Here is a 57,671-nt window from a genome sequence, read left to right on the forward strand (position 1 = left end):
AAGGGACCGCAGGCGCTGTTCTTCGGCAAGAACAGCCCGGCGGGCATCATCTCGGTGCGCACGGCCGATCCGACGTCGACGCTGCAGGCGAAGCTTTCCACCGGTTACGAGTTCAAGGGCGACGAGGTGCGGAGCGAAGGCTATATCTCCGGCCCGCTCACCGATACGCTCGGGTTCCGCATTGCCGGCTACTTCTCGGACATCAAGGGCTATCTGAAGAACGTCGCGCCGGACAGTGGCGTCGGCATCTTCGGCGACCCCGACAGCCGCACGCCGAACGCGACCGAATATGCCGTGCGCGGCACGCTGAAGTGGGCGCCCAACGACCAGTTCGACGCGCGCCTGAAACTGACATACAACCACATCAAGGGCACCGCCTCGACCGCGCAGAACGAGATCGTCAACTGCCCGCTCGGCGTGTCGCAGGGCAACGGGCCGCTGGAAGATTGCAAGGCGAACGGCACGGTGGCACTCGGTCAGCTCGGCCCGAATTTCGGCACGGTGGATGCGCGCTTCGGCGACGGTCAGACCTTCCTGCGGCAGCATCAGGTGCTGGGCGGGCTCGAACTCAACTATCATCTGAACGACAGCCTCACCTTGTCGTCCGTCACCGGCTATTATGACGTGACGCTGCGCAATCGCGGCAACTTCACCTCCAATTATCTCGATACTGGTGTGCTGCCGCGCCAAATCCTCGCCAGCTTCAACTTCCTCGACATTCGCGAGATCACCGAGGAACTGCGGCTCGCCAGCAACTTCGACGGCCCGGTCAATTTCCTGGCGGGCGGGCTTATCCAGGATTCGCATGCGGTGAACGGTTCCGTGACCTTCCGCAACGCGAACAATCCGGGTCAGCGCAACCCGACGACCGGCGGCTTCGTCAACTACATCAACAACTACCGGCTGGTGCAGAACGGCCTGGCCTACTCGGTGTTCGGCCAGATGCAGGTGACGTTCCTGGAGCATTTCGAGCTTTCGGTCGGCGGCCGCTACTCGTACGAGCGCAAGAAGCTTCCGGTATTCACCACCGCCGGTAACGGTGGCGTGACGCAGACCCCGGGCAGGCTGGTCGAGATCGACGGCATCGATCGCTCGATCAGCTTCAACAACCTGTCGCCGGAAGCAACGCTTACCTACCGGCCCACCCAGAACCTGACGGTGTATGGCGCGTACAAGGAAGGCTTCCTCTCGGGCGGCTATAATTCCGTGGCGCCGGCGGTCACGACGGCGGCACCGCTCGCCACCGGCCGCTTCGCGACGCTGCAGAACCCGATCTACAACCAGCAGCTGATCAAGGGCTATGAAGGCGGTATCAAGGCGTCCCTGCTCGATGGCGCGCTGCGCACCAATCTTTCCGCCTATAATTACAAGACGACGGGCCTGCAGGTCTCGGTCACGATCCAGGGCACGCAGCAGGAGCTACGCAACGCTGGTTCGGTACGCACGAAGGGTGTCGAGTTCGACTTCACCTATCGCACGCCGCTGGAAGGCCTGACGCTCAACGGTGCGGTGAATTACAATAAGGGCGAGTATCTCGATTATCAGGCAAGCTGCTACCGGGGCGAATCGTCCAGCCGCTGCTTCACGCAACTCAACCGGGTGACGGGGCAGAATGCCCTGCTGCAGGATCTGAGCGGCACCCAGCTCGTCCGCGCGCCTGAGTGGACCGGCAATCTGGGCTTCAACTACGAGATGCCGATCGGTGCGCTGAAGCTCGGCCTTTCCGGAAATGCGAGCCACAGCGACGGCTATTTCAGCGACACGGTCTCGGCGCCGGGCGGCTTCCAGAAGGGCTATGAACTCTACGACGCCTCGATCCGCCTGAGCACGGAAGACGACAAGTGGGAGCTGGCGCTGATCGGGCGCAATCTCGGCAACACCTATTATTTCGTGCGCTCGACCGACGTTCCGTTCACCGGATCGGCCCCCGGCGCGGCTGCCGTCGGCACGCTGGGCGACACCGCCGCCCCGGTAAGCCGCGGGCGAGAGACCATGCTGCGCCTGTCCTACCGCTTCGGCGGCTGAGCGGATGGGATCGCGGGTGGATCGGGCGTTCAGACGCGCGATCCGCCCGCCCTTTCGGGAACAGAGCGGGAGGCGCGCGGACGATAACCCTCTACCACGCACCGACGACCGCTCTTTCCGCATGCCGATAAGCGCGAAGCGTTGGCTCGCATGCGGACGGTGGAGACGGGATCTGAGCGTCCGCAGCACCGAAGCGAACCTTCAGGATGTGCGTTCAGAGGCTGCGGCCGCCGTCGACGATCAGCGTCTGGCCGGTGGTATAGGCGGCCAGCGGCGAGACCAGGTAGAGCGCCGTGCGGGCGACATCCTCCGGCAGCCCCAGCCGGCCGAGCGATATCGTGGCGAGCGCGGCCTGCAGGCGATCGGGATGCTCGGTCGTCACCGCCGTCATCTTGGTCGCGATCATGCCCGGCGCAATGCCGTTTACGCGCACGCCCTCGCGCGCCCACGCATCGCCGAGCGTGCGGGTGAGGCCGACGACGCCCGCCTTCGACGCCGCGTAAGCGGGATTGCCGACGACGGACTTGTAGGCGCCGATGGAGCTGATGACGACGATCGAACCGGCGCTCGCCTTCAGCAGCTGATGAAATTTAACCGCGCAGTGCATCACGCTGTTGAGGTTGATGTCGATCACCCGCCGGAAGGTCTCGATCTCATATTCCCTGCGACGGTAGACGACGGCGCCCTGCGCAAGAACGAGAATGTCGAGTGTGTCGAAAGCCGGCTGCCATGTCTCGATCGCCGCCGCATCGGCGACATCCAGCTGCGTATAATCGAGACCGGTGAGATCGGATCCGGCCTCGCCGGCATAGTTGGCGGCGGCAGGGCGGGTGCCGCACACGTGGACAGTGCAGCCCTGCGCCCGGAACAGTTGGGCGATGCCGTTGCCGATCCCGCTGGATCCGCCGACCACCAGCGCCGTCTTGCCGTCGAGCCGCAGCATGGGTTCGGTCACGCCTGTCATGCAGCGATCCTCGCGCCGGTGCGCGCCGCGCGCTCGATCGCGTCAAGCAGGCGATGGGTCTCCACCGCTTCGGCGAAGCCCGGCGTCTCGTGCGTGCCATCGCGGATGTCCCGCGCGAGCCGGGCATAGACCTGCGCGACGTTGACGGCGGGCCCTGCCAGATCTGCCGGCACCCAGCGGCTGGCGGCATCGATGGCGATCGGCTTGAGGTCGCGGTCGCCACCGCGCGCGCCGGTCAGCGTCAGGTCCAGGATCTGGGCGTGGCCGCCGGCAGCGGTAAGGCGCAGATCGCCCTTCGTGCCCTGGATCTCCCACAGCAGGCCGGTGCCGCGCGGCATGCCGCCACGATAGTGGATCGCGGCGATCGCCCCGCGTTGCAGAACGCCCGAAACGGCGATCTGGTCGTCCGCCGTCTTCACCAGCGTCTCGCCCGTCTCGACGCGCGTCACCTCGGGTTGCCGGATCGCCATGGTGGCCGACAGCGATGCAAAATCGCCGAGCACGTGGCGCAGCGCGTCGATCGTGTGGCCGAACGGGATCGCCAGCATCGTCGCGCCGTGCGAAGCGTCGATGATATAGGCGTTCGGCCGGTCGATCGTATCGCCCCACTGCATCCCCGATCCGATCAGCGTGGTCGACAGCACCTCGCCGACATAGCCATCGGCGATCAGCGCCTTTGCCTGTCGCACCGGCGGCGCCAGCCGGGCCTGAAGCCCGATTGCCGCATGCACGCCAGCGGCGGCGGCTTCGGCCGCCATCGCTTCGGCCTCGGTAAGACCGTTGCCCAGCGGCCATTCGCAATAGACATGCTTGCCGGCGGCGAGTGCTGCCGAGACCAGCACGCGGTGGTGCGGCACCTTCACCGTCACGGCGACCACATCCACGCGCGGATCGCGCGTCAGCGCGACGGCGTCGTCGAACGCGGCGTCCATGCTCAGCCCGATGTCGCGCGCGGCGGCCTCGGCCGTCTCTCGCCGCGTGGTGGCGACGGCGACGACCTCGTAATCGGGCAGCGCGCGGAGGGCCGGCACATGCGCCACCGCCGCCCAGCTGCGTCCCACTTCATAGCCGATGATGCCGACGCCGATCGTCTTCACGCGATACTCCTCATGCGCCGCTCGTCGGGTCCACCCCGGCGAGGGCCGGCCGTTCCCCGGTGGTAGGGAAGCGGGTCAGCTGGTTGCCGCCGCTGACGTGCAGGTTCAGCCCGGTGACGAAGGACGGCCCGGCCAGCCACAGCGCGGCGTCGGCGAAGTCGGCCGTGCCGCCGATGCGGGCGAGCGGCACCTCGCCGGCCCAGCTGGCCTCCATCCCCTCGACCGCCCAGAGCGCGCTCGACATCTCGGAGCGGATCGCCCCCGGCAGGATGGAGTTCACCTTGATGCCGCGCGCGCCATATTCGATCGCCGCATAGCGCACCAGGCAGTCCGCCGCCGCCTTCGCGCAGGCATAGCCGAACACATGTTCCAGCGGGTGCGTGGCCGCCATCGACGAGAACAGGACGATCGAGCCGCCCTGCGCCATGGCGGCGGCCATGTGCTTCACGAAGAAGATGTTGCCGTAATAGTTGACCTCCGTTGAGCGGACGATCTCGGCGTGGGGCGTGTTTGCGATGGTGCCGCCCATCGGCACGCCCGCCGCGTTCACCGCGATATCCAACCGGCCGTAAGCCTCCAGCGCCTTCGCCGCGAGTGCGGCGATGTCGTCCTCGCTGGCCAGATCGCAGCGCTGGGCGGTGCCGCCGATGCGTTCGGCCAGCACGTGCAACGGCGCCTGCCGCCGGGCGCCGACCAGCACATGCGCACCTTCCCGCGCGAAACGCTCGGCGATGGCCCAGCCGGTGCCTTCCTCGGCCGATGCGCCGAGCACGACGGCGACCTTGTTCTCAAGCTGCATGGCAATGTTCCTGTCAGACGCTGGCGCCGGCGAGATGCCCTTCGCGGATCGCGGTTTCTAGGAAGCGCGGCGAATTGGCATCGCCGACTAGACGGATGTCGCTGTTACGTTCCTTCAGCGCGGTATGGATTTCGCGGTTCGGGCGGTTGGCCGTGACGACCACGACCGTATCGGCGTCGAGCCGCTCGGTATCCACATCGTCTTCGGTCAGGTGCGTCGGGCCGATGACGACGGTGCCCGGCTGGATCGCGATCGCGCGGTGGCGGATGCGGTAGGCGAAGGGTCGGTTTGCCATGCGGGTGAGGAAGGGCTCGACCATCAGCGCTCCCTGGACGGCGGGGGCGAGCATGCGCAGGCGCGTCACATAGGTGACGGATAGCCCCCTGGAGATGAGCTGCTCGGCCGCCGCGAGCCCCTCATAATGGCCCACGTCGTCGATCACGACCGCCGTCCGCCCGAGATCCGCCGGCGGATACAGCATGAGCTCCGTGGAGGACAGCACGCCGCCGCGATCCATGCCGCGGATCGGCTGGCCGGGATGCGACCCCTGCACGCCATCCATGCGTGGCATCGATCCGGTGGCGACGATCACCGCGTCCGCGCCGGTATCGATCACGTCGTTCTCGTCCATATAGGTGCTGAGCCGCACGTCGACGCCGAGGCGGTAGATCTCCTCTTCCAGCCAGGTGGCGATATCGAACATCGTGTGGCGGGTGGGCGCCTTCGTGGCCGCGCGCAGCGTGCCGCCGAGGGCCGCGTCGGCTTCCGCCAGGATCACCTTGTGGCCCCGCATCGCGGCGACACGGGCCGCCTCCATGCCGGCCGGGCCGCCGCCTACCACCAATACCGTCTTCGGCTCCGCCGCCGACTCCAGATTGGCGTCTCCGAGCGACTGCTCGTTGCCGGCGCCGACGTTCACGGTGCAACGCAGCCCGCCCTGCCAGAGATACACGGCATTGGCGACGCAGGCCTGGTTGCAGGCGATGCAGGGGCGTACCCGGTCCGCGTTGCCCGCCAGGCTCTTGTTCACCAGATCGGGGTCGGCGATCATCGCGCGGACGAGGCCGATCATGTCGGCGGCACCCTCGCGGATCACCTGATCGCATTCCTCCAACGTGCGGTAGCGGCCGATCACCATCGTCGGCAGTGTGATGTGGCGAGTGATCGGCTCGCTGGTGGGCATCTCGTAGCCCGTCGGCTCGTGCATGCCGCCGACCATCTTCGTATAGCTGTTATAGTTGCCGACCGAGACGTTGACATAGTCGATCAGCCCACGCGCCTCCAGCATCTGGGCCACGCGGAGATTTTCGTCCACGCCGACGCCGCCGACGGTAAGATCGGGCGCGACGCGCACGCCGACGACGAAGTCGCGCGACACGGCCGACCGGATCGCCGCCAACAGCTCCATGATGAAGCGCGCGCGATTCTCGAACGAGCCGCCATACTCATCCTCGCGCTTGTTGATGTTGGCTGAGAGGAATTGCGACGGGAGATAGCCGTGCGCGCAGTGGACGTCGACGCCGTCGAGGCCGCAGCGCTCCATCCGCACCGCGCTCTCGACATAGGCGCCGATGATCGTGTCGATCATCGTCTTGGTCATGGCGATGGGCACGATGCCGGTTTCCACGCCGGGATTGTCCGACGGTGCCCATGGCGGCGATCCGTCCGCCGGCGGGATATGCTGGCCGGCATGCCAGAGCTGCTGGAACAGCTTCATGCCGTGCGGCTTGCAGCGTTCGACCAGCCGGCGCATCCCGCCTTCCACCTGCGGATCGAAGATGTTCAGGCAGAAGGCCGAAGTCGGGTGGACCGAACCGACCTCCAGGATGGAAAGAGCCGCGCCGCCGCGCGCCCGTGCCTCGTGATACGCGATCAGCCGGTCGTTCATCGTGCCTTCGCCGAGCACCGTGGCGTGGGCGGGGCGGACGATCCGGTTCTTCAGTTCGATATTGCCGAGGCGGATCGGCTTGTCGACGTGGGTGTAGGCCATCGGGCGGCTCCGTCTGCTGTCAGCGCTTTCTCAGACGCGCGACCGTTTCGGCCAGATCGGGGCTTGCCATGGAGTCCATTTCCAGCGCGATCCCGAGTTCGAAGGCCTCGCCCATCCGGGCGCGCGTGATCGCAGCGAAGGCCTTCTTCGTGCCGTTTACGCCGCCCGCCGGCAGCGCGCCTATCCGCTGTGCCAGCGCGCGGGCGGCAGGAAGCACCGCCTCCGCACTGTCAAGCAGTTCGGTGACGAGGCCAAAATCATAGGCCTGCTCGCCGGTGATGACGTCACCGCTCAACAAATAGCGCTTGGCGCGGTTGAGGCCGATCGACTGGCTCCACGCGATCACGCCGCCGTCACCCGCGACGAGGCCGACCGCGACATGCGTGTCGGCAATCTTCGCGTGGCGCCAGGCGACGACGATGTCCGCCATGGTGGCGATCGTGGCGCCGAGGCCGATCGCGGCACCCTGCACTGCCGAGATGACCGGGATGGGCAGCTCGATCAGGCCGTTCAGCACGTTGCGGGCATCGCGCGTCATCTGGGCGCGGATCGCGGCGGAGCGGTGCGCCTCCAGCATCTCCTCGAAATCGCCGCCGGCGGAGAAGCTGCGGCCCTCCGCCGCTACGATCAGCACGCGCGCATGCTCGATGCGGGCGACGTGGCGCAGCGCGGCGACGAACTCCTCATGCGCGATCACGTCGAAGCGGTTGTGCAGATCGGGGCGGGTGAACGTGAGTTCGACGATGCCGTCGGCGATATCCAGCCGAAGCGAGGTGAAGCTTGGCGTGTCGATGGCGGCTCTCCCGTGATGTACGCCGGCAGGATAGCCGCGTCCCCCCGGCGGTTACAGCGGGGTCCGTTGTCTGCCCTTGCACTCGGACGTGCACCGCCGCGCATGGCGCCTCATGCGTGTGGATCGCCTGCCGCGCCCCCGGCACACAGGCCGGCAGGGGTGCGCCCCGGCGAATATCGGGAGAGGGTGCGTGGGCGTTTTGACGGGCAAGGTCGCGCTGGTGACGGGCGGCGCCAAGGGCATGGGGAAGGCGATCGCGACCCTGTTCGCGCGAGAGGGCGCACGCGTGGCGGTCGCGGCGCGACGGATCGCGGATGCGGAAGCCGTCGCCCGCCAGATCGGCGAAGCAGCGGTGGCCGTGGCGATCGACATCACCGACCGGGCGCAGTGGGACGCGGCGGTCGCGGCGATAGACGCGCGGTGGGGGGCGCTGGACATATTGGTGAACTGCGCCGGCATCACCGAACAGGGCACCACCGAACAGGTCGGGGAGGATTCCTGGCGGCGGCTGATGAGTACGAATCTGGACGGCCCGTTCAACGGGTGCCGCGCCGCTTTGCCGCTGCTGAAGCGGGGCGGGGCGCCGTGCAGCGTCATCAACATCTCGTCCGTGTTCGCACAACGGCCGGTGCCGGGCTTCGTCGGCTATTGCACGTCGAAGGCGGCGCTGACGACCTTCACCAAGGCTTTCGCGCTGGAATGCGCGGCGGCGGGGTTGCCGATCCGTGTGAACAGCGTGCATCCCGGCGGCACGGAGACCGAGATGCTGGAACAGGCGCTGGCCGCCACCGGCCTGCCGCGCGAGACGGCCTATGCCCATTTCGCGAAGATCCATCCGATGGGGCGGATGGGCACGGTGGACGAGGTGGCCGCCGCCTGCCTGTGGCTGGCGTCCGATGCGTCGAGCTTCACCACCGGACAGGAACTGAACGTGGACGGCGGCAGCGCCATCCGGCCCTGACGCGGCACCGATCGATTGGAGACCAGGTAGTGGACCGATATCGCGCGCTGGTGATCGGCGGAACCGGCGGCTTCGGCCGCGCCTCCGTCCTGGCGATGGCGCGTGACTGCGTGGAGATCGCGATCAGCTATCGCCGCAATCCGGAGAAGGTGACGGCACTAATCGCCGAACTGTCGGAGGGTTGCGCCGGCGTGCCGGTCGCATGCGACATGCGGGACGGCACATCGGTGCGGCGCGCGATCGCCGATGCGAATGCGGCGATGGGCCGGATCGATGCGATCGTCGTCGCGTCCGGCGTCGCGATCGGTCAGCCCTATGTCAGCCAGATCGCCGAGGAGCAGTGGCGCGAGGTGATCGAGACCGAACTGATGGGCGCGCTGCATGTCGTGGGGGTGGCCCTGCCGCTGTTCCGTGCGCAGGGCGGTGGCAATCTGGTGTTCGTTACCTCGATGGCCAATACACGCTATCCGACGGGGGATGCCCTTTCCTCCGTGCCGAAGGCAGGTATCGAATCGCTGATCCGCGCCGTGGCGAAGGAGGAGGGGCGCTACGGCATCCGTGCCAACAGCGTCGCCCCGGGCAGTTTCGATGCGGGGATGGGCAGCGCGGTGATCGCGTCGCTCTACACGCCCGAATTTTGGGAGCACTTCAAGAAATCGATCCCGCTGCGCCGCTTTGGCGACGCCGAGGATATCGGCGAGGCAGTGGCTTTCTTCGCGTCGCCCCGCGCGAAATATGTCACCGGCCAGTCGCTTGTGGTGGACGGCGGGTTCAGCGTGTGACCGCCGCCTGGTTGTGCGTGTAGGTGCCGAGCGACATGGCCTTCGCCTGATCGGCCACGTCGTTGGCGGCGATGAAGCCGAAGACCATCGCCGGACCGATCGTGCCGCCCGCACCCGGATAGCAGTTGCCGAACGGTGAACCAGAGGCGTTTCCCGCGGCGTAGAGGCCGGGAATGGGTGCGCCGCCCTCGTCCAGCACGCGGGCGCGCGCGTCGCATTTCAGCCCGCCCTTGGTGCCGAGATCGCCGAGGTTGACCGGGATGGCATAGAAGGGCGCCTTGCCGATGGGGCCGAGGCAGGGATTGGGCTTGAGCGTGAGATCGCCGAAATTGCGATCATAGGCGTTGCCGCCCCGTCCGAACTCCGGATCCTCGCCGGTGCGGGCATAGTCGTTCATCCGGCCGATCGTGGCGGCGAGCGTCGCCGGATCGATCTCGATCTTCGCGGCCAGCGCCTCGATTGTGTCGGCGCGGAAGATGTAATGATCCCACCAGTCCACCGGGATCTTGCGATCGGGCATGATCGCGGTCGGCATCACGCCGCCGGCCGGGAACTTGTAGCGGAAGGTGGCATCGAACACGAGCCAGCAGGGCGCATTGGCGCCGGTCTTCACCTGATCCTCCAGCATGGCGTTGCCGAACCGGTCATAGCCGCAGGCCTCGTCGACGAAACGATCACCGTTGCGGTTGACGCAGACGCTGTGCGGCCGGCCGACATCGAACACCGCCTGGTGGATCTCCTCGAAGTTGGACACGCCGGGGATCGGCACGGGCATCGTCGGCACCCACCAGCCGGTCTCGGTGAATTCGGTGGCGGCGCCGATCGCCAGCCCCGCCTCCAGCACCTTGCCGTCATTGCCGTCTTCCGGCGTGCTGCTCCAGCGGGTGCTGCCGGGCACGGTAAAATAGCGGTCCCGCAAGGTCTGGTTCCATTCGAACCCGCCGGCGCAGACGATGACGCCGTGCCGCGCGTTGATGGTGCGGCTACGGCCGAAGCGATTGACCTCCACGCCGGTGACGCGTCCGCCCTCGAACAGCAGCTTCTCGACGGCGGTGCCGAGGCGTATCTCCACCCCGCGATCGATCAGGCGCTTGCCCAGCGGCCCGATCAGCGCGGCGCCGAGGCTGAGGTAGCGATCCCGCCGGGTGAGCCGGCGCGTGGAGACATCGGCCCAGTAGCGAGACGTGACCCGGGCGAGCGTCTTGAGCCAGCCGGGCGCGCGGGTGGAGATGGAATTCGCCTCGATGAAGTCCATCGTGTAGCGGTTCATCAGTTTGAACCGGGTGAACTGCTCGCGCAGTTTGGGGAAGTGATCGCCCAGCTTGCGGCCGTCATACATCGGGAACACGATTGAGCGATCCGCGCGCGCGGCCGGTGCTTCGGCGAAATAGTCCGGCCATGGCATGACGATCGGCTCCATGCCGATCTCCTTCAGGTAGGCGACCATCGCCGGGCCGGTATCGACGAACGCCTCCAGCCGGTCACGGCGGATCGGGCCGTTCGTCACGCCGTCGAGATAGCGCAGCGTCTCCTCGCGGCTGTCGCTGGTGCCGAGGCCGTGATTGGGCACCCAGATAACGCCACCCGAGGTGGCCGAGGTGCCGCCGAACTTGTGCGCCTTTTCCACGACCAGCACGCGCAGGCCGAGTTCGCTGGCGCGGACGGCCGCCATCATGCCCGCCGAACCTGATCCCGCCACGATCACATCATAGGTTTCGGACATCCAGCTCTCCGTTCAACGCCTGCCGGTCTGTCTAGCCGGGTGGCAGCGCGCTGGCGACGTCGGGTGCGCCAGCGCCATTGCCTGTAGCGGCAGGGCGAATTGCCCGTTTGCCCGGCATGCTTTTCAGGTCGCCGCCGATGCCTAGAGCTTCGGTCAGGAACGCCGTACCGGCGCATCATCCCGACGTTTTGAGGGAACGCACTTGCCCGCGATGGATCTGCCCCGGCCCGCCTTCATGGACAGCGAGGAACTGCGCATGTTCGAGGACGCGGTCGATCGCTTCCTCGACGATCATGCGGCGCCCGCCAAGGCGGCGCGCTGGCGCGAGCAGGGATCGGTGGACAAGGAGACGTGGCGCGCCGCCGGGGCGGCCGGCCTGCTCGGGCTGACGGTGCCGGAGGAATATGGCGGCGCCGGCGCGGATTTCCGCTACGATGCGGTGCTGATGGAGCGGCAGGGCGTGAAGAACGCGCTGGGCTTCGCTTTGTCGCTGCACAATGCGGTGGTGGCGCCCTACATCGTGGATTACGCCTCCGAAGAGCAGAAGCGGCGCTGGCTGCCCGGCGTGTGCACCGGCGAGACGATCCTGGCAGTGGCGATGAGCGAGCCGGCCGCCGGATCAGACCTGCAGGGCATGAAGACGACCGCGCGGCGCGACGGCGACCATTATGTCATCAATGGCCAAAAGACGTTCATATCCAACGGCCTGCACGGATCGCTGATCGTGGTGGCGGCCAAGACCGATCCGGCGGCCGGCGCCAAGGGCGTCTCCCTGTTCGTCGTGGAGGCGGACGAGGCCGAGGGTTTCGGGCGGGGCAAGCTGCTGGACAAGCTGGGCCAGGAGGGCCGCGATACCGCCGAACTGTTCTTCAACGACATGCGCGTGCCGGCCGAGAACCTTCTTGGCGGGGTGGAGGGCAAGGGCTTCCGCATGCTGATGGAGAAGCTGCCGCAGGAGCGGCTGGTGATCGGCTGGCAGGCGATCGGCATGATCGAAGCCGCGCTGACCGCGACGCTTGAATATGTGAAGGAGCGGAAAGCCTTCGGCGGTACCCTGTTCGACTTGCAGAACACCCAGTTCAAGCTGGCGGAATGCAAGACTCAGGCGACCGTGGCCAAGACCTTCCTCTATCATTGCACCGACATGTTGTTGCAGGGCCGGCTGGATGCCGCCACCGCATCGATGGCCAAGCTGTTCGTGACGGAGGCGCAGGCCCGGATCATCGATGAGTGCCTGCAGCTATTCGGCGGCTACGGCTACATGCTCGAATATCCAATCGCCGAGATGTACAAGGATGCGCGCGCCTACCGGATCTACGGTGGGGCCAGCGAGATCATGAAATTGCTGATCGCACGGTCTCTCTAGGCCGAATGAGATCCGGTCGGGCGGGATCCCCGCCGGAAGGTTTCACGGGCGCGGTTTGCGGCGGGGCGGAAAGTGCGACCGCCGGGGAACGCCTTTGGCGGGGGGCTGAACGACATGGCGGTTGACTTCGAGATCCAGGACGGCGTGGCCATCATCACGCTGAATCGACCGGACGCGCGCAACGCGGTGGATCGGGAGACCGCGTTGGCCGTGGCGGAGGCCGTCGAGCGGATCGCGGCCGATCCAGCGATCCGCGTGGCGGTGTTGACGGGGGCAGGCGGCAATTTCTGCGCCGGCATGGACCTGAAAGCGTTCCTCCGCGGCGAAGTGGTGCGGTTGCCGGGAACGGGCTTTGCCGGCATCACGCAGGCCAGGCTGGCAAAGCCGTTCATCGCCGCCGTTGAGGGCTATGCGCTGGCCGGAGGCTTCGAGCTGGCGCTCGCCTGCGACCTGATCGTCGCTTCCGACGAGGCGAAGTTCGGGCTGAGTGAGGTGAAGCGGGGTCTCGTCGCCAATGCGGGCGGTCTCGTTCGCCTGCCGCGCCAGCTTCCGATCAAGATCGCGACCGAGCTGGTGCTGACCGGCGATATTGTGCCGGCCGCCCTGCTCGCCACGCACGGGCTGATCAATCGCGTGGTCCCCGCGGGTCAGGCGCTTGCGGGGGCGCTGGCGCTGGCGCGCACGATCGCGGCGAACGGTCCGCTCGCGGTCGCCGTCAGCCGGCGCGTGCTGAACGAGAGCCAGGACTGGCCGACCGACGAACTGTTCGATCGCCAGAACGAGATCACCTTGCCGTTGTTCGCCTCCGCCGATGCCAAGGAAGGCGCCGCCGCCTTCGCTGAGAAGCGCAAGCCCGTGTGGCGCGGGGAATAGCCCCTGTGACCGGAGCGCAGCCGATCGACCATGATCGCGTCGCCACGCTCTGGGATGTGATCGCCTGTCATGCAGACGATCGGCCGGATGCGCCGGCGCTCCGCTTCGACGGTGTCGATACCAGCTATGCCGCGTTGCTGAACTGGGCCGGCCGGCTGGCGGGTTATCTCGCCGCGCGAGGGATCGGCCCCGGCGACAGGATCGCTTTCCTGGGCAAGAATTCGGACCGCTATTTCGTGCTGCTATACGCCGTCGCACGCGTCGGTGCGGTGCTGGTGCCGCTGAACTGGCGGCTGGCGGCGGAGGAATGGCGCTTCATCCTGCGCGATGCGGAGGCGAAGCTGCTATTCGCGGACAGCGGTTTCCTCGCGCAGGCGGGCGAGGTGGCGGCTGAGACCGATACGACGTTCGCGGGCGCGATCCCCGACGCGGCCGATCATGCGGCCTATGCGGGACCGACGCCGTCGCCCGACGATGCCGTCTTCCAGGTCTATACGTCCGGCACCACGGGCCGGCCGAAAGGTGCCGTCCTCAGCCACCGCAACATGCTCGCCCTGCGCGCGCCCGGCTATCGCGCGGGCCTGCGATGGTTTCCGGAGGCCTCGGATCGCACCCTCGCCATTCTGCCCGTCGCGCATATCGCGGGGACGGCCTACGTGCTGTTCGGCCTGTACGGCGGCGGGTTGGTGATCGTCGCGGCGGAGTTCGACCCGGGGCTCGCGCTTCGCCTCATCGCGGCGGAGCGGATCAGCCACGTCCTGCTCGCGCCGGCGGCGATGCGCCAGATGCTCGATCACGCGGACGCCTGCACGACCGACCTCGCCACGCTCCGCTACATAACCTACGGCGCATCGCCGATCCCGGAGGCGCTGCTCGCGCGCGCGCTGGAGACGTTCGGCTGCGGCTTTGTCCAGATGTACGGGATGAGCGAGGCGGCGGGCGGTGTCGTCGCGCTCTCGCCGGAAGATCACGTCGCCCCTGGCGGGGCGCTGCTGCGATCGGCCGGGCGGGCGATGCCGGGGGTGGAGATCGGCATCGTCGACGGCGACGGAACGAGGATGGCGGCGGGCGAGACGGGCGAGGTGGTGGTGCGCTCCCGCGCGGTGATGCAGGGCTATTGGCGCCTGCCCGAGGAGACCGCGCGCACCATCCTGCCCGGTGACTGGCTGCGCAGCGGCGATGTCGGCCGGATCGACGAGCAGGGCTATCTGTTCATTCTCGACCGGGTCAAGGACATGATCGTTTCGGGCGGTGAGAACATTTATCCCGCCGAGGTGGAGAATGCGATCTTCGGCCATCCGGGAGTGGCGGACGTCGCGGTGATCGGCGTGCCTTCCGAACGATGGGGCGAGGAGGTGATGGCGATGGTGGTGCCAAGGCCGGGCCATTCCCCCGATCTGACCTCCATCGCGGATTGGGCGCGCGGCAGGATCGCCGCGTTCAAGGTGCCCCGGCAAATGGCGCTGGTGGAGGAACTGCCGCGCAACGCCGGCAACAAGGTGCTCCGCCGCCTGCTGCGCGAGCCCTATTGGCAAGGCCTGGATCGCCGCGTTCACTGAGGCGGGGCGTCGCCTTGCCTCCAGTTGCAGCGGCGGTTGCCTTGTTCGCGCCGCGTCTGGCGGCCGGCGCGCGCGCGCCGATAGAAAGGCTCCCTCGACAGCCGGGGGATATGATGAGCCTGAACGAGAAGACCGCCGCACGCTCGCGCGAGCCGCTCTATCAGCCGCTCACCGTGCGCGGGATGACGGTGCGCAATCGTATCGTGATGGCGCCCATGACGCGCGGCTTCAGCCCCGCCGGGGCGCCCGGGCCGGACGTGGCCGCTTATTATGCGCGCCGTGCCGAAGGCGATTGCGGCCTCATCGTCACCGAGGGGGTGGCGGTGGATCATCCGGCCGCGCTCGGCGATGCCGGGCTGGACGAGAAGGACGTGCCCTATATGGCCGGCGACGCGGTGCTGGCCGGGTGGCGCAACGTGGTGGATGCGGTGCACGCGGCCGATTGCCGGATCGTGGCTCAGCTGTGGCATCAGGGCGTGCTGCGCAAGCCGGGAACGGGGCCGAGCCCTGATGTCGCCTCGGTCAGTCCCTCGGGCGTCTGGGGCCCGCTCGGCCGACAGTCCTCGATCGCGCCTGAGAGCATCCCCGCCGATCCGCAGGTCGGCGATCCGATGACGGAGGCGCAGATCGAGGAGGCGAGCGATGCGTTCGTGCGCTGTGCGCGCAACGCGATAGCGGTGGGCTTCGATGGCATCGCCCTGCACGGCGGCCATGGCTATCTGATCGACAATTTTCTGTGGGAAGGCACGAACAAGCGGGACGATCGCTGGGGCGGCGATCGCGCCCGGCGGGGGGCCTTCGCGGTGGAGATCGTCCGCCGCATCCGCGCCGCGATCGGTGAGGAATATCCGATCTTCTTCCGCTTCTCGCAATGGAAGCAGCAGGATTTCCGCGCGACGCTCGCCGACACGCCGGAGGAACTGGCGGAGGTGTTGCGCCCGCTCGCAGATGCGGGGGTGGACGTGTTCGACGCCAGCGTGCGCTATTTCAACAAGGCCGCGTTCGAGGGTTCGCCATTGAGCCTGGCCGGCTGGGCGAAGGCGCTGACCGGCAAATGCTCGATGGCGGTGGGTGGCATCGGCATCAACCAGGGCGTGTACGACACGGCCAAGACGATGGCAGCGGTGGACAATGTAGAGCTGCTGCTGGATCGGTTCGAGCGTGGCGAGTTCGATTTCGTGGCGGTGGGCCGCGCGATGCTGGGCGACGCGCAATGGGCGCGCAAGGCCCGCTCCGGCGAGGCGATCCGCGCCTTCGATGCGACGGCCGATATCCGCACCCTAACCTGATCGCTTTGCTTGCAGCCGAACGCCGTCTTGACCTCGCGGCGAAACCCGCTCCGCCGTCTTTCGCGCTGATCTATGCCAAGCGGATCATGACCGGCGCCGGCCGGTGGAACTGGAAGAGATAATGCAGAACAATCCCGTAATCGTCGATATCGTCCGTTCGCCGATGGCACGCGGGAAGGCGGGTGGCGCGCTGTCGGAGGTGCATCCGGCCGACCTGCTGTCCCAGACGATCGCCGCCCTGATGGCGCGCAACGACTTCGACCCCGGGCTCGTCGACGACCTCATCATGGGATGCGTGAGCCAGGCGGGCGAGCAGGCGGTGCCCACTGGGCGGACGGCGTGGCTGGCGGCCGGTTTCCCGCAGCATGTGCCGTGCACAATGGTGGAGCGACGCTGTGGATCGAGCCAGCAGGCGATCCACTTCGCGGCGCAGGGCATCGCCGCGGGCGCGTACGACATCGTTCTGGCGGGCGGCATAGAATCCATGAGCCGCGTGCCGATGGGCAGCGCGCGCATGGGCAAGGAGCCGCACGGCGAGGCGTTCGAGTGTCGCTTTCCCGGCATGGTGGGGCAGGGCATCTCGGCGGAGCTGATCGCCGCGCGCTGGGGGATCGACCGCGAGGCGATGGACGCTTATTCGGCGCGCTCCCATCAGCGGGCGGAACAGGCGCGGCAGGCGGGCGGCCTGGCGAACGAGATCGTGCCGATCGAGACGCCGGGCGGCACGGTTTCCACCGACGAGACGATCCGCGCGTCCACCACCGCGGAGGGGCTCGCGCAGCTGAAGACCTCGTTCAACAATGACGAGATCGCGGCGCGCTTTCCCGAAATCAACTGGAGCATCACCGCAGGCAATTCCTCACAGATCACCGATGGCGCGTCCGTCGCCCTTGTGATGTCGGAGGCCATGGCGAACCGCCTGGGTCTGCGGCCGCGCGCGCGTTTCGTCGCGTTCGACGTGATCGCTGACGATCCGCTGCTGATGCTGACCGCGCCGATCCCGGCGACCCAGCGCATCCTGAAGAAGGCCGGCATGGACGTTGCGGATATCGACCAGTTCGAGGTCAACGAGGCCTTTGCGCCGGTTCCGCTCGCTTGGCTGAAGGATTTGAAGGCGGATCCGGAGCGGCTGAACCCGCGCGGCGGGGCGATCGCGCTCGGCCATCCGCTCGGCGCGTCGGGAACGCGGCTGATGTCGTCGCTGGTCAACGGACTGGAGGAGAGCGGCGGCCGCTACGGCCTGCAGACGATGTGCGAGGCAGGCGGGCAGGCCAACGCGACGATTATAGAACGACTCTGAGGGGGCGGAAGCATGAATATCGAAGGTATCGTCGCCGTCGTCACCGGTGGCGCGTCCGGGCTGGGCCGCGCGACCGCCGAGCGCCTGGTGGCGCAGGGGGCGAAGGTGGTGATCGCCGATCTGGCGCCTAATGGCGACGAGGTGGCGAGCGAGATTGGCGGCGGCACCCGCTTCGTCACCGCCGACGTGACCAGCACGGAGCAGATGAACGCCGTGTTCGACGCGGCCGAGACGGTGGGTCCGCTGCGCGCGGTGGTGCACTGCGCGGGACGTGGGGGCCCGATCCGCGTGGTCGACAAGCATGGCGAGCCGGGATCGCTCGAAACCTACGAGATGGTCGTCCGGATCAATCTGATCGGCAGCTTCAACGTGCTGCGCCTGGGCGCGGCTCGGATGGCCAAGAGCGAACTGGTGGATGGCGAACGCGGCGTGGTGATTCTCACCGCATCGGTGGCCGCGTTTGAGGGGCAGATCGGGCAGATCCCCTATGCCTCTGCCAAGGCGGGTATTGTGGGGATGACGATCGTGGCCGCGCGCGATCTGGCGGGCCGCCAGATCCGCGTCTGCACGATCGCGCCGGGTACGTTCGACACGCCCATCCTCGCCCGCCTTTCGGAAGATGTGCGGGGATCGCTGGCGAAGGCGGTGCCGCATCCGTCGCGGTTGGGTCAGCCCCACGAATTCGCTATGCTGGCCGGCCAGATCATCGAGAACCCGATGCTGAACGGCGAGACGATCCGCCTCGATGGCGCGATAAGGATGCCACCGCGATGAGCGGGCTGATCCTGCATGACGAGACAGATGGCGTCGTCACCTTGACGCTGAACCAGCCGGACCAGCGCAATCCGATCTCCGATCCGCCGACGATTGACGCGCTGGTCGCCGCGATCGAGGCGGCCGATCGTGATCTTGCGGTGCGGGTGGTGATCCTGACGGGCGCGGGCAAGGCCTTCTCGACCGGCGGCAACATCGCCGCGATGAAGCCGGGCGGTGGGCTGAACGATTCTCTCGGCGCGAACACGCGGCGCAACTATCGCAACGGCATCCAGCGCCTGCCCCTGCTGTTCGAGGCCATCGAGGTGCCGGTGATCGCCGCCGTCAACGGCCCGGCGATCGGCGCCGGCTGCGATCTGGCGTGCATGTGCGACATCCGGATCGCCGGCGAGAGCGCGAAATTCGCGGAGAGCTTTGTCAAGCTGGGCATCGTACCGGGCGATGGCGGGGCGTGGCTGCTGCCGCGCGTCGTCGGCTTCTCGCGGGCGAGCGAGATGGCCTTCACGGGTGATCTGCTAAACGCGGCGGAAGCGCTGGCCTGCGGCCTCGTCTCCCGCGTGGTGCCGGACGAGCGGCTGATGGACGAGGCGCGGGGGCTGGCCCAGCGGATCGCCGCGAACCCGCCGCATGCCGTGCGGATGACCAAGCGGCTGCTGCGCGAGGGCCGTACCGCGAGCCTTGCCGGCATCCTCGAAACCTCGGCGGCGGCGCAGGCGCTGTGTCACGGGACGGACGATCACCGTGAGGCGGTGGCCGCGTTCCTCGAAAAGCGGCAGCCGCGTTTTATCGGCCAGTGAAGGGAGCGAAGGCGTGAGCGAGCAATCCGACGTCGAGGGCTTGCGCGAGGAGCTTCGCGGCTGGCTCGCCCAAAACGTGCCTCCCGACTGGCGGGAGCAGCAGGCCGGCGACAATATCGACGGCTTCCTCGCGTCCCAGCGCGAATGGCTGGCCCGGCTGGTGGAGGGCGGCTATGCCACGCCGCACTGGCCGAAGGAATGGCCGGGCGGCGGCCGCTCGCTGGCCGAGCAGGTCGCGATCTTCGAGGAGATTGCTCGCGCCGACGCACCCCGCATGAGCCTGTTCTTCGTCGCGCTCTATCACGCCGCCATGACCCTGATGGAGTGCGGGACCGAGGCGCAGCGGGCGCGCCACCTGCCCGCGATCCTGAAGGGAGAGATTTGGTGTCAGGGCTTCTCCGAGCCTAATGCCGGCTCCGACCTGGCGTCGCTGCGCTGCAAGGCCGAGCGGCGCGGAGATCATTATGTCGTGAACGGCCAGAAGATATGGTCCACCCTCGGCCAGTTCGCGGACTGGTGCCTTTTGCTGGTGCGCACCGGTTCGAGCGGGCCGAAGCAGACCGGCATCACCTTCCTGCTGATGGACATGAAGTCCAAGGGGGTGGAGGTGCGGCCGATCCGCCAGATCACCGGCGACGAGGAATTTGCCGAGCTGTTCCTCGACGACGTGCATATCCCGGTCGAGAACCTCGTCGGCCAGGAGAGTGAGGGCTGGCGCGTCGCTCAGACGACGCTGTCGTCCGAAAGGGGCCTCACTCTGGTGGAGTTGACCGAGCGGCTGGCGCGGTCGCTTTGGCGACTGGTGGGGATCGTGACGCAAGACGGGGCAGAGGCCGACCGGATCGACGACGAAGCCCGGCGCCGGATCGTCGACATCGCGGCGCGGATCGAAGGCCTGCGCGCGATGATCGCGGCGTTCATGGCGCGGCGCATGGCCGGGCAGGAGGGTGTGGGCGATGCCTCGATGCTGAAGCTCGGCTACGCGCGGATCCTGCGCGATTTCACCGCGCTCGGCCTGCGTCTGCGCGGAATGGCGGCGCAACGCGACACGCGATACGTGCTAGGTGCGGGCTATGAGACGAGCAACTGGATGTTCGACTTCATGAATTCCTATCAGTGGAACATCGCCGGCGGCGCCAATGAGATCCAGCGCAACATCGTCGCCGAAAGGGTCTTGATGATGCCGCGGGAGAAGCTCGCATGACGCCCGCGACCGATATGGCCGAACCGATCGAGGCGATCGAGCCGGAGGAACTGCGCGAGGGCGCGAAGCGGCTGCTGGCGGATCGGATCGACCGGCGTGCCGGCTGGCACGAAAGGCCGCGCGCGGATATATCGGCGCTGCTCGGCGAGATAAGCGAACTCGGCTGGGTGCTGCTGACCGCGCCGCCGGCCAATGGCGGGCTTGGCCAAAGCTTCGCCGCGCTTGCGCCTATCTATGAGGAGATGGGGCGCGCGCTGTCGCCGCTCTCACTCGCGGCGACGTTGCAGGCGGTCGACGTTCTTGCCGCCACCGGCGGTGCGGCGGCGTCCGCCTTGCTCGATCGGATAACCGGCGGTGAGGCGCGCGTGGCAACGCTGTGGGCGACTGTTCCGGCGGAAACTCCGATCGACGCGGATTTCATCACGGTGCCGGGCACGGCGGATGCGACGGACCTGCTGATCCTGCCAGAGGATGGCGAAGGGCCGGTGCTGCTGGTCGATTTGTCGGTCGATGGCGTGACGGTGATGCCCGTCGATACGTGGGACCGCACGCGATCGTTCTGCGACATCAGGTTGCGCGGTGTCGATGCCGTCTCCCTGACCGGGGCCGGTGCCGCGCGCCTCGCGCGAGCGCACGGAGATCTGGCGATGGCATGGGATTGCATCGGCGCCGGCCTGCAGTGCCTGGATGAGGCGATCGCCTATATGGGTACGCGCAAGCAGTTCAATCGCCCGATCGGGTCTTTCCAGGCGCTGAAGCATCGCTCGGCCGACCTCAAGGTGGGGCTGGAGATCGCGCGGGCGCTGGCCGATCACGCCACCATCACGTTCGCGAGACGCGGTGCGGGGTGGGCCGATCTCGCCGGGCAGGCGCGGATATTGGCGGTCGATGCGTTTCGCGCGGTGGCGGAGGAGTCTGTGCAGTTCCACGGCGGCATCGGCTTCACATGGGAATATGACTGTCACCTGTTCCTGAAGCGCGCGCTGATGAACGAGATGATCGACGAGACGCCCGAGCAGGTACGCGATCGCATCGCGCCCGCCGTCATGGAACGCGCGCTGGCCCGCCTCTAAGGCTCACGGACGCAGAAAGGGGCCGGCGGGGCAGGAGATCGTCTCTCCTACCCCGCCGGCCCCTTTCTTTTGCTACATCGTAAGCGCGACGGAGCCGAACGGACGCGCCGTGCTCATGTACTTAAGCGCCGCCGGCGCCTCGTCGAACGGGAAGCTGCGATCGAACAGCGGCTTCACCGTGCCCTGATCGGCGAAGCGAGTGAAGTCGTCCCACGCCTCGCGCCATTCGTCGGGGGTGCACGTGTAGACGCCATAGCCCTGGATGCTGCCGCGCACGAGGATCAGATCGGCCAAGGTGATCGTGGAGCCGCGGCCTGCTGCGAAACCCAGCACGATCGCCTTGCCGTAGCGGACGAGGCATTTCACCGCCTGGCCGATCACCGCGCCGCCGAGCGAATCGATGATGATATCCACGCCGACGCCGCCGTTGCGCGCCATGACGCCGTCCGCGATCGCTTCCTTCGACATGTCGATGACGTTGTCGAAGCCGGCTTCGGCCGCCTTTGCCGCCTTGTCGGGCGAGCTGGTGGTCGAGAACACCTTCGCCGCGCCCATCGCCCGCGCCAGCTGATAGGCCGCATTGCCGACCGATCCGCCGATCCCGGTGGCCAGGACGGTCTTGCCCGGCGCCATGCCGGCTTCCTTCAGCGCGCGATAGGCGGTGGGATAGGCGACGGCCGCCTGCGCGGCGGCGCCGTCCGGCACGGAGGCGGGGATGCGCGCCATGTGGTCCGCCTCCACCGCGACATAGTCTGCCCAGCTGCCCGGCCGCATGAAACCGTAGGGAAAGGCGCCGAACATCACGCGATCGCCGACGGCGAACGAGGAGGCGCCGGCATCCTCGACGATGCCGGCGCCCTGATTGCCGGGTATGATCGGGAAGCTGGCCGGCGGAAAGTTCGCTTCATTCTCGTCGTTGATGATCGCGCCGTCGAATGGCACGACGCCGGGCGCCGTCACGCGGACGAGAACCTCGGTTCCGGAGATGGTCGGCCTCGGCAGATCGACCAGCCGGAGATCCTGGGCGCCCGTCTGGGCCTCGATCTGCCAAGCGCGCATATCCTATGGTCCTCACTATAGCTGAAAGAGTGGATCAGCGTTGCCGGCGGACGACGATGCCCGCCGCCTCGCGATCCCAGGTGGCGGCGGTGACGCCCTCGTCGCGCAGGCGGTATTTCAGCACCCGGCCCGTGGGGTTCTTGATGAGTTCGCGACGGAATTCGTAGAAGCGTGGCACCGCGAAATGCGGCAGCTTCTGGATCGACCACAGGCACAGCTCGTGCTCGGAGAGTTCGGCGCCTTCGCGCAGGACGATGGTCGCCTTGATCTCGTCCTCCGCGTCCTGCGCGCCCGTCGCGTGGATGGCGCATTCCGCGATGGCCGGGTGGCCGGCATAGACACGCTCGAGCTCGAAGCTGGAGACGTTCTCGCCGCGCGCGCGCAGATAGTCCTTCGCGCGGTCGGCGAAGAAAAGGTAGCCGCCCTTCAGGTAGCCGAGATCACCCGAATGCATCCACAGGTTACGCCAGGCCTTGCGGGTGTCTTCGGGGCGCCGCCAATAGCCCTCGAACATCACGTTCGGCTCGCGCGGGCGATAGACGATCTCGCCGACCTCGCCATCGGGCAGCGGCTGGTCGTCGCCATCGACGATCATCATCTCGAACTCGTCGGTGACGCGGCCGGCGCAGGTGGCGGGCGGGGTCTCGTCCGCGTCGACCATCGTCAGGCGCACGCCCTCGGTCTGGCCGTAGGACCAGGAGGAGACGAGCGGCACACCGAACCGGGTCTGCCAGATCTCGCGGACCTCGGGCGTGATCGGCTGGCCGTAGATCATCTTCAACCGGCCGTAACACCGCTTCATCGCCGGCGTGTCGGGCGCGTGCGCGACGAGGGGGAAGATGGACGCCATCAGCAGGGCGTTGGTGGCGCCTGACGCCTCGATATCGTCCCAGAAGCTGGAAACGGAGAAGCGCGGCCACACCGCAAAGCGCATACCCTCGACAAGCGCGCCAAGCACGATCGTGAGCGCGGCGGCGTGGAACATCGGCAGCGGCGTCCATGCCACGTCCTCATGCGTCTGCGGGATCGCGCGGCGTTGCTGCCGGCCCTGCATGCAGAGATAGTTGTGGCTTATCATGCAGCCCTTGGAGGGGCCGGTCGTGCCCGAGGTGTACATCAGGCTGGCAAGATCGTGCGGCTCGACCATGATCGGCAGCGGCGAGCCGTCGTCCCCGCGATAGGCGTCGAGCGGCTCGATCGGGATATCGGCCGTTGGCAACGGTCCGGTGTCACGGCAGAGGATGCGGCGGACATCCGGTATCTCTCCCGCTATCTCGACGAACCGGTCGAGATAATGCCGGTCGCACAGCACCAGTTCGGCCGCGGAATCACAGATCTGGTGGCGCAGGAACTCGCCGCGATAGGCCGTGTTGATCGGCACCCAGATCGCGCCGAGCTTGTTGATCGCGAACCAGCAGATCAGCACGTCCATATTGTTGTCGAACAGGGTGACGACACGATCCTGCTTCTTCACGCCCAGCTGCGCGAACATGCGCGCCATCGCGTTGGTGCGCGCGTCGATCTCGCGATAGGTGATGCGCTCTCCGCCGATATTGGCGAAATCCCTGTCGCCATGCTGTTCGACGGCGCGGGCGAGTGCGTGGATCACCGTATCGCGTGGGCCGCGCCGATAGGTTTCGGCCGACCGCGCGGACGGCTTCGGCTGGAGCATGGCGGATGTCGACATGGCGGTAATTCCAGGAACTGGCAGGTTGGACGGCAGCGCGGGCGGCAGCAGCGGCTAGGCGGCGAGCCTGGTTCCGGTATCGACCTTCTCGACGAGGATCATCACGGTCGCATCGCGCTCCAAGAACTTCAGCTCGTCCTCGACCAGGATGGGATTGATGTCGTCGTCGTTGAAGATGCGCGTGATCTCCTCCACTGCGGCCTGATCCGCCACCACCATCTCGGTGATGCAGTCGTAACCGATGTCATAGGGGGCGGGCTGCGTGCCGGCGGGGATGTTGCTGGGATTGAGCAGCGCGAACTGCGGATAGTTCCGCACGTAGCCGAGCAGAAGATGGCCGATATACTTCTGCGCCAGTTTCACGTGGCTGCTCTCATAATGCTCGCGGAAGAAGTCCGGCGTGGTGCCCGCCTTGCGCTTCAGGAAGTAGATCATCTTGATCATGCGGTTCACTCCGGTTTGCGGATGTCGAGCGCATCCAGCGCGAGCTTGGTGTCGCTGTAGAGCGGACTGCACAGGGCGACCTTGCCCGACCGGATACGCCAGACTTCGGCCAGCGGGATGTCGATGCGGGTGCCGGTCGTGGTCGCCGTCGCGCTGAAGCGGCCATAGGCGATCACATACTCCTCGCCGTCAGCGATCGCATCGATCGTGTAGGCGAAGTCGCGCCAGTAGCCGAAGACGTTCTGGATGGCCGCCTTGATCGCCGCCTTGCCCCTGAAGGTGCCGCCATAAGGCAGCGACGTCGCCTCGACCAGTTCGGACGCGTCGTCAAAATCGGCGAGAAAACCGTCGAGATCGTCTCGTGCGAACAGCGCCTCATAGGCATCGTCGACCACCTGCCGCGCGGTCCTTGTTGCGGTCATGCCACTCTCCCTCGTCCGCGCTTACCTGGAACCAGACGAGGTGCGAGGCCAAGCGCGCGGTGCATGGGGTGAAGCCGGCCTGCCGCGACAGTCAAATCGGACCGAGCGCGACTTCGGGCAGGAGCCCTTCCTCGACCAGCGCCGTCCAGAAATCGTCCGGCACGGTTTCGGCGACGGCGGCGAGGTTGCCGTCGAGTTCCTCGATCGATCGCGCGCCCGGAATGACGCTGACGACGGCGGGATGGCGCAGCGCGAAGCGAAGCGCGGCGGCGGGCAGAGATATGCCGAAGCGGGCGCAGAGTCCTTCGATCCGGCGGACATGGTCCAGCATCGCGGCACTGGCCGGCGCATAGTTGAAATAGGCGCCGTCCACGGCACCGGAGGCGAGGATGCCGGAACTGTACGGTCCGCCGGCGACGATCCCGACGCCGCGACGCAGGCACGCGTCCATCAGCTCCGGCGCGGCATCGTGCTGCAACAAGGTGTAACGGCCGGCAACGAGGACAAAATCGAAATCTCCCGCCTCGACGAAATCGACCAACATGCGCCACTGGTTCATGCCGACGCCGACCGCACCGATCGTGCCGTCGGCACGCAGGCGATCCAGCGCGCGATAGGCGCCGTTCATGGCTTCGGAGAAGTGGCTGCGGGCATAGGGATCGGCCGCGGGATCGATGCCCACGGTCTCGTCGGGATCGTGGATCGCGACCATGTCCACCCGGTCCAGCCCGAGCCGGCGGAGGCTGCCCTCGATCGATCGCATCGCTCCGTCGTACGAGAAATCATAGGCGGTACGGCAGCGCGGAATGTCGACGAACAGCGACGGATTGTCCTCGCCTTCCTCCAGCGGGATCAGCGCATAGCCGACCTTGGTAGACAGGACGAAGCTCGCCCGGTCTAACGAGGGCAGGACGGTGCCGAGCCGTTGCTCGCTGAGCCCCGCGCCATAGCAGGGCGCCGTATCGAAGAAGGTGATACCGGCCTCGCTCGCGGCGGTGATGAGCCGGCGAGCCGCGCCGTCGTCCACCGCAGTGTACAGGTTGCCGAGGCTCGTGCCGCCGAGCCCGAGTTCGCTGACGGAAACGGCGCTGCGGCCGACGCGATTGCGCTTGAGTGACATGGCGATATCCCGCCCGTTGTGGGTTCCCGCCGCAGGTCGGCGCTTTCGCACGCAACGCCCATAACTGTGGCCGCACGGCGGATTGTCCAGCGCGGAACGACATCCGGCTTGCTGCCGACAGGCCAGTCGGATTGCGCCCGCAAACAAACGGAGCCGGATCGTTTGACCTACAGGGCACGTAGCGATGCTGACCACAGCGAGACAGCCACAAGGAGAGCAGCCGGTGAGACGCGTGATCTTCCACGGCGTCGGCACGCCGCTGACGATCGAGGAACATCCCGATCCGGAGCCCGCCGATCACGAGGTGGTGATCCGGGTGGGACGCTGCGGCATCTGCGGGAGCGATCTGACGATGACGGATCCGGCCTCGCCCGTCCATTTCCCGGCCGGCGCCGCACTGGGCCATGAATATGCCGGCGAGATCGTGGCGCTGGGCCGCGCGGTGACGGGCCTTGCCATAGGCGACCGGGTGACGGCCCTGCCGACGGCCGGCTGCGGCGCCTGTGTCGCCTGTCGCGCCGGCGACCCCAATGGCTGCCTCGAATGCCATCACATCATGGGCGGCTTCGGCGAGTATACCCGCGCCGACGCCCGGCTGGTGACGAAGCTGCCGGACGCGCTCTCGCTGGCGGACGGCGCGCTGGTGGAGCCGCTCGCCTGCGGCTGGCAGGCCGCCCGGCTGGCCGGCGTCGGCGCCGGATCACGCGTGCTGGTGCTCGGCGCGGGGCCGATCGGGCTGGCGGCCACCTATGCCGCGCGCAGGGCGGGCGCCGCTCGCATCGCGGTGGTCGCGCGCTCCGATCGCGGTAACGGGCTTGCCACCGCGATCGGCGCGGACGCCTTCCTGACGCAGGGAGAGACGCTCGACACGGAAACGGTGGCGGCGCTTGGCGGACCGGCGGAGGTGGTGATCGAATGCGCGGGCACTACGGGCGTCCTCCAGCAGGCTTTCGCGCTGGTCCGGCCGCGCGGCACCGTCGTCTCGGCCGGCTTGTGCTTCGATCCGCAGACGATCGCGTTCGGTGCCGCGATCGGCAAGCAGGTTACGCTGCGCTTCAGCCTTGCCTACACGCTCGGCGACTTTCGCGCCGTCGTCGATGCGCTCGACGCGGGGCATGTCGAACCACTGGCGATGCAGGGCGAGACGATCGGCCTGGGCGCGTTGCCGGCCAAGATCGAAGCGATGAGGGGCGGCAGGGTGGCCGGCAAGGTGATGGTCGATCCATGGCGCCCGGACGAGCAGGAGACCAACGTAGCATGAACGATCACCCACCAGTTCCGCGATCCTTCGATCAGGTCACGCCGGAGTGGCTCACGGCGGTTCTCCGCCGGACGCATCCGGGCATCAAGGTCACATCGGCCAAGGTGGATCCGACGATGGGGCACAAGCCGAACAAGGCGCGCGTCCATTTGGCCTATGACGCAGCCGGCGAGCAGGCCGGGCTGCCGCCGACTTTAGTGGTGAAGGGAACGTTCAACGGCACGACATCGCGCGGGCGTATCATCGACTTCTCGAACATGGCCGAACTGGTCTCATACCGCGACATCCTGCCCCGGCTGACGGTCAACGTGCCGCGCCTGCTGTACCAGACCTGGGAGGCGGAGCCGAGCGAGGCCGTCGTGCTGCTGTTCGAGGATATGGCGACGCGCGAGCCGACCTATTTCCCTACCGCGTTCAACACGCTGGACTATGGTCAAGCCGCCCGCTTCTTGACGGCGATGGCGCGCTTCCATGCGGAAAGTTGGAACAGCCCGGCCTTTGCGCCCGGCGGCGAGTGGGGGCCAGGTACCCCGGCGGGCGAGAATGCGGCGCGGATCCGCTCCGACTATTTCGATATCCTGCCCCGATCGGAGCATTGGCAGACCTCCGTCGTCTCGCCGCGCGGGGCCGCGATGCCGCGCAAGCTGCGCGATCCGGACCGGATGGAGGCGGGCTGGCTGCGGCTGGTCGCCAGGCTAGAGGCGCATGCGAAGGTGATCGTCCATGGCGACGAGCATCTCGGTAACCTGTTCGTCGAGCCGGACGGCACGCCCGGCCTCTACGATTTCCTGGCGCGCGGCGAGGCGTGGCCGCTGGGGCTCGTACGCTTCCTAATCCCGGCCCTGGACATTCTTGACAGGCGCGCGTGGGAGCGGGCGCTGCTGGCCGGCTACCTGGCGGACCTGCGCCGTTTCGGCGTAGAGCCGCCAGGCTTCGAGGAGGCATGGCTCGTCTATCGCGCCTCGGCCATCTGCACGCTGATGATCTGGTTGAACAACAGCAGCACCTGGCAGCCGGAGGCAACCAACACCGCCAACGCCGCTCGGGCAGCGGCAGCGGTGATGGACCATGATTCCTTCGGACTGCTCGGCCTTTGAGCCGTCGACTGGAGTGGCGACATGGCTGAGCCGGGCTTGCTGATCGAGCGCATCGGGCCGATCGCGCGGCTGTCGCATAATCGGCCCGAGCGCAGGAATGCGCAGAGCGCCGCGTTCCTCGACGCGCTGGATTCGGCGCTCGCCGATGCGATCGCCGATCCGGCGGTGCGGGTGATCGTGCTGGGGGCTACCGGCGCGCACTTCAGCGCGGGGCACTACCTGAAAGATCCCGACACCATGCGCCACCAGCGCAATCCGGAGGATCGCTACGAGTTCGAATCTCGCTGCTATCGCGATTATGCGCTGCGGCTGTGGGATGCGCCTAAGCCGGTGATCGCGCAGGTGCAGGGCGCGTGCATCGCCGCCGGCTTCATGATCGCCAACATGTGCGACCTGATCGTCGCATCCGACGATGCCTTCTTCGCCGATCCCGTGGTGGGCGCGGTCGCGATCTCCGGGGTGGAGATGCTGGTGCATCCGTGGGTGATGGGGCTGCGGCAGGCCAAGGAGTTTCTGTATGCCGGCGGGCGGGTGACGGCGGCAGAGGCGCTGGCCATGGGGATGGTAAACCGCGTGGTGCCGCGCGCCGACCTAGAAGGCGTCACCCTGGAGCTGGCGGAGCGGATCGCCCGATCCTCCCCGTTCGCGTTGCGTCTCATGAAGCGCTCGCTGAATCGCACGGCTGAGATACAGGGCTTCCGTGCCGCGCTGGATGCGCATTTCGATACGCACCAGCTTTCCCACATGAGCACGGACGGCCAGGCGCGCACGGCCGGCGACATGGGCGCCGCGATCGGCGCGATGAAGCGGGGGAGCAGCGTATGACGGGGGCCGCGATGCGGGCAGTGCTGGTGCGCGAGTGGATCGATCCCCAGGTTTATCCGGTCGTCGAGGTGCCGCGGCCACGCGCCGCGCCTGGCGAGATCGTCTTCGCCGTCGACACGGCCGCCGTAAACTTCGGCGACACGCTGATCGCGACCGGGCGATATCAGGTGCGGCCACACCTCCCTTTCGTACCGGGCACCGAAGCCTCCGGCACGGTTAGCGAGGTTGGCGAGGGCGTGAATGACTTTCAGGTCGGCGACAGGATCGCAGCGTGTGGCTTCGTCGGCAATGCGCGGGTGGATCGGCGCATCGTGGGCAGCTTCGCCGAATATGCGTGCATCGCCGCCGCGAACGCGGTTCGCCTGCCCGATGGGGTCGCGCTGGAGGAAGCCGCGCTGTTCCGTTCCAACACCGAGACGAGCGCCTTTGCCTTGCGGAAGGGGCGGCTGGCGGCGGGCGAGACGCTGCTCGTGCTCGGCGCCGGCGGCGGCACGGGCTTTGCCGCGGTCGAACTCGGCAAGGTCGCGGGGGCGCGAGTGATCGCGTCCGCCTCCAGCGAGGGCAAGCGGGCGATCGCGCTCACCGCAGGTGCCGACGTCGCGATCGACAGCCGGGCGGAGGATTGGCGCGATCAGGTCAAGGCGCTCACCGGCGGAAGGGGGGTCGACGTGGTGTACGATCCGGTCGGCGGGGCGGCGACGGAACGCGCATTCCGCACGCTCGCATGGGATGGACGGCTGGTGGTGGTCGGCTTTGCCGCGGGTACCATCCCCTCGCTGCCGGCGAACCTGATGCTGTTGAAGGGCGCCTCGCTGGTCGGCGCGAACCTGCTGGAGGGCTACCGCCTCGAACCGGAGCAGTGCGCGGCCGAGGCGCGGCGGCTGATCGCGCTGTTCGGCGCGGGACGGCTGAGCGTGCCCCCGGTCGCCCGGCGCTATGCGCTGGATCAGGTGGGCACGGCGCTGGCCGATGTGGCGTCGGGAGCGGTCGCCGGCCGCGTGGTCATCAAGATCGCAGGTTGAAGGAGAAGGCGATGTCTGCAGGCCCGCTGAACGGCGTGACGGTGATCGAGGTCGGGGGCTGGTTCACCGGCGCCATGGCCACCTGCATGATGGCGGATCAGGGCGCCGACGTCATCAAGATCGAAGCGCCCGGCGGCGATGGCTTCCGCCAGACCGGCACCGCTCGTGGCGGCCACGCCGCGATGTTCATGTCCGCCAATCGCAACAAGCGCTCCGTGACTCTCGATCTGAAGCAGGCGGAGGATCTGGCGGCCCTGCGCGCGCTGGTCGGCAAGGCGGATGTGTTTGTCCAGAACGCCCGGCCCGGCGCGATGGCACGGCTGGGGCTGGATGCGGACACCTTGCGCGGCGCCGACCCGCGGCTGATCCACGTCTCCATCTCGGCCTACGGCCAGACCGGGCCGAACGCTTTGGAAGGCGGCTTCGATACGCTGCTGCAGGCACTTAGCGGGCTTTGCGTCGTGCAGGGTGGCGGTCCCGCCCATCGGCCGCAGATGGTCCGGACGCTGGCGGTCGATAAGATGACCAGCCCCATCGTCGCGCAGGCGATATCGAGCGCGCTCTATGCGCGCGAGCGCACGGGTGTGGGTGCGACCCTGGACTATGCGATGCTCGACGGCATGGTGTGGTGGATGTGGCCCGACGGCATGACCAGCCAGACCTTCATCGGCGATGGCGTGGAAGTGGCCCCCGATCTCGCCGAGATCGACTTCTTGTGCCCGACCGACGACGGCTTCATCGTCGCCACGCCGCACATGGAGCCGCACTGGCTGGCCTTCACCGAACTGATCGGCCGGATCGACGTTCGCGCCGACCCGCGCTTTCGCACGGCGCGGACCCGGCAGGTGAATATGGGACCGTATTCCGAGCTGGTTCGCGGCGCCTTCGCCGGCCGCACCACGGCCGACTGGTGCCGGCTGCTGCGCGAGCGGCAGATACCCTGCGCGCCGGTGCTCGCGCCGCACGAAGTGGCCGACTATCCGCAGGTGGTATGGAATGGCACCATCGAGGAGATCGACCATCCGGAGGCGGGCCGCTACCGCTCCGCCCGTGCCCCCGTCCGCTTCGACGGTGTGGCGGCGGGTACGCGCACGCCGCCGCCCGCGCCGGGCCAGGATACGGAAGCGGTGCTGCGCGAATACGGCATCCGCCGCTGACCGTCAGGCGGTGCGGCGTGGCCCGCACGGAGTCGCCGTGAGCATGCGGAACGAGGCCATGTCGAACGCGTCCGTCATCGCGATGCGCCCGTCCGCGACCCGCGCGACCAGATCCGCCACGGTCGCGGCGGGATCGTCGCCGGTCATGTCGTAGATCGCCGCAAAGCGCCATTCCGCGCCCTCCGCCAAGGTGAAACGACGCGCGGCGGCGATGCCCGGCACGGCCAGCACGTCCGGCAGGTGCACCTCGTCATACCAGAGATTGAAGGCATCCTCCTCGCCCGCCGTGGCGTTACTGAGGACAATAAGCTGGTGATCCATGATCGGTCTCCGATGCGCGACGTGCCGTGGTTAGCGGTGGCGGGCAACCGGATCGCGTGCAAACGGCTTGGTTGCATCAGCAGGCAAGCGGCTATTCGGTGCATATCGCGCCCTTGCGCGATAAGGCACGGCAGAAGGAGCGCGTCATGCGGGAACTACCGATCGGCTTCGATCACTGCGTCATCGGCTCGTCCGATCTGGCGCGATCCGACGCGTTCTACGCGATGGTTTTCGGTGCCCAGATCGGCGCACCGAGAGAGGATTTCCGCTTCTACCGGATCGGTGCGCAGCAGCTGAACGTGCATGGGCCAGGGCTGGCGGAGGCGGTCGGGCCGTCGCTGGTCGCCCGGATCCCGGTCGCGCCGGGCGGCAGCGACCTCTGCTTTGAATGGCGCGGCCCGATCGCCGGGGCCGCCGCGCATCTCGGCCGCTGCGGCGTACCGGTCGAGACGGGGCCGCGACAGACCGCCGGCGCGAAGGGACCTGGCACCAGCGTCTATTTCCGCGACCCCGACGGATCGCTGCTCGAATTCATCAGCTACGAACCGGAAGGAACGTCGAAGTGACTGTCGCGCGGCGTCACATCCCGCTCGAAGGCGGGTCGAACATGCGGGACATCGGTGGCTATGCCGGAGCCGACGGGCGTACGGTCCGGTGGGGCACGATCTATCGCTCGGGTGCGATCTCGCGGCTGACGGCGGCGGATTGGGAGTGGATCGACCGGCGCGGCATCGCCACCGTCTGCGATCTGCGCGCGCGAGAGGAGCGCGATCTGGCCCCGACCCGCTGGCAGGGGCGATCGGACGTGCGGCGCGCCGATCATGCCTATGACGCGAACCTGCTGTTCGGCGCCGAGCGATCGACGCTGGCGGGCGTGAACGAGATGGAGACCTCGCTCTATCTCGTGTTCGCGCGGCTGCTCGCGCCGTCGTTCCGGCTGTTCTTCGGCGCGCTGCTCGAAGGCCATGTGCCGCTGATCGTGCACTGCGCCGCCGGACAGGACCGGACGGGGCTGGCGATCGGCCTGCTGCTCACCGCGCTCGGCGTGGCGCGCGAGGACATCATCGCCGATTACCGGCTCTCGCCGTCGCTGCGCCGGCCGGAGAACGAACTGGATCGCACCGGGCTCGAGGAACTGGCGCATACCAATCCGGTGGCGCGTTTCTATGTGGCGATGGTCAAGCGGCGTGGGCCCGACGTGTTCACGCCGCGCGAGTTGGTGAACGCCCGCGGGGAGCCGCTGCTGGACGACGCCTTCGCCGCGATCAGGGGGGAGTGGGGATCGATCGAAGCGTATCTCGAAGAGGTGCTGGGTGTCGGTCCGACCGAGATCGAGCGGCTGCGCGCGCTGCTGCTGGAGGACGCCGGGACGATGGCCGGGGCATGAAGAAGCCAGTGTCCCTTCCGCTCGCACCACCCTGCAGCTACGGCTCCGGCACGGCCTTCCGGCGGATACGATTGACGGGCACCCCGGGGCTGGTGCTGGCCGAACTCGAGGATCACGCCCACGGGATGCGCTGCCGGCTGCGGCATGACGGGGCGCACGTCGTCGATGTCGAGGCCGAGTTCATCCGCTATCCGCTGAGCACGTGCCTTGGAGCGGACCTGCCGTTGCGCGCGCTGGTAGGCGAGGCGCTGGGGCGAACGGCGCGCGACTTCTTCGCTGGGGGCCGCGCACGCGTCAACTGCACCCACATGTTCGATCTGGCGTGGCTCGCCTCGCGGCATGCGCTGCGTGGCGCACGTGTGCGCGACTATCTGATGGCGGTGCCAGATGCGCCCGAAGGCCGCACCGACGTGACGCTTTCGCGAGACGGCGCCGAGATACTGCGCTGGCGGATCGAGGACGACGTCATCACCGATCCGGCGCCCTTCGCGGGACGGCATCTGTATCGCGGCTTCGTATCCTGGGCGCTGTCCGCGCCGGAACTGGACGACGATCTGACCGAAAGCGTGCTGGTGCTGCACAAGGCCTGCTTCGTCAGTGGGGCCCGGCGCTTCGCCCTCGCCTCCGGCCCGCTGGAGGAGGCGGAGAAGCGCGCGACCGTGGGCGTGTGCCATGGCTACGCCGCCGCCACCATCGACGAGGCCGTTCGCCCCAAGGGAACACGCCGCGATTTCAGCGACCATCCGGAACGCCTGCTACGGTATCTCTGATCCGGCACTTGTGCGCTTACAGTCAATTTGACGACCCTGTACGGTCACGAGCCGCCGCGCACGTCCCGCGAAAACATGATATTCCGGCGTCATGAACGTCGCGACGCGGCCTGATCGAGGATGAGGGTGATGAACAAGCCGATGGAACGCTCCAAGAATTATGCCACCAATCGCGAGAATGAATGGCGTTTGAAGGCTCCGGCAGTCGAAGGGTGGCAGCGCAGCGTACGCCCTGGCGCCGACAAATACTTCATCGTTTCCTGCGACACTCACCTGATGCCGCCGGTGACTCTCTTCCGAGACCGGCTGGACAAGCAATGGCACGACCAGTTGCCGCGCGTTGAAAAGCGCGATGATGGCGAGCGTTACATCGTGATGCCGGGCGCTCGCGCGGAGCGGCTGATCGACTTCAAGTTCGAGGGCGAGGATCTGTTGCGTTCGAAGGCGGGCGGCGATTCGATGGCGATCGCCGGCGAGGGCTCGGAGGTGAGCCTGCAGCGCATCGCGGATCAGGACATGGACGGTGTGGACGCCGAGGTGATCTTCCCCAACGGCCCCGCATTGCTGATGTGGTCGTCCAGCAACGATGCGTTCGTCTCGGCGCAATGCGCGGTGTGGAACGACTGGGCCTGGGAGGTATGCGGGCCGTACAGCGATCGCTGCTCGCCCGCGGCCGCGCTGAACACCGCCGATATCGAGGGCGCGATCGCCGAGGTGCAGCGTGTCGCGAAGATGGGATATCGCGTGCTCACCCTGCCGTGCAAGCCGATCTGGGGCGAGCATGACGTGAGCCACATCAACTACAATCTGCCGGTGTTCGACCCCCTATGGGCGGCGATCCAGGACGCCGATCTGGCGATCACCTACCATGTCTCGACCGGCAAGGATCCGCGCGCCGCGCGCGGCAATGGCGGCGCGATCATCAACTATGTCGTGCACTCGCTGGCGCCCACGATGGAGCCGATCGTCAGCATGTGCGCGTCCGGCGTGTTCGAGCGGTTCCCGCGCCTGCGTGTCGCGACGATCGAGGCGGATGCCGGGTTCGTGCCGTGGATGCTGCAGAAGATGGACGAGGCCTATCTGAAGCATCATTTCTGGGTGCGTCCGAAGATGAAGGCGCTGCCGAGCGACTATTATCGCAGCAACTGCTACGCCTCCTTCGGCGAGGACCGCGCCGCGCTGGAACTGATCGAGAGCTTCGACCTGGGCGACAACTTCATGTGGGCGAACGACTATCCGCACCACGAAGGATCGTGGCCGCACTCGGCCGAAGCGATCGAGCGGACCTTCGGCGACGGCGTCAAGGAGGAAACCCGCGCCAAGCTGCTGGGCCTGAACGCCGCGCGCTGCTTCCGCTTCGACATCCCGCAGAAGTATCGCGACTGACAAGCCCGCGTCCGGCCGGCACCATCGCGGCGGCGGTGCCGGCCTCAGCGGCGTGCGGCCAGCTTCGTCTGCTCGGCGAGTTCGAGGGCGAGCCCTGCCTCCAGCGGCAGCTCCAGCCCGGCCCGCACGGCCGCCAGCGCGGCGGCGATGCCGGCCCGATCGTGTCGCACATAGCGCGCCATCACGTGCTCCGCACACGAGAGGGCGCGGCCGGGCTCGGCCAGATGATCGACGAGGCCGATCGCATGCCCGGCCGTCGCGTCGATCGGCGCGCCGGACAGGATCATGTCCAGTGCGCGGGGCGCGCCGACGATCCGCGGCAGCAGCTGCGTGCCGCCGAAGCCGGGAATGAAGCCGATGCCGATCTCGGGCAGGCCGAGCGTCGCGGACGTGGCGGCGACGCGGAAGGTGCAGCCCATCGCGAGTTCCAGCCCGCCGCCGAGCGCCGGGCCATCGATCGCCGCGATACTCACCACCGGCAGCGCGCGCAGGCGCAGGATCAGGCGGTGCATGTGGCGGGCGCGCTCCAGCGGCGCGGCGAGCGGCTCCTTCAGATCCGCACCGGCGCAGAATACCGGCCCGGCGCCGGCGAGGATCAGGCCGCGCACTCGTTCGTCTCTTTCGATGCGGTCCAACGCCTCCTCGATTACCGCGATCATGCCGCCGTCGATCGCGTTGCGCCGGGCTGGCCGATTGAGCGTGAGCACCAAGCAGCGGCCTTCGAGCGCGGATCGAACGAAGGCCGGCTCGTCGGGCGCGATCATGTCCATGGCGTGCATCCCCTTTGCGGTCAGGATGCTGTAGCGGCGCAATTCCCCGCTCCGCGCGGTCGATAAGATATGCGCGGCGGCAGTGCAGCACGGACATAGATGCGCTGCGCGGTGCGGCATGGCCGGCGGCTCCGGCAGCGCGGATTGTGCCGCGACCGGAGCGGGAGGGCAGGATCAGCAACGTCACCGAACTGAACGAGCCGGTTCCCTCGCTGCGCTTCGACGATCTCGCGGCCGGGATGCGCCTGCGGCTGGGCACGATCACCCTTACGCGTGAGGAGGCGATCGCGTTCGCCGCGCGCTACGATCCGCAGCCTTTCCACCTGGACGATGCGGCGGCGGCCGAGAACCCGCTGTTCGGGCGCCTCTCCGCCAGCGGGTGGCACACCGTGGTGACGATGCAGATCCTGCTCGGCAGGTACACGAAGCAGGCCGGCCTGCTCGGCCTCGCGGGCGGCGGGGTGGAAGACATGCGCTGGGTTCGGCCGGTCTTCCCGCCCGAGACGCTGACCGTGCTGCTGGAGGTCGTCGCGGTGCGACCGTCGCGCTCGCGGCCGGAGCGGGGTGTCCTGACGATGCGAACGGACGCCTTGGACGATGCCGGGGCCTTGGCGGCGACGCTGACCGTGACAGGCATTTTCTTGCGATGAGGTGCGCGTGGGGCATGGTCCGCCGCCGGCCGGCCCCACAACAGGAGGAAGCCGGATGGCTTACTACATCACGACGAACGTCACGCTGAAGTTCGGCAGGAACGCGTCCTACAACGACATGATGGCGCAGCTGGCGCCCTACATGGAGCGGCACGGCTGGAAATTGCTGCTCGCGCTGCAACCCTATGTCGGCGATCTGGCGCAGATATTCCATGTCTGGGAAGTGGCGGAGTTCGACGACGTCAGGCGGGGCCTGGAGGCCTGCGCCGCCGATCCCGAAGCCCATGCGATCCTTGCGCCGATGCCGGATCTGCTGGTGACGGAGGCGATGCAGCTGACGGTGAAGACACCCTATTCGCCGTGACTCCGTAAAGAAAGGAACTGGCCGATGAAGATCGTGATCCTGATCAAAAAGAAAGCCGGCATGAGCCGCGAGGATTTCATCCGTCACTACGAAACCAGCCACGCCGTGATCGGCAAGCGAATGCTGGGGCATCTGTGGACACGCTACGTGCGCAATTATCCGCAGAGCCTGATGGAGTATCAGCCGGAGGCGAACAGCATCGACGACAGCTATGATGCGGTGACGGAAATCTGGCTGAAGGACGAGGCGGCGCTCGCCGAGATGGGCCGGATCATCAACGAGCCGGAGAACAACGCCCTGATCCTGGCCGACGAGGAGAAGTTCCAGGACCGGCTGAAGACGCGCCTACTGATCGTCGACGAGATCGATAACGGCACAACCCTGTAGGAGCGGGCCATGGCGTTGCGCGAGGCGATTTCTTTCTGCCGCATCTGCACCGGCGGGTGTGGCACGCGGCTGACGATCGACGACGCCGATGATCGGATCGTCGCTATTCGCGCCGACCCGGAAAGTCCGCTGAGCGCCGGCTACGCCTGCTTCAAGGGCTTGCAGGCGGAGGAAGCGCACCACGGCCCGGCCCGCCTGCTGCACCCGCTGAAGCGCACGGCGGAGGGCACGCAGGTGCCGATCGCGTCGGAAAAGGCGCTGGACGAGATCGCGGAGAGGCTGGGCGAAATCATCGCCCATCATGGGCCGGAGAGCGTCGCCGTATACTGCGGCAACGGCAGCATGTTCAGCTCGGCCGCCTATGCGATGCATCGCAGCTTCCTGAACGCGATCGGATCGGATCAGTATTTCTCCACCCTGACGATCGATCAGTCCGCGAAGCTCGTCTCGTTCGGGCGCATGGGCGGGTGGACGGCCGGCTACCCCGATTTCGAGCGGATGGACGTGGCGATGCTGGTGGGCGCGAACCCGCTGGTGTCCCACGCGTCGCTCGGCTTCCTGTCAGTCGATCCGGTGAAGCGCTTGAAGCGGGCGCGGGCGCGCGGACTGAAACTGATCGTGATCGATCCCCGCCGTACCGAGACGGCGGCGAACGCGGACATCTTCCTGCAGCCCTATCCCGGGCAGGACGCGGCAATCGCCGGCGCGATCGTGCGGATGATCCTGTCGGAAGGGTGGGGCGATCGTGCCTTCCTTGATGCGCATGTCGGCGCCGGCGGCCTCGCGCGTCTGGCGGCGGCGGTGGCTCCGCTGGAGGCCGACATGGTCGAGCGGCGGGCCGGCTTGCAGGCAGGCGATATCCGGCGCGCGGCCGAGGCGATCGGCAAGGCGCGCATCTGCGGCGTCTACGGCGCCACCGGGCCGGCGATGCAGCCTTTCTCGAACCTGGCGCAGCATATGGTCGATTGCATCAACCTGGTCTGCGGTGGCTTTCTGAGGGCGGGCGACGCCGTCCACCGCGCCAACGTGATGGAGCCCGTGGCGCCGGTGACGGCAGCGGTGGTGCCCCCGCTCCGGCCCTGGGAACAGACCGGGCCGAGCCGTATCCGGGGCACGCGGACGCTCTATGGCGAGCGGCCGACCGCGACCTTGGCGGACGAGATCCTCACGCCGGGTAAGGGCCGGATCCGCGCGCTGATCCTGGGCGGCGGCAACCCGCTGACATCCTTTCCCGACCAGCGGCGCGCGGCGGCGGCGATGGGTGCGCTCGAGCTGCTCGTCGCCATCGATCCCTGGCGGACGCCGAGCACCGATCTGGCGCACTATGTGCTGCCGCCGACCATGCAATATGAGCGCGCCGATCTGCCGCTCAACCTGCCGGGCTATGCCTGCTGGCCCGGCACCTGGGCGCAATATACGCTGCCCGTCATCGCGCCGCCCGCTGGATCGGACGTGGTGCACGACTGGTATGTCTACTGGGCGATCGCCAACCGTCTCGGCCTGTCTATCCTGCATGATGGCAAGGCGCCGCTCGACATGACGCAGGCGCCGACCTGCGACGACGTGCTGGCCGCGCAGTTGACGGGCGCGCCGATCACGCTCGACGAACTGAAACGCCACCCGCACGGTCTCCACGTCGAACTCGGCGCGCAGATGGTGCAGCCGGGCGCCGACAGCGCGCAGTTCGATCCGATGCCGGACGATGTCGCCAAGGAACTGGATCGTTTCCTCGCTCGAACCGACCGACCGGGTCGGATCGAGCGCGACGGGCGCGTGTTCACCCATCTCCTGTCGACCCGCCGGATGCGCGATCTTTTCAACAGCAACGGCCGCGCGGTGCGCAGCGTGCGGCGGCGCACGCCCTACAATCCGGCCTATATGCACCCGGACGATCTGGCGGCGCTCGATCTGGCGGAGGGCGATCTGATCGCGCTCGAATCGGCTTTCGGCAAGGTCGTCGCGGTTGCCGGACGTGATCCTGCGGTGCGGCGCGGCGTCGTCTCGATGGCCCACGGATGGGGTGATGCGCCGGGATCGCAGGCCGACCCGCGCGAGACGGGCGGCGCGGTGAACGCGCTGATCGATGCCGACCGGCACTTCGAGGCGGTGAACGCCATGCCCCACATGTCGGCCGTGCCGATCACCATCACGCCGATGCGCCAGACCGTGGCGGCGCTGCAGGAGCCCGACGAGCAGGTGGCGTCATGCGGCACAGCCTCCAGCGTCACGGCCTGATCGCCGGAATGCGCTAGCATCGGAGGTGGACTGGCGACGAGCCGGTGGAGAGGACGATGGACGATAGGGATGCCGTCGCGCTGCGGCGACTGCTCGACAAGGAAGCGATCCGCGACGCGTCTCTCGCCTATACGCGTGGGATCGACCGGCATGACGACGAGATCATGGCTCGCGCCTATCATGCGGACGCGACGGACGATCACGGCGCCTATATCGGCGATCCGGCCGGTTTCATCCGCCACGCGCGCGAGGGGCATGGCCGCAACTGGACGGCGCATCACCATTATATCACCAACCAGACGATCGATCTGGACGGCGACACGGCGCACGTCGAGACCTATTTCCTCGCCGCGTTGCGCCGCGGTGATGGCTCGATTGATCTGGTCGGCGGTCGCTACGTGGATCGGTTCGAGCGGCGTGAGGGGCGCTGGGCCGTGGCCGATCGTGCCTGCCTGGTCGAGTGGAACGGCGAATTGTCGCCGGCCCAGGCGGCGATAGACCCGGACATGTTCCTGAAAGGGCGATGGGACCGCCAGGACATTTCCTACCAGCGCCCGCTCCGGTTGGACCGGCCGGCGCGCGACCTCGCTTTGTGAGCGGCTCGGACGGGCGGATGGCGATGCCACTGGACGCGGCCGGCGTTTCACGCGAGGAGGCGATGGCCGGACTTTTCACGCCGTTCCGGTTGAGACAGCTCGTGCTGCCGAACCGCATCGTGATGGCGCCGATGGGGCGGTGCTTCGCCACCGACGGCGTGCTGGCGGACGGTTATGCCGACTATTTCCGCAAGCGGGTGGAAGGCGGCGTCGGCCTGATCCTGGGCGAGGCGAGCAGCGTGGCCGACGAGGGCAGCTCCAACCCCACCTCGCCCCGTTTCTACGGCGACGCCGCGCTGGAGGCGTGGCGCGCACCGATCGCGGCGGTACACGCCGCCGGCGGAGCCTTCATGCCGCAGATCTGGCATGCCGGCCTGGCCCGCGCACCCGGCACCGATCCGTTTCCGGACCTGCCTTCGATCGGACCTTCCGACTGGTATATCCCGAACACGGACGAGCAGCTGCGCCCGCGCCCCGGCCATGTCTATGGCAATCCGATGAGCGAGAGCCAGATCGCGGACGTGATCGCCCGTTTCGGCGAGGCGGCGGCACACGCCCAGCGGCTGGGTGCAGACGGCGTGGAGATCCACGGCGCGCACGGCTACCTGATCGATCAGTTCTTCTGGCCGACGATGAACCGCCGGACCGACGACTATAACGGATCGCTGCGGGACAGGACGCGGTTCGGCGCGGAGGTGGTGCGCGAGATACGGCGGCGCACGGGAGCGGATTTTCCGATCCTCTTCCGCTTCTCGCAGTGGAAGCTGCAGGACTATGATGCGCGCACGGTGAATTCACCGGAGGAGGTGGCGGATCTGGTGGAGCCGCTGGCCGAAGCTGGCGTCGACCTGTTCCACGTTTCGGTCAGGCGCTTCTGGGAGGCGGCCTTTACGGGCAGCGATCTCACCCTGTCAGGCTGGACGCGGAAGCTCTCCGGACTGCCGACGATGACGGTGGGATCGATCACGCTGGATCAGCCCTTCGGCGTCGGCACGGACGACTATGCCGAACATTTCACGAAGGCCGACGCCAGCCAGCATCTCGATTTCTCCCGGCCTGCCTCGATGGATCGGGTCCTCGACCTGTTCGCCAAAGGCGAATTCGATCTGATCGCGATCGGGCGGGCGCTGCTCAGCAATCCGGACTGGGCGCGGATCGTGCGGGAGGGGCGCTTCCATGATCTGAAGCCTTACAGTCGCGATGTGCTGGGATCCCTCGCATGAACCCTGCCATCCCCGCCCTGTTCGATCTGGGGGGCAAGACCGCGATCGTCACCGCCGCCGGTCAGGGCATGGGGCGTGGCATCGCCCAAAGGCTTGCGGAGGCGGGGGCGAACATCGTGATCTTTCACCGTCACCGCGATGCGGCTGAGACTGTGGCAGTGGACCTGCGCGCGCTCGGCGTCGAGGCCATCGCGGTGACGGGCGACGTGACGGATCTCGTCGCGCTCGACGATCTCGTCGCCGCCACTATCGATCGCTTCGGCGCAGTCGACATATTGGTGAACAATGCCGGCGGCATGCACCCCTTCACCCCGTTCCTTGATGTGACGCCGGAAATTTGGGCGGCGACGACCGACCGGAACATGAAGGGCACCTACTTCCTGACACAGAAGGTGGCGCGAACGATGGTGGCGGCCGGCCGCCCCGGCAAGATCGTCAACATCGCATCGACGGCGGCATTCAAGCCCGATTACCAGCTAGCCGCCTATAACGCCGCCAAGGCCGGCGTCATCTCGCTCACCCGCTCGATCAGCGTCGAACTCGCGCCGCATCGCATCCTCGTCAACAGCGTGGTGCCCGGCCCGATCCGCACCACCGCGACCGAGGCGGTCTATGCCGACCCCGCGATCGCCGCAATGGTGAAGCAGCGCGTGCCGCTGGGCGGGCCAGGCGACCCGCAGGACATCGGCAATGCCGTGCTGTTCTGCGCCAGCGCCGCATCCGATCACATGACGGGCGGGATGATCGTGATCGACGGGGGCTTCATGTGGTCGTGATGCGCGCGTGCCAGTGTCCGAGCGGGGTATGACGGGTCGTCTCGCCGGCAGGACGGCGATAGTCCTGGGCGCATCGCAGCGCGGCGGATCCGGCTGGGTGGTGGCGGAGACGCTGGCGCGCGAGGGCGCCGATGTGTCGGTCGCCGCGCGACGTCTCGACAAGGTGGAGGAACTGGCGCGCGAGATCGGCGGCACTGCCTACCGCTGCGATGCGGCCCGCGAGCCGGAGGTGCGCGCCTTCGTCGAGGCGGTAGCGGCGAAGGCGGGCCATATCGATCTCGCCGTCGCCGCCGTCGGGCTCGGCAGCCTCGGCTTGATCGACGAGACGGAAGACGACAAGCTACAGGAGGCGTTCGGCGCTAACTTCTTCGGCCCGTTCCATTTCGTCCGGCATTGCGCGCGGCACATGGTTGAGGGCGGATCGGCCGTGCTGTTTTCCAGCATCGCCTCGACCAGCGTCTTCCCCGGCAGCGTGGCCTATTCATGCGCCAAGGGAGCGCTCAACACGTTCGTGCGCTACGCGGCGGTGGAATATGCGCCGCGCCGGATCCGGGTGAACGGCCTGAAGGCGGGAATGCTCGAAGGGCCGCACGCGCGCCGCTGGCGCAGGGCCGGCATGTTCGAGCAATTATTGAAGGAGGTTCCGCTCGGCGAGCCGGTGACGCCCGAGGAACTGGCGGCGATGATCGTGTGGCTGGCGACGGACGCGCGCTCCATCACGGGCGAGGTGATCCACGTGGACGGCGGCAACCACCTGCGACGACAGCTCTTCCCGGAAGAGCTGGTCGGCGAGGGGCTGGCCTCGATGGGGCGGCGGCGACCGGCCGGCGACGATGCGCAACGCTAGGCAGCCGGGCATCCCGTTGCGGTTCATGGTATCGAGCGTGGTGATCGCGGCAGTGGCCGTCGTGGCCCCGGCCGTTGTCCCATCGCAGCCATCGATCGAGGCGCGGCTGGCGGACGATGCCGCCGGCGCGGACTGGGCCGCGTTCGGACGGACCTATGGCGAGCAGCATTACAGCCCCTTGCGAGAAATAGATGGCGACACGGTCGGGCGTCTCGGCCTCGCATGGTCGCTGGACCTGCCGCCGGGCAATTCGGTGACGGGGCCTCTGGCGGTGGACGGCGTGCTGTATTTCGCCGCCGGCTACAGCGTCGTCCGCGCGGTGGACGCGGCGAGCGGGCGGCTGCTCTGGACGTTCGATCCGCATGCGCCGGAGGCGGCCGGCACGCGGCTGCGGCAGGGGTGGGGGAGCCGGGGCATCGCTTGGTGGAACGGGCGCATCTATACCGGCACGCAGGACGGCCGGCTGATCGCGATCGACGCGCGGACGGGGCGACAGCTGTGGAGCGCCATGACGCTTGAAGCGGGCGACGACCGCTTCATCAGCGGGCCGCCCCGCGTCTTCGCCGGCAAGGTGGTGATCGGCCACGGCGGCGCGGACTCCGGCGCGACGCGCGGCTACGTGACCGCCTACGACGCCGCGAGCGGCCGGAAGCTCTGGCGCTTCTGGACGGTGCCCGGCAACCCCGCCAACGGCTTCGAGAATGCGGCGATGGCGATGGCCGCACGCACCTGGGCCGGCCGGTGGTGGACGCATGGCGGCGGCGGCACCGTATGGAATGCGATCACCTACGATCAGGCGACAGACACGCTGTTCATTGGCACCGGCAACGGTGCGCCGTGGAATCGCAAGATCCGCAGCGCGGACAAGGGCGACAATCTGTTCCTCAGCTCGATCGTCGCGCTGGATGGCGGCACCGGGCGCTACAAGTGGCATTATCAGGTCAATCCCGGCGAGACCTGGGACTACAACGCCGCGATGGACATGCAGCTGGCCGACCTGATGATCGGCGGGCGGTTGCGCAAGGTGTTGCTGCAGGCGCCCAAGAACGGCTTCTTCTACGTGCTGGATCGGATCAGCGGCAAGCTGATATCCGCGGCAAAGATCACGCGGGTCAGCTGGGCGAGCCGGATCGACATGGCCACCGGCCGCCCGGTTGAAACGCCGGGCGCGCGCTTTCCGGGCGGGCACCCGTTCGAACTCTGGCCGGGGAACATGGGGGCGCACAGCTGGATGCCGTCCGCGTTCAGCCCGCGCACCGGGCTCGTCTATATTCCGGTGCGGGATACGGCGAGTTCCATCGGGGATGCCGGCATCACCCCGGCCAACTGGCGCTTCCGGCCCGGCAACCAGCCGAACATCGCCGTCAATCTCGGCGTCCGGCCGATCGCGGACGCGGCGAGCGACAACAGAAGCCGCCTGCTCGCGTGGGATCCGGTAGCGCAGCGCGCGGCATGGTCGCTGCCGACGCCCGGTGCCTGGAACGGCGGTATTATGGCGACAGGCGGCGGGCTGGTGTTCCAGGGTCATGTCGACGGCTCGTTCAACGCCTATCGGGACACGGACGGCACCCGCGTCTGGACCTTCGCCGCCGGCGCGCCGATCCTCGCCCCGCCGATCAGCTACCGCGCGAACGGCCGCCAATATGTAACGGTGCTGACCGGCGCCGGCACCGCAGCGACGCTGAACCAGCGCGAGATACCCTTCGCGATCGACCATCGGACGCAGGCGCGGCGCGTTCTCACCTTCGTGCTCGATGGCAAGGCGGTGCTGCCGAAGGTCGATCCGTCGGCGCGGACGATGCCGGATGATCCCGGCTTTGCGCCGAACGTCGCGTCGGCCGGCCGAGGGGCGGCGCTGTTCGTCCACTGCATGGTGTGCCACGGCGTCGGCGCGGTGGCGGTGGGGGCTGCGCCGGACCTCCGCGCATCGGCGATACCGCTCGATCGGGACGCCTTCGCGCAGGTCGTCAGAGGCGGGGCGCTGGTGCCGGCGGGCATGCCCCAGTTCGCCGAGTTCCGCGACGGCGACCTGGCCGATCTGCGTCAGTATATCCGCACCGAAGCGGCGGCGGCGCGGACCATGCCGATTAGGCCGGCAGCGCGCTGACGCCCGAAGTCGTCGAATCAGGCAGGCCGATCATCGTGCGCAGCAGCGCGTAGCAGCGCGAAAGGTCTTCATCGGCGGAAGGCAGCGCGCGTCGCATCGACAGGAAGCCGTGCACCATGCCTGCCGCCTCGACGAACAGGGTCGGCACGCCTGCCGATACCAGCGCGGCGGCATAGGCGCGGCCCTCGTCCCGCAGCGGATCGAGCGCGGCGGTGACGAGGAGGGTGGGAGGCATCCCGTGGTGCGGCCCGGCGAGCGGAGAGGCGCGCCGGTGCGACCGGTCCGCGCCGTAGCAGTCGAGGAACCAGCGCATGTCCTCCCGCCGCAGCAGATGATCCTCAGCGAAGGCAGCGTAGGATGGCGCCTCCGCCCGCAGATCGGTAACGGGATAGAGCAGCCATTGCGCCGCCACCGGGACGGATGCCGGCCTGTCGCGCAGCGCCATCGCGGTGACGGCGGCGAGGCAACCGCCGGCGCTGTCTCCCGCCAGCACCAGCCCGGTCACGGCGAAGCCGAGGCCCGGCAGGTCCGCCACCGCACGCGCCGCCGCCTCGCAATCATCCGGCCCCGCCGGCCACGGATGCTCGGGCGCCAGCCGATAATCGACCGAGAGGACGGGCAGATCGAGACGCCGGGCGATGACGCCGCACGCGCCGGCATAAGTCTCCAGATCGCCGATGACGAACCCGCCGCCGTGCAGGAACAGCATGATCGGGGAGGGGCCACGAGACGGTCGGTGGTCAAACAGGCGCAGCGCGATCTCGCCGCCATCTGTTCGCTGGATCGCCAGTCTTTCGTCCCGCGCGATCGGCTCCGGCGGGATATCGAACAGCGCGCCCATCGCCGCCATCCCCGCCCGCGCCTTTGCCGCGCCGACCGCCGCGAAGGATGGTGCGTCCTGCGCGGCGAGCAGATCCAGCAGCGCCCGCACATCCGCCCGCATCGCAGGTGTTCCGTCTTCCGCTCCGGCCATCATGCCGCTCCTCATACCCGATGGATGGGCGTGCCGTACGCCGCTTTACCGCGATTTCTTCAGGTCTAAAGCCGTGCTGCGCCGCCGCAATGCGTCCACAGTCACGGAAGACTGAGTGCAGAGAATAGCCGCTCTTCCCATGGTTGAGAATCGAAAGGTGGCGGTCGAACATCGCAATCAGCAAGGCTCGGCAGCGGTCCGCGTCTGTGGGTAAGCCTTTTCCGACGGAATGAGCGGCACGCGATGCCGCCGGCGCGACGATCAATAAGGCGAGGATCGAGATGAACGGTGTCACGCGGGATCTTTCGAGCGCGGACCTGATCCGGCACCCCGATCGGTTCTTTATCGGCGGCGAATGGGTCGCTCCTTCATCCGGCGCCACGATAGACGTGATTACCCCATCGACCGAAGCCCTGTTCGTGACCGTGGCCGAAGCGCAGGAGGCGGACATGGACCGCGCCGTGGCAGCGGCGCGACATGCCTTCGACAGCGGCGAGTGGCGGCGGCTGAGCCATGCCGAGCGCGGCCGCTACGTGCGCGCGCTCGGCGATGCGCTACGTGCCCGCGCCGACGATGTGGTGCGGATCTGGACCAACGAGATGGGCGTGACCCGCACGATGGGACATGGCGCGCTGCACATCGCGCTGGACGCCTACGAGCAATATGCCGACATGGCGGAGACGTTCCCGTTCGAGGAGCGTCATCCGGCCAAATGGGGCGGCAGCGTGGGGCTGCTGGTGCGCGAGCCGGTCGGTGTGGTCGGAGCGATCATCCCGTGGAACGCGCCGCCCGTCCTGATCGCGTACAAGATCGCGCCGGCGCTGCTCGCCGGCTGCACGGTGATCTTGAAGGCTTCGCCGGAGGCGCCCGCCTCGGCGCTGATCGTGGCGGAGATGGCCGAGCAGATCGGGCTGCCGCCGGGTGTGCTCAACGTCGTCACCGCCGACCGCGCGGTATCGGAGTTGCTCGTCCGGCATCCGGACGTGGACAAGATCACCTTCACCGGATCGAGCGCCGCCGGCAAGGCGATCGGCGCGATTTGTGGCGAGCGGATCGCACGGTGCACGCTGGAGCTGGGCGGCAAGTCCGCCGCTGTGATACTCGACGATTACGACGTCGATATGGTGGCGGATGCGATCTCCGGGTCGGCGCGGGTCATGACCGGGCAGGTCTGCTCGTCCATCACGCGGGTGGTCGTGGGCCGCGCGCGGCACGATGCGTTCGTCGATGCGCTGGCCGATCGCTTCGGCACGATCCGGGTCGGCGATCCGTTCGCGGAGACGACCGACATGGGGCCGCTTGCGATGCGGCGGCAGCGCGAGCGGGTGGAGCAATATATCGAAGCGGGGCTGGCGGGTGGCGCCAGGCTAGCCTGTGGCGGCCGCCGGCCGACCAGCCTCGATCGCGGTTTCTTCATCGAGCCGACGGTGTTCGGCGGGGTGAGCAACGACGCGACGATCGCCCGCGAGGAGATATTCGGTCCGGTCATCAGCGTGATCCCTGCGGATGACGAGGCCCAGGCAGTCGCCATCGCCAACGATACGGTCTTCGGGCTGAACGCATCGGTGTTCACCAACGATCCGGATCGCGCTTATTCGGTCATGCGCGAGCTGCGCTCCGGCACGGTCGGGCATAACGGCGTGCGCGGCGATTTCTCGATCGCGTTCGGCGGCTTCAAGCAGTCCGGCATCGGCCGCGAGGGCGGCGTGGAGGGGCTGCTGCCGTTCCTCGAGAGCAAGACGATGATCATGGACGGGGAGCCCACGCACCTGCGCCGCTGAAACACGCCACGATGCGCCGCGAAGGCGCACCGGCGATCTTTCGATAACAAACAAGAGGGGATGAAGATGACGGAGGGCAAGATCATTCGGCTGCTGGCGGGCACCGCGATGGCGGTGGTCGCATGGGCAGGCGCGGCGGCGCAGACCCCCAACGCGGCACCCGTCGAACCGCAGGAGCCGGGCGCCAGCGCGACGGCGGCGGTGGCGGCCAAGCCCAGCCCGACCGTGGAGAACGGCGACATCGTCGTCACCGCCCGCAAGCGCGACGAAACCTCGATCTCGGTGCCGGTGGTCGTCACGGCGGTCGGCTCGGCCGAGCTGTCGCGCCGCGCGATCAACAATCTGGATGGCATCGCGCGCATCGTGCCGCAGCTCATCATCGGGCCGCAGGGCGGCAGCGTGCAGGGCGGCAACATCGCCATCCGCGGCATCAGCGGACCGGATTCGAATCCGTTCGGCGATCAGGCGGTGTCGTTCAACGTCGATGGCGTGCAGGTGGCGAAATCCAGCGTCCGCCGGATGAGCGACATCGATATCGCGCAGGTCGAGGTGCTGAAGGGCCCGCAGGCCCTGTTCTTCGGCAAGAACAGCCCGGCCGGCATCGTTTCGATCCGCACCGCCGACCCGACACAGTCGCTGGAGGCGAAGCTCTCCGCCGGCTATGAGTTCTATGGACGGGAGAAACGCTTGGAAGGCTATGTCTCCTCCCCGCTCACCGAGACGCTGGGCATCCGTTTCGCCGGCTACTTCAGCGATCTGAACGGATATGTGAAGAACGACATACCGGACAACGCCTATGTGAAGGGCTCGTCGCGGGATCGCTCGCCGGTGACGCGGGATTATGCCGGCCGCGTGACGCTGAAGTGGGAACCCGACGACAGGTTCAGCGCCCGCCTGAAGATGAGCTATGCGCGGACCCGCACCGACGGCCCTGCCAACACGGTCGAATATATCAGCTGTCCGTTCGGCGCGCCGCAGAGCGGTTCGATCGACGATTGCCGGCCCAACGGCCACTCGATCACGCCCGGCTCAGGGCCGGTACTCGGCACGATCAACCCGATCTTTGGCGACGGTCGCAACTTCCTGCGCCAGAATCAGGTGCTCGGCGGGCTGGAGCTGAACTACAAGCTGTCTGACGACGTGCAGCTCACCTCGGTTTCCGGCCTGTACTACGTCAAGCTGCTGCAGGCGCAGAATTACGAGAACGATTATTCCATCGCGTTGCCGAGCACCAACAACCTGAAGGATCGCGAGCTTTCGCAGGAAATCCGCTTGCAGAGCAGTTTCGACGGTCCGTTGAACTTCACGGCTGGCGTGTACTTCTCCGATACGCGGGCCACCACCGGATCGACCACCTACGTGTTCGCCACCGAGGCCAGCGGGCAATTGTCGCTGACCGCGAACGGGCTGGGTTTCATCCCGCTGCGCACGCCGTTCCAGATCAACAATTATCGGCTGCGGCAGGACGGTCAGGCCTATTCCGCTTTCCTGCAATTGGCCTACAAGCCGGCCGAGACGATCGAGATCGATGTCGGCGGGCGCTATTCCTACGAGAAGAAGAAGATACCCTATATTCTGGATGGCGGAGTGGGCGCCAATCCCTTCGGCTTCAATCCGTTGACGTCCGCCGATCTGGTGACGATCGATCCAACCAAGGACAGCTGGAACGACTTCTCGCCGGAAGTCACGGCTTCCTATCGGCCGAGTCAGCAACTGACCCTGTTTGGATCGTACAAGCACGGCTTCCTGTCCGGCGGCTTCAATTCCAGCTCGGTCAACTTTCAAAGCGCGGGCGACATCAGCTACGATCCGCAGACAATCAAGGGCTTCGAGGCCGGCGTGAAGGCGCTAGTGGCGGACAATCGCCTGCGGATCAACGCGGCCGTCTACACCTACAAGGTCTCGGACCTGCAGGTGACAAACTTCACCAACGCGACCAGCACGATCCGCAACGCGGGCGCGGTGAAGATCCATGGCGCGGAGATCGACTTCAACTACCGCACCCCGCTGGACGGTCTTACGCTGAACGGCGCCGCCTCCTACAACAAGGGCAAATATTCCAGCTTCCCGGGCGCGCCCTGCTATAACGGCCAGACCCCGGCGCAAGGGTGTAACATCGTCAACGGCAATCCGGTGCAGGATCTCGACGGCACGGAGCTGATCCGCGCGCCCAAATGGGGCCTGAGCGGCGGGATCAACTATGATGCGCCGATCGGCGACACGTACAAGCTGGGCGCGTCGGTGAACGGCACCTACAGCAGCAGCTATCTGACGGACGCGACCTCCGCCCCGCAGAGCCGCATGCCGAAATATGCCCTGCTTGACGGGACGCTCCGCTTCGGCCCGTCCAACGATGCATGGGAACTGGCGCTGATCGGTCGCAACCTTACCGACAAACGATACTTCGTCGCCTCGCCGAACGTGCCGTTCACGGGAAGCGGCACGGGCACCGCCGCCGGCGTCCTGGGCGATCGTTACGCCGCGCTGAGCCGCGGCCGCGAGATCATGGCCCGTGTCAGCGTCAAGTTCTCGCGTTGAGCGGCAGGGAGGACCAGATGAGCGTAGCGTTGAACGCGGAGCCGAATTCGGCGGAGGCGATAACCGCCGCCTTCCGTTCCGAACAGCATGACGAGCAGGTGACGCGGGCCGATCAGGTGCCCAAATCCTATGGATCGATCACCCCGGCCTGGCTGACGGACGTGCTGTGCGGTGATGCGCCGGGTGCGCGGGTGGAATCCCATCGCTTCGACGAGCGGGACGACGGATCGTCCAACCGCCGCCGCATCTTCCTCACCTACAACGACGCCGGGCAGGTGGCGAGCCTGCCTTCCACCGTCTTCTGCAAGGCGGCCGAGGCGCTGGAGAACCGCCTCGTGCTCAGCCTTTCCGGCGCTGCGCAGATAGAGGCGGACTTCTACAATCTGGTGCGCGGGCGCCTTGATATCGAGGCGCCGGTCGGGCTCTACGCCCAGTTCGACCCGGAGACCTATGCCTCGCTCATCATGATGCGCGATCTCGGCAGCAGCGTCCGTTTCTGCGACGATCGGACCCACATGGATTTCGACCATGTGGCATCGCAGATGCGGACGTTGGCGGGGCTGCATTCGCGTTTCTACGAGAGCCCCGAACTCGGCGGCAGCACGCTGCCGTTCCGCACCTGGCCCGACTGGTGGCGGAACATGATGACGGTTTCCCCGGACTTCGCCTCCTCGTGCGACGTCGCGTTCGGCCAAGCCGAGCCGCTGATGCCGGAGCGGCTGTTCCGCCGCCGGGCGGAGATCTGGCCCGCGACGGATGCCTCGGTCGAGCGGCATCGCGCTTTGCCCCGCACGCTGATCCACTGCGACGTCCACCTGAAGAACTGGTATATCGCGGCGGACAAGAGGATGGGCCTCAGCGACTTCCAGATCGTGAGCGTCGGCCACTGGTCGCGCGACGTGATCTATACGATGACCACCGCGCTGACGATCGAGGATCGGCGGCGCTGGGAGAAGGATCTCGTTCGCTACTATCTCGATCAGATGGCGGAGCGTGGCGTTCCGCGCACGTCGGAGGACGAGGCGTGGGCCGCGCTGCGCCAGCAGCTGATGACGGCGCTCGCCTTCTGGACGATCACGCTCGTGCCGGCCGAGGGCATGCCCGCGATGCAGCCCGAGCGTACCACGCACGAGTTTCTCCGCCGGCTGCTCGCCGCGATCGACGATCACGACGTGCTCGACAGCTTCTGACGCGAACGGAGAAGGCGATGAAGGTAGCCGTCATTGACGAACGATGCGTCGGCCATGGCATGTGCTGGCTGGCCTGTCCCGACATGTTCGAACTGAGCGACGAGGATGGCCACGCCCACGCCCGCCACGAGGATGTGCCGCCAGAACTGGAGGAAGCCGTGAACCAGGCGGTGCGCGGGTGCCCCGAGCAGGCGATCGTGACGAGCCTTTGACGATGGGTGCCGCGACGCGCGGAGGATGAGGAACGGACGAATGGAAGACGCACGCGATCTGAAGGCCTGCCCGGTCGACTTCGATCATGAGTCGGAGGCGCATGTCGCCGCATGGCCCGGCGAGTTCCGCGAGATGCGCGGCACGTGCCCGGTGGCCTGGACGGAGAAGCATGGCGGCTTCTGGGTGGCGACGCGCTACAAGGACATCGTGGCGATGGCGCAGGACGATGCCACCTTCTCCAGCTTCAAGACGTTCGATCCGCATAGTGGCGACGTGTCCGGCGGCATCACCATCCCCGCCACCCCGATCCCGCGCGGTCTGCCGGTGGAAGCCGACCGGCCGGACTGGGACATCTTCCGCAAATACCTCAACCGCCGGTTTGCGCCGAAGGCGGCGGAGGCGCGGCGGGCCGGCGTCCGCCGCTATGCCGACAGCCTGCTCAATCGCGTGATCGAGACGGGCGAGATGGATCTCGTCAACGACTTCACCGGCCCCGTGCCGGCGATGACGACGATGGAACTGATGGGGCTGCCGCTGGACGAGTGGCGGCAGTTCGCCGATCCGCTCCACGAGATGGTCTTCACGCCGAAGGAGTCGCCGGACTTCCCGCATGTTATCGCCGGCGTCCAGTGGATCTTCCAGCGCTGCGTGGAAACCTTTCGCGAGCGGCGCTCGCAGCCGCCGCGCGACGATCTGCTGTCCTATTTCGCGCACGAACAGATCGATGGCAGGCCGTTGACGGAGGACGAGATGCTGTCCTTCTGCAACAACATCATCACCGGCGGCGTGGACACGACGACGGCGCTGACCACGCACGCCCTGGTCTATCTCGACGAGAACGCGGCCGATCGCCGGCGGCTGATGGACGATCCCACGCTGCTGCCGATCGCGCGGGAGGAGTTCGTCCGCTACTTTACCCCGATCCACGGTCTGGCGCGCAACGTATCGCGCGACGTGGAGATGGGCGGCGCGAAGATGGAAAAGGGCGACCGCGTCTATCTGGCGTGGGCGGCCGCCAACCGCGACCCGGAGGTGTTCGATGCGCCGGAGGACGTGGACATAGCCCGCTTTCCCAATCGGCACATTGCGTTCGGCGCCGGCATGCACCGCTGCATCGGATCCTTCATGGCGCGGGTGATGTTCGAGGAGATGATGCAGGTCGTGTTCGCGCGCATCCCGGACTATCGCGTCGATCCCGCGCGCGCGCGGCGCTACACCTCTGTGGGCACGATCAACGGCTGGATCGACATGCCGACGCGCTTCACGCCCGGCCCGCGGATCGAAACCGGGCTGGTCCTCTAGCATGGACGCCGCGCAGGCGATCGAGCCATTCCACCTGAACATCGACGAGAATGCGCTGACGGACCTGCGCCAGCGTCTAGCGGCGACGCGCTGGCCGGAGCGGGAGACGGTGGACGACTGGTCCCAGGGCGTGCCGCTCGATCGCGCCCGCGCTTTGTGCGACTATTGGCGCGACGGCTATGACTGGCGCCGCTGCGAGGCGATGCTGAACGGTTTCGGCCAGTATCGCACGAAGATTGATGGCCACGGCATCCACTTTCTCCACATCCGTTCGCCGGAGCCGGCGGCCCTGCCGCTGGTGATGACGCACGGCTGGCCGGGATCGATCGTCGAGTTCCACAAGGTCATCGCGCCGCTTACCGATCCGGTGGCGCATGGCGGCCGGGCGGAGGATGCGTTCCATCTCGTCCTGCCGTCCTTGCCCGGCTACGGCTTCTCGGATCGCCCTGCCCAGGCGGGTTGGGGGGTCGAACGTATCGCCTCGGCGTGGATCGAACTGATGGCGCGCCTCGGCTATGATGCCTATGGCGCGCAGGGCGGCGACTGGGGATCGTCGGTGACGACCAAGATCGGGCAGATCGCGCCGGCCGGGCTTCGGGCGATCCACCTGAACATGCCGCTGGCCTTCCCGGGTCCGGACGATGCCGGCAGCCTCGACCCCGCCGAGCAGGAAGCGGCGGCGCGGCTGGAGCGCTACAATGCCGACGGTGCGGCCTATGCGCGCGTGCAGGCGACGCGGCCGCAGACGCTTGGCTACGGGCTCGCGGATTCGCCGGCGGGGCAGGCGGCGTGGATCTACGAGAAGCTGCAGGCCTGGACCGATTGCGAAGGCGATCCGGAAACCGTGCTTTCCCGCGACGAGATGCTGGACAATATCGCGCTCTACTGGCTGACCGGCACCGGCGCCTCTTCCGCAAGGCTCTACTGGGAGAGCATGGACAGCGCCTTCTTCGATCTGGCACCGGTGCACGTGCCGACCGGATGCAGCCTGTTCCCGGCGGAGATATTCAGGCCTTCCCGCCGGCTCGTCGAGCGCCGCTATCCCAACCTGATCCACTGGAACGAGCCGGAGCGCGGCGGCCATTTCGCGGCGTGGGAGCAGCCGGACCTGTTCGTGACCGAACTTCGTGATTGCTTCCGCACCGTCCGTTGACCGTGGCGGCGAAGCACCGCCGACCGCCTTCCGGTCGCTTGCAGACCGGTTCCGCTTCGTCATAGCCATTCCCAGGCGTGCGTGCGCGGCGCGCCCGGCAAGCGAGGTGGGAGGGACGAGGCATTGCGGCAGTCTGTATCGCGCCGCCGGTTCGGCGGACTCTCGGTAGAACGCGTCATCTACGAATGGTCGGCCGGGCAGCCGCTGGAGGATATCGACGCCGACCTCACCTTCAAGCTCGTCGCCGGGCACCATCCGGTGCGCGCCCGTTGCTGGAACCCCGACGGCAAGGCGGAGGCGGTCGGCCGCCTCATCCTGACGCCGCCCAACGGCATCGCCAAGGGATATGGCACCGAGGACGAAAGCGGTATCCGATCGACCGTGTTCCATCTGGACGGTGCCCTGATCGAACGGGCGCTGCGACAAAGCGACATGCCGGTGCGCCTTGCCGACCTGGAGATCGACCTGGACGTTCGCGATACCAATATCGAATCCGTGCTTCTCCGGCTGGCCTCGGAGGTGGAAGGCGAAGGGTTGGGCAGCGAGATGCTGGTTGAGGCGCTGGTGCAGATGCTCATCGTCGATCTGGCGCGTCACGTCGCCTCTGGACGCGAGGCGCTGAGCGTCAGCGGCGGCCTGAAGGCATCGCAGATCAAGCATATCGAGGATTTCCTCGACTCGTTCGAGATCGGCCTGCCGACACCCGCCGAGGTCGCCAGCGAATGCGGCATGAGCCCGACCCATCTGCGCCGCCTGTTCAAGCGCGCCACCGGCGAGAGCCTGCAAAACTATCTCAAGGCGAAACGGATAAGTCGCGCGCGCGCCTTGCTGGCCGACGAGGACATCCCGCTGAAAGTCGTCAGCTACCGGCTCGGTTTCAATCATTGCAGCGCCTTTTCCTTCGCCTTCCAGCAGGCCACGGGCGAAACGCCGGGACAGTATCGCCGCCGCCGCGCGATGGGGCTTACCGAAGCGAGCCTGCTCGATGCCGCCGCCTTCGCTGCCATCGACATGGGTCGCTGCTGACGGTGCTCGAAAGCATCGTAAACTTGCGTGATTTCGGCGGCCTTCCCTCGCGTTGCGGCAGCACCGTCGTGCGGGACCGCCTGTTCCGCTCCGGTGCGGTCGCCAGCGTGGGCGATGACGACGCCACGCACCTGCACGCACTTGATTTCGCGCTCGTTGTCGACCTGCGCTACGCCGCAGAGCGCGACGAACAGCCGTCGTCATGGCCGGGCGATCGGGCGGATCGTGTGCTGTTCCACGATGGGGATCATTCGGCCGAGGCGCCGCATCTGGCCCCGCTGCGCGCGGGGCTGCTCGACGAGGACGGATCCGACAGGATTTATGCGGAACTCTACCGCGCACTGCCGTTCGATGCCCATTATCCGCCGCTGTTCCGGCGGGCGTTCGCCAGGTTGATGGAGATGGACGGCCGGATGCTGGCGCATTGCAGCGCCGGCAAGGATCGCACCGGCATGTTCGTGGCACTGGTGCTGCACGCGCTCGGCGTGCCGCGCGACGCGATCGTCGCTGACTATATGCGATCCAGCGGCGCGCCGGGCCTGTTGGCGATGGCGGAGCCCGCGATCCGCCGCTTCGCCGATCGACATGGCGTGGCGGTGCGGATCGAACTGATGCGGCATCTGCTCGACGTAAAGCCCGACTATCTGATGGCGTTCTTCGACGAGATCGAGCATCGATGCGGTTCGGTCGACGCATATCTCGATACCGTCGGGCTGACCGGGAGCGGTCGCGCGGAGCTGCGTCGGCGGCTGCTCGTCGGCTGAATGCTCGCCCCTTCCGCGCTGCCGTCGGCGTGCGATCAGAAGGTTATGATCGATCGCAGTCCCTCGCCGCGCCGCATCCCGTCATAGCCTTCGTTGATCGCGGAGAGCGGCATGCGGGCGGTGATGAGACTTTTCAGGTCGAACCGGCCCTCCATCAGCCAGTCGACGATCTCCGGAAGCTGGCTCTTGCCGCGCACGCCGCCCATCGCGGTCCCCTGCAGCTTGCGGCCCATGATGAGGTCGAACGGCAGGACGCCCAGCTTCTCGCCGCTCGGTGCGACGCCGACGATCGTGCACACCCCCCAGCCGATGCGGGCGGTGGCCAGCGCCTGTTCCATCAACCGGATATTGCCGACCGCCTCGAACGTATAGTCTGCCCCGCCGCGGGTAAGCTCGAGGAGGTGGCCGACGAGATCGCCTTCCAGCGTGCTGGAATCAACGAAGTGCGTCGCGCCGAGCTGCAACGCCATCGCGCCCTTTTGCGGGTTGATGTCCACCCCCACGATCGTCGTGGCGCCGGCCATGCGGGCGCCCTGGATGATGTTCAGGCCGATGCCGCCCAGACCAAACACCACCACGGAGGCGCCGGCCTCCACCTTGGCCTCGATCAGCGCCGCGCCGATGCCGGTGGTCGCGCCGCAGCTGAGATAGGAGATCTCGTCGAACGGCGCGTCCTTGCGCACCCGCGCCAGCCGGCTTGAGGTGGTGACAAGATGATTGGCGAACGTGCCCACGCCATAGCCCGCGAAGACCCTGCGTCCGCCGGCGGTGATCGACGGCTCGGCACCATAACCGGACAGCACGGCCTCGCAGAAATTACCCTTGGTGGAGTGGCACGCGCCGCAAAGCTGGCATTCGGGGGCGAAGGTGATGACGTGATCGCCCGGCTCCAGGTCCGTCACCCCCGGTCCGGTTTCCAGCACGATGCCGGCGCCTTCATGGCCGAGGACGAGCGGAAAGGTCGCGCCGATCGGGCTGTGGCCTTCCCATACGCCGAGGTCCGTATGACAGAGGCCGGCGGCCTTCACCTCGACCAGTACCTCGCCCTCGCCCGGCGCATCGAGTTCCACCTGCTCGATCACCATGGGCCGGCCTACTTCGTACGCGATGGCGGCTTCCGTCCTGATCGTCATACCGTCTCCTCGGGCGGCGCCATCGTCGCGGCGTCGCGGCTATCATCGAGCAGACTGGCTTCGCGGATGACGGCCGGCAAGCGGAGCCCCGTTACGCACCGCGACCCGTTATTTCGCCAAACGCCCAGCCGGTTGCGGCTGCCCGTCATCTCCGTTTCGCAGACCTTTCGCCATCGGCGGGCACGGTCCTGACTGGACAAGGCGCTATGCCTTTCGGAGCATGGACGAAGCCATTTGCATCGATAGAGCCTGAGGCATGAGCGCCGACGAACCGATCCGGGACCGCACCGCCCCCACGCAGGGAAGCTACGAGGAG

At 67.5% G+C, this 57,671-nt stretch carries 54 protein-coding genes (2 of these 54 cut by a window edge); 39 read left to right on the top strand and 15 right to left on the bottom strand.

Annotated features, from left to right (window positions below; genetic code table 11):
- On the top strand, positions 1–2,025 hold the 3' portion of the coding sequence (locus GNT64_RS21050; RefSeq protein ID WP_156681266.1) for a TonB-dependent receptor. It extends 471 nt beyond the left edge of the window; the window shows 2,025 of its 2,496 coding nt (coding positions 472–2,496); its start codon lies off the left edge, out of view; its stop codon occupies positions 2,023–2,025.
- A 214-nt stretch (positions 2,026–2,239) separates the two neighbouring features.
- Here the strand turns inward: GNT64_RS21050 and GNT64_RS21055 are convergent, their stop codons facing one another.
- From GNT64_RS21055 to GNT64_RS21075, 5 genes are read right to left on the bottom strand one after another with little or no spacing between them, the layout of a single operon-like run.
- Positions 2,240–2,989: an SDR family NAD(P)-dependent oxidoreductase gene (locus GNT64_RS21055; RefSeq protein WP_231639140.1), complete on the bottom strand. Its 750-nt coding sequence runs from the start codon at positions 2,987–2,989 to the stop codon at positions 2,240–2,242.
- Positions 2,986–4,086 carry a Gfo/Idh/MocA family protein gene (locus GNT64_RS21060; protein WP_197277177.1) on the bottom strand — a complete coding sequence of 367 codons (1,101 nt, stop codon included), beginning with the start codon at positions 4,084–4,086 and terminating at the stop codon, positions 2,986–2,988. The genes GNT64_RS21055 and GNT64_RS21060 overlap by 4 nt, the downstream gene beginning before the upstream one ends.
- A 10-nt stretch (positions 4,087–4,096) precedes the next feature.
- Positions 4,097–4,885, bottom strand: a complete 789-nt coding sequence (locus tag GNT64_RS21065) for an SDR family NAD(P)-dependent oxidoreductase (protein ID WP_156681267.1) — start codon at positions 4,883–4,885, stop codon at positions 4,097–4,099.
- Between the two features lie 13 nt (positions 4,886–4,898).
- Complete coding sequence (locus tag GNT64_RS21070) at positions 4,899–6,875, bottom strand: oxidoreductase (RefSeq protein ID WP_156681268.1); 1,977 nt, start codon at positions 6,873–6,875, stop codon at positions 4,899–4,901.
- 19 nt (positions 6,876–6,894) lie between these two features.
- A complete protein-coding gene (locus tag GNT64_RS21075; protein ID WP_156681269.1) occupies positions 6,895–7,668 on the bottom strand; it encodes an enoyl-CoA hydratase-related protein in 774 nt (257 codons plus the stop codon).
- Between the two features lie 190 nt (positions 7,669–7,858).
- Between GNT64_RS21075 and GNT64_RS21080 the strand changes: the two genes are divergently transcribed.
- Both GNT64_RS21080 and GNT64_RS21085 read left to right on the top strand, forming a co-directional pair.
- A complete protein-coding gene (locus GNT64_RS21080) occupies positions 7,859–8,629 on the top strand; it encodes an SDR family NAD(P)-dependent oxidoreductase (RefSeq protein ID WP_156681270.1) in 771 nt (256 codons plus the stop codon).
- Between the two features lie 29 nt (positions 8,630–8,658).
- The gene (locus GNT64_RS21085) at positions 8,659–9,411 is read left to right on the top strand and encodes an SDR family NAD(P)-dependent oxidoreductase (RefSeq protein WP_156681271.1); all 753 of its coding nucleotides are present in this window, start codon (positions 8,659–8,661) and stop codon (positions 9,409–9,411) included.
- Here GNT64_RS21085 and GNT64_RS21090 read toward each other — a convergent pair.
- Positions 9,401–11,134 carry an FAD-dependent oxidoreductase gene (locus tag GNT64_RS21090; protein WP_156681272.1) on the bottom strand — a complete coding sequence of 578 codons (1,734 nt, stop codon included), beginning with the start codon at positions 11,132–11,134 and terminating at the stop codon, positions 9,401–9,403. The two genes, GNT64_RS21085 and GNT64_RS21090, sit on opposite strands and share 11 nt — an antisense overlap.
- 211 nt (positions 11,135–11,345) lie before the next feature.
- Here GNT64_RS21090 and GNT64_RS21095 point away from each other — a divergent pair, with 211 nt between their 5' ends.
- From GNT64_RS21095 to GNT64_RS21135, 9 genes are all read left to right on the top strand, one after another.
- Complete coding sequence (locus GNT64_RS21095) at positions 11,346–12,500, top strand: acyl-CoA dehydrogenase family protein (protein ID WP_422396612.1); 1,155 nt, start codon at positions 11,346–11,348, stop codon at positions 12,498–12,500.
- A 114-nt stretch (positions 12,501–12,614) separates the two neighbouring features.
- Entirely contained in the window at positions 12,615–13,373 is a 759-nt protein-coding gene (locus tag GNT64_RS21100) for a crotonase/enoyl-CoA hydratase family protein (protein WP_156681274.1), read from the top strand.
- Positions 13,374–13,378: 5 nt separating this feature from the next.
- Entirely contained in the window at positions 13,379–14,932 is a 1,554-nt protein-coding gene (locus GNT64_RS21105; RefSeq protein WP_197277178.1) for a long-chain-fatty-acid--CoA ligase, read from the top strand.
- 110 nt (positions 14,933–15,042) lie between these two features.
- Positions 15,043–16,221, top strand: a complete 1,179-nt coding sequence (locus GNT64_RS21110; RefSeq protein WP_231639142.1) for an NADH:flavin oxidoreductase — start codon at positions 15,043–15,045, stop codon at positions 16,219–16,221.
- Between the two features lie 121 nt (positions 16,222–16,342).
- The gene (locus GNT64_RS21115; protein ID WP_156681275.1) at positions 16,343–17,521 is read left to right on the top strand and encodes a thiolase family protein; all 1,179 of its coding nucleotides are present in this window, start codon (positions 16,343–16,345) and stop codon (positions 17,519–17,521) included.
- Between the two features lie 12 nt (positions 17,522–17,533).
- Positions 17,534–18,295 (top strand): SDR family NAD(P)-dependent oxidoreductase, encoded by a 762-nt coding sequence (locus GNT64_RS21120; protein WP_156681276.1) that lies wholly within the window; start codon positions 17,534–17,536, stop codon positions 18,293–18,295.
- Positions 18,292–19,092 carry a crotonase/enoyl-CoA hydratase family protein gene (locus tag GNT64_RS21125; RefSeq protein ID WP_156681277.1) on the top strand — a complete coding sequence of 267 codons (801 nt, stop codon included), beginning with the start codon at positions 18,292–18,294 and terminating at the stop codon, positions 19,090–19,092. The genes GNT64_RS21120 and GNT64_RS21125 overlap by 4 nt, the downstream gene beginning before the upstream one ends.
- Before the next feature lie 13 nt (positions 19,093–19,105).
- Positions 19,106–20,296, top strand: coding sequence for an acyl-CoA dehydrogenase family protein (locus tag GNT64_RS21130; RefSeq protein WP_156681811.1), 1,191 nt, complete (start codon positions 19,106–19,108; stop codon positions 20,294–20,296).
- Positions 20,293–21,369, top strand: coding sequence for an acyl-CoA dehydrogenase family protein (locus GNT64_RS21135; protein ID WP_156681278.1), 1,077 nt, complete (start codon positions 20,293–20,295; stop codon positions 21,367–21,369). The genes GNT64_RS21130 and GNT64_RS21135 overlap by 4 nt, the downstream gene beginning before the upstream one ends.
- Positions 21,370–21,441: 72 nt before the next feature.
- On the opposite strand, the gene GNT64_RS21140 is transcribed toward GNT64_RS21135, so the two are convergent.
- The 5 genes from GNT64_RS21140 to GNT64_RS21160 all read right to left on the bottom strand — a co-directional run bounded on the left by GNT64_RS21140 (position 21,442) and on the right by GNT64_RS21160 (position 26,356).
- Positions 21,442–22,428, bottom strand: a complete 987-nt coding sequence (locus GNT64_RS21140) for a quinone oxidoreductase family protein (protein ID WP_156681279.1) — start codon at positions 22,426–22,428, stop codon at positions 21,442–21,444.
- 34 nt (positions 22,429–22,462) lie between these two features.
- On the bottom strand, positions 22,463–24,115 hold the full coding sequence (locus GNT64_RS21145) for an AMP-binding protein (RefSeq protein WP_197277179.1): 1,653 nt from the start codon (positions 24,113–24,115) through the stop codon (positions 22,463–22,465).
- A 54-nt stretch (positions 24,116–24,169) separates the two neighbouring features.
- Entirely contained in the window at positions 24,170–24,559 is a 390-nt protein-coding gene (locus GNT64_RS21150; RefSeq protein ID WP_156681280.1) for an EthD domain-containing protein, read from the bottom strand.
- A 5-nt stretch (positions 24,560–24,564) separates the two neighbouring features.
- The gene (locus GNT64_RS21155) at positions 24,565–24,981 is read right to left on the bottom strand and encodes a nuclear transport factor 2 family protein (RefSeq protein WP_156681281.1); all 417 of its coding nucleotides are present in this window, start codon (positions 24,979–24,981) and stop codon (positions 24,565–24,567) included.
- Positions 24,982–25,072: 91 nt separating this feature from the next.
- Positions 25,073–26,356 carry an aldo/keto reductase gene (locus tag GNT64_RS21160; RefSeq protein ID WP_156681282.1) on the bottom strand — a complete coding sequence of 428 codons (1,284 nt, stop codon included), beginning with the start codon at positions 26,354–26,356 and terminating at the stop codon, positions 25,073–25,075.
- Here GNT64_RS21160 and GNT64_RS21165 point away from each other — a divergent pair.
- From GNT64_RS21165 to GNT64_RS21185, 5 genes are read left to right on the top strand one after another with little or no spacing between them, the layout of a single operon-like run.
- A complete protein-coding gene (locus tag GNT64_RS21165; protein ID WP_156681283.1) occupies positions 26,325–27,362 on the top strand; it encodes a zinc-dependent alcohol dehydrogenase in 1,038 nt (345 codons plus the stop codon). The two genes, GNT64_RS21160 and GNT64_RS21165, sit on opposite strands and share 32 nt — an antisense overlap.
- The gene (locus GNT64_RS21170; RefSeq protein WP_197277180.1) at positions 27,359–28,459 is read left to right on the top strand and encodes a phosphotransferase; all 1,101 of its coding nucleotides are present in this window, start codon (positions 27,359–27,361) and stop codon (positions 28,457–28,459) included. The genes GNT64_RS21165 and GNT64_RS21170 overlap by 4 nt, the downstream gene beginning before the upstream one ends.
- A 21-nt stretch (positions 28,460–28,480) precedes the next feature.
- Positions 28,481–29,284 carry an enoyl-CoA hydratase gene (locus tag GNT64_RS21175; protein ID WP_156681285.1) on the top strand — a complete coding sequence of 268 codons (804 nt, stop codon included), beginning with the start codon at positions 28,481–28,483 and terminating at the stop codon, positions 29,282–29,284.
- Positions 29,281–30,306 carry an NADPH:quinone oxidoreductase family protein gene (locus tag GNT64_RS21180; RefSeq protein ID WP_197277181.1) on the top strand — a complete coding sequence of 342 codons (1,026 nt, stop codon included), beginning with the start codon at positions 29,281–29,283 and terminating at the stop codon, positions 30,304–30,306. The genes GNT64_RS21175 and GNT64_RS21180 overlap by 4 nt, the downstream gene beginning before the upstream one ends.
- Positions 30,307–30,317: 11 nt before the next feature.
- Positions 30,318–31,463 (top strand): CaiB/BaiF CoA transferase family protein, encoded by a 1,146-nt coding sequence (locus tag GNT64_RS21185; RefSeq protein ID WP_156681286.1) that lies wholly within the window; start codon positions 30,318–30,320, stop codon positions 31,461–31,463.
- A 3-nt stretch (positions 31,464–31,466) separates the two neighbouring features.
- On the opposite strand, the gene GNT64_RS21190 is transcribed toward GNT64_RS21185, so the two are convergent.
- Complete coding sequence (locus tag GNT64_RS21190) at positions 31,467–31,784, bottom strand: hypothetical protein (protein WP_156681287.1); 318 nt, start codon at positions 31,782–31,784, stop codon at positions 31,467–31,469.
- Positions 31,785–31,810: 26 nt separating this feature from the next.
- Here GNT64_RS21190 and GNT64_RS21195 point away from each other — a divergent pair, with 26 nt between their 5' ends.
- From GNT64_RS21195 to GNT64_RS21210, 4 genes are all read left to right on the top strand, one after another.
- Positions 31,811–32,350 (top strand): VOC family protein, encoded by a 540-nt coding sequence (locus GNT64_RS21195; RefSeq protein WP_197277182.1) that lies wholly within the window; start codon positions 31,811–31,813, stop codon positions 32,348–32,350.
- Positions 32,347–33,171 (top strand): tyrosine-protein phosphatase, encoded by an 825-nt coding sequence (locus GNT64_RS21200; protein ID WP_277873247.1) that lies wholly within the window; start codon positions 32,347–32,349, stop codon positions 33,169–33,171. Before GNT64_RS21195 ends, GNT64_RS21200 begins: the two co-directional genes overlap by 4 nt.
- A gap of 71 nt (positions 33,172–33,242) precedes the next feature.
- The gene (locus GNT64_RS21205) at positions 33,243–33,941 is read left to right on the top strand and encodes a DUF2889 domain-containing protein (RefSeq protein WP_231639144.1); all 699 of its coding nucleotides are present in this window, start codon (positions 33,243–33,245) and stop codon (positions 33,939–33,941) included.
- A gap of 129 nt (positions 33,942–34,070) precedes the next feature.
- Complete coding sequence (locus GNT64_RS21210) at positions 34,071–35,327, top strand: amidohydrolase family protein (RefSeq protein ID WP_231639145.1); 1,257 nt, start codon at positions 34,071–34,073, stop codon at positions 35,325–35,327.
- Positions 35,328–35,371: 44 nt separating this feature from the next.
- Here GNT64_RS21210 and GNT64_RS21215 read toward each other — a convergent pair whose 3' ends face one another.
- Positions 35,372–36,217, bottom strand: a complete 846-nt coding sequence (locus GNT64_RS21215; protein ID WP_156681290.1) for an enoyl-CoA hydratase/isomerase family protein — start codon at positions 36,215–36,217, stop codon at positions 35,372–35,374.
- Positions 36,218–36,243: 26 nt separating this feature from the next.
- On the opposite strand from GNT64_RS21215, the gene GNT64_RS21220 reads away from it, so the two are divergent.
- The 9 genes from GNT64_RS21220 to GNT64_RS21260 are packed head-to-tail and all read left to right on the top strand — an operon-like array spanning position 36,244 to position 45,282.
- Entirely contained in the window at positions 36,244–36,747 is a 504-nt protein-coding gene (locus GNT64_RS21220) for a MaoC/PaaZ C-terminal domain-containing protein (RefSeq protein ID WP_156681291.1), read from the top strand.
- A 55-nt stretch (positions 36,748–36,802) separates the two neighbouring features.
- Positions 36,803–37,111: an NIPSNAP family protein gene (locus GNT64_RS21225; RefSeq protein ID WP_156681292.1), complete on the top strand. Its 309-nt coding sequence runs from the start codon at positions 36,803–36,805 to the stop codon at positions 37,109–37,111.
- Positions 37,112–37,135: 24 nt separating this feature from the next.
- Positions 37,136–37,498: an EthD domain-containing protein gene (locus GNT64_RS21230; RefSeq protein WP_156681293.1), complete on the top strand. Its 363-nt coding sequence runs from the start codon at positions 37,136–37,138 to the stop codon at positions 37,496–37,498.
- A gap of 9 nt (positions 37,499–37,507) precedes the next feature.
- Entirely contained in the window at positions 37,508–39,733 is a 2,226-nt protein-coding gene (locus GNT64_RS21235) for a molybdopterin-containing oxidoreductase family protein (RefSeq protein ID WP_156681294.1), read from the top strand.
- A gap of 56 nt (positions 39,734–39,789) precedes the next feature.
- Positions 39,790–40,329, top strand: a complete 540-nt coding sequence (locus GNT64_RS21240) for a nuclear transport factor 2 family protein (protein WP_156681295.1) — start codon at positions 39,790–39,792, stop codon at positions 40,327–40,329.
- A gap of 17 nt (positions 40,330–40,346) precedes the next feature.
- On the top strand, positions 40,347–41,552 hold the full coding sequence (locus GNT64_RS21245) for an oxidoreductase (RefSeq protein WP_231639146.1): 1,206 nt from the start codon (positions 40,347–40,349) through the stop codon (positions 41,550–41,552).
- Positions 41,549–42,328 carry an SDR family NAD(P)-dependent oxidoreductase gene (locus GNT64_RS21250; RefSeq protein ID WP_156681296.1) on the top strand — a complete coding sequence of 260 codons (780 nt, stop codon included), beginning with the start codon at positions 41,549–41,551 and terminating at the stop codon, positions 42,326–42,328. The genes GNT64_RS21245 and GNT64_RS21250 overlap by 4 nt, the downstream gene beginning before the upstream one ends.
- Before the next feature lie 28 nt (positions 42,329–42,356).
- Complete coding sequence (locus tag GNT64_RS21255; RefSeq protein ID WP_156681297.1) at positions 42,357–43,175, top strand: SDR family NAD(P)-dependent oxidoreductase; 819 nt, start codon at positions 42,357–42,359, stop codon at positions 43,173–43,175.
- A complete protein-coding gene (locus tag GNT64_RS21260) occupies positions 43,162–45,282 on the top strand; it encodes a PQQ-dependent dehydrogenase, methanol/ethanol family (protein ID WP_231639147.1) in 2,121 nt (706 codons plus the stop codon). The genes GNT64_RS21255 and GNT64_RS21260 overlap by 14 nt, the downstream gene beginning before the upstream one ends.
- On the opposite strand, the gene GNT64_RS21265 is transcribed toward GNT64_RS21260, so the two are convergent.
- Positions 45,263–46,255 (bottom strand): alpha/beta hydrolase, encoded by a 993-nt coding sequence (locus tag GNT64_RS21265; protein ID WP_156681298.1) that lies wholly within the window; start codon positions 46,253–46,255, stop codon positions 45,263–45,265. The genes GNT64_RS21260 and GNT64_RS21265 overlap by 20 nt on opposite strands.
- Positions 46,256–46,536: 281 nt before the next feature.
- Between GNT64_RS21265 and GNT64_RS21270 the strand changes: the two genes are divergently transcribed.
- From GNT64_RS21270 to GNT64_RS21305, 8 genes are all read left to right on the top strand, one after another.
- Positions 46,537–48,036, top strand: coding sequence for an aldehyde dehydrogenase (locus GNT64_RS21270; protein ID WP_156681299.1), 1,500 nt, complete (start codon positions 46,537–46,539; stop codon positions 48,034–48,036).
- 60 nt (positions 48,037–48,096) lie between these two features.
- Positions 48,097–50,574, top strand: a complete 2,478-nt coding sequence (locus tag GNT64_RS21275; RefSeq protein WP_156681300.1) for a TonB-dependent receptor — start codon at positions 48,097–48,099, stop codon at positions 50,572–50,574.
- A gap of 17 nt (positions 50,575–50,591) precedes the next feature.
- On the top strand, positions 50,592–51,764 hold the full coding sequence (locus tag GNT64_RS21280; protein WP_197277185.1) for a phosphotransferase: 1,173 nt from the start codon (positions 50,592–50,594) through the stop codon (positions 51,762–51,764).
- A gap of 17 nt (positions 51,765–51,781) precedes the next feature.
- Positions 51,782–51,976, top strand: coding sequence for a ferredoxin (locus tag GNT64_RS21285; RefSeq protein ID WP_156681302.1), 195 nt, complete (start codon positions 51,782–51,784; stop codon positions 51,974–51,976).
- Positions 51,977–52,016: 40 nt separating this feature from the next.
- Entirely contained in the window at positions 52,017–53,279 is a 1,263-nt protein-coding gene (locus tag GNT64_RS21290) for a cytochrome P450 (protein ID WP_197277186.1), read from the top strand.
- A 1-nt stretch (position 53,280) separates the two neighbouring features.
- On the top strand, positions 53,281–54,432 hold the full coding sequence (locus tag GNT64_RS21295) for an epoxide hydrolase family protein (RefSeq protein WP_156681304.1): 1,152 nt from the start codon (positions 53,281–53,283) through the stop codon (positions 54,430–54,432).
- An 81-nt stretch (positions 54,433–54,513) separates the two neighbouring features.
- Entirely contained in the window at positions 54,514–55,458 is a 945-nt protein-coding gene (locus GNT64_RS21300) for a helix-turn-helix transcriptional regulator (RefSeq protein WP_156681305.1), read from the top strand.
- A 2-nt stretch (positions 55,459–55,460) separates the two neighbouring features.
- Positions 55,461–56,222 carry a tyrosine-protein phosphatase gene (locus tag GNT64_RS21305; RefSeq protein WP_277873248.1) on the top strand — a complete coding sequence of 254 codons (762 nt, stop codon included), beginning with the start codon at positions 55,461–55,463 and terminating at the stop codon, positions 56,220–56,222.
- Between the two features lie 35 nt (positions 56,223–56,257).
- Here GNT64_RS21305 and GNT64_RS21310 read toward each other — a convergent pair whose 3' ends face one another.
- Complete coding sequence (locus tag GNT64_RS21310; protein WP_197277188.1) at positions 56,258–57,355, bottom strand: zinc-binding dehydrogenase; 1,098 nt, start codon at positions 57,353–57,355, stop codon at positions 56,258–56,260.
- A gap of 256 nt (positions 57,356–57,611) precedes the next feature.
- On the opposite strand from GNT64_RS21310, the gene GNT64_RS21315 reads away from it, so the two are divergent.
- Positions 57,612–57,671, top strand: partial view of an FAS1-like dehydratase domain-containing protein gene (locus GNT64_RS21315; protein WP_156681307.1) — the beginning only. Its footprint extends 483 nt past the window's final position; the window shows 60 of its 543 coding nt (coding positions 1–60); its start codon is at positions 57,612–57,614; the stop codon falls past the right edge of the window.

It is taken from the genome of Sphingomonas profundi, from assembly GCF_009739515.1.
Taxonomy (GTDB): Bacteria; Pseudomonadota; Alphaproteobacteria; order Sphingomonadales; family Sphingomonadaceae; genus Alterirhizorhabdus; species Alterirhizorhabdus profundi.

Bases quoted from the DNA above. Each gene is read 5' to 3' on its own strand.
- GNT64_RS21055 (WP_231639140.1), bottom strand. From the start codon at position 2,989: ATGACAGGCGTGACCGAACCCATGCTGCGGCTCGACGGCAAGACGGCG.
- GNT64_RS21065 (WP_156681267.1), bottom strand. From the start codon at position 4,885: ATGCAGCTTGAGAACAAGGTCGCCGTCGTGCTCGGCGCATCGGCCGAG.
- GNT64_RS21070 (WP_156681268.1), bottom strand. From the start codon at position 6,875: ATGGCCTACACCCACGTCGACAAGCCGATCCGCCTCGGCAATATCGAA.
- GNT64_RS21090 (WP_156681272.1), bottom strand. From the start codon at position 11,134: ATGTCCGAAACCTATGATGTGATCGTGGCGGGATCAGGTTCGGCGGGC.
- GNT64_RS21095 (WP_422396612.1), top strand. From the start codon at position 11,346: ATGGATCTGCCCCGGCCCGCCTTCATGGACAGCGAGGAACTGCGCATG.
- GNT64_RS21100 (WP_156681274.1), top strand. From the start codon at position 12,615: ATGGCGGTTGACTTCGAGATCCAGGACGGCGTGGCCATCATCACGCTG.
- GNT64_RS21110 (WP_231639142.1), top strand. From the start codon at position 15,043: ATGATGAGCCTGAACGAGAAGACCGCCGCACGCTCGCGCGAGCCGCTC.
- GNT64_RS21115 (WP_156681275.1), top strand. From the start codon at position 16,343: ATGCAGAACAATCCCGTAATCGTCGATATCGTCCGTTCGCCGATGGCA.
- GNT64_RS21120 (WP_156681276.1), top strand. From the start codon at position 17,534: ATGAATATCGAAGGTATCGTCGCCGTCGTCACCGGTGGCGCGTCCGGG.
- GNT64_RS21125 (WP_156681277.1), top strand. From the start codon at position 18,292: ATGAGCGGGCTGATCCTGCATGACGAGACAGATGGCGTCGTCACCTTG.
- GNT64_RS21135 (WP_156681278.1), top strand. From the start codon at position 20,293: ATGACGCCCGCGACCGATATGGCCGAACCGATCGAGGCGATCGAGCCG.
- GNT64_RS21140 (WP_156681279.1), bottom strand. From the start codon at position 22,428: ATGCGCGCTTGGCAGATCGAGGCCCAGACGGGCGCCCAGGATCTCCGG.
- GNT64_RS21145 (WP_197277179.1), bottom strand. From the start codon at position 24,115: ATGTCGACATCCGCCATGCTCCAGCCGAAGCCGTCCGCGCGGTCGGCC.
- GNT64_RS21150 (WP_156681280.1), bottom strand. From the start codon at position 24,559: ATGATCAAGATGATCTACTTCCTGAAGCGCAAGGCGGGCACCACGCCG.
- GNT64_RS21155 (WP_156681281.1), bottom strand. From the start codon at position 24,981: ATGACCGCAACAAGGACCGCGCGGCAGGTGGTCGACGATGCCTATGAG.
- GNT64_RS21170 (WP_197277180.1), top strand. From the start codon at position 27,359: ATGAACGATCACCCACCAGTTCCGCGATCCTTCGATCAGGTCACGCCG.
- GNT64_RS21175 (WP_156681285.1), top strand. From the start codon at position 28,481: ATGGCTGAGCCGGGCTTGCTGATCGAGCGCATCGGGCCGATCGCGCGG.
- GNT64_RS21180 (WP_197277181.1), top strand. From the start codon at position 29,281: ATGACGGGGGCCGCGATGCGGGCAGTGCTGGTGCGCGAGTGGATCGAT.
- GNT64_RS21185 (WP_156681286.1), top strand. From the start codon at position 30,318: ATGTCTGCAGGCCCGCTGAACGGCGTGACGGTGATCGAGGTCGGGGGC.
- GNT64_RS21190 (WP_156681287.1), bottom strand. From the start codon at position 31,784: ATGGATCACCAGCTTATTGTCCTCAGTAACGCCACGGCGGGCGAGGAG.
- GNT64_RS21210 (WP_231639145.1), top strand. From the start codon at position 34,071: ATGAACAAGCCGATGGAACGCTCCAAGAATTATGCCACCAATCGCGAG.
- GNT64_RS21215 (WP_156681290.1), bottom strand. From the start codon at position 36,217: ATGCCGCACCGCGCAGCGCATCTATGTCCGTGCTGCACTGCCGCCGCG.
- GNT64_RS21225 (WP_156681292.1), top strand. From the start codon at position 36,803: ATGGCTTACTACATCACGACGAACGTCACGCTGAAGTTCGGCAGGAAC.
- GNT64_RS21230 (WP_156681293.1), top strand. From the start codon at position 37,136: ATGAAGATCGTGATCCTGATCAAAAAGAAAGCCGGCATGAGCCGCGAG.
- GNT64_RS21235 (WP_156681294.1), top strand. From the start codon at position 37,508: ATGGCGTTGCGCGAGGCGATTTCTTTCTGCCGCATCTGCACCGGCGGG.
- GNT64_RS21240 (WP_156681295.1), top strand. From the start codon at position 39,790: ATGGACGATAGGGATGCCGTCGCGCTGCGGCGACTGCTCGACAAGGAA.
- GNT64_RS21245 (WP_231639146.1), top strand. From the start codon at position 40,347: ATGGCGATGCCACTGGACGCGGCCGGCGTTTCACGCGAGGAGGCGATG.
- GNT64_RS21250 (WP_156681296.1), top strand. From the start codon at position 41,549: ATGAACCCTGCCATCCCCGCCCTGTTCGATCTGGGGGGCAAGACCGCG.
- GNT64_RS21255 (WP_156681297.1), top strand. From the start codon at position 42,357: ATGACGGGTCGTCTCGCCGGCAGGACGGCGATAGTCCTGGGCGCATCG.
- GNT64_RS21260 (WP_231639147.1), top strand. From the start codon at position 43,162: ATGCGCAACGCTAGGCAGCCGGGCATCCCGTTGCGGTTCATGGTATCG.
- GNT64_RS21265 (WP_156681298.1), bottom strand. From the start codon at position 46,255: ATGGCCGGAGCGGAAGACGGAACACCTGCGATGCGGGCGGATGTGCGG.
- GNT64_RS21270 (WP_156681299.1), top strand. From the start codon at position 46,537: ATGAACGGTGTCACGCGGGATCTTTCGAGCGCGGACCTGATCCGGCAC.
- GNT64_RS21275 (WP_156681300.1), top strand. From the start codon at position 48,097: ATGAAGATGACGGAGGGCAAGATCATTCGGCTGCTGGCGGGCACCGCG.
- GNT64_RS21280 (WP_197277185.1), top strand. From the start codon at position 50,592: ATGAGCGTAGCGTTGAACGCGGAGCCGAATTCGGCGGAGGCGATAACC.
- GNT64_RS21285 (WP_156681302.1), top strand. From the start codon at position 51,782: ATGAAGGTAGCCGTCATTGACGAACGATGCGTCGGCCATGGCATGTGC.
- GNT64_RS21290 (WP_197277186.1), top strand. From the start codon at position 52,017: ATGGAAGACGCACGCGATCTGAAGGCCTGCCCGGTCGACTTCGATCAT.
- GNT64_RS21295 (WP_156681304.1), top strand. From the start codon at position 53,281: ATGGACGCCGCGCAGGCGATCGAGCCATTCCACCTGAACATCGACGAG.
- GNT64_RS21310 (WP_197277188.1), bottom strand. From the start codon at position 57,355: ATGACGATCAGGACGGAAGCCGCCATCGCGTACGAAGTAGGCCGGCCC.